The organism is Rossellomorea vietnamensis (assembly GCF_008180415.1).
Lineage (GTDB): Bacteria > Bacillota > Bacilli > Bacillales > Bacillaceae_B > Rossellomorea > Rossellomorea vietnamensis_C.
This window is the reverse complement of record NZ_VTEI01000011.1, coordinates 60,172-103,832: the sequence shown is the minus strand read 5'-3', so window position 1 is coordinate 103,832 and position 43,661 is coordinate 60,172. Positions and strand designations below refer to the sequence as shown.

Annotated in this window: 35 protein-coding genes, 8 tRNA genes, 2 rRNA genes, 1 pseudogene and 1 other annotated feature (1 of these 47 running past the window's edge); of the genes and pseudogenes, 38 read left to right on the top strand and 8 right to left on the bottom strand. The window is 43.5% G+C overall.

Features of this window, described 5'->3' with window-relative positions; all coding sequences use genetic code 11:
• The 11 genes from FZC78_RS17785 to rocF form a co-directional block, all read left to right on the top strand.
• Window positions 1-218 (top strand): 23S ribosomal RNA (locus FZC78_RS17785); the annotation flags it as partial.
• Window positions 219-488: 270 nt separating this feature from the next.
• A 5S ribosomal RNA gene (gene rrf / locus FZC78_RS17780) occupies window positions 489-605 on the top strand.
• Between the two features lie 7 nt (window positions 606-612).
• Window positions 613-687, top strand: a tRNA-Asn gene (locus FZC78_RS17775).
• A 3-nt stretch (window positions 688-690) separates the two neighbouring features.
• Window positions 691-763 (top strand) — tRNA-Thr (locus FZC78_RS17770).
• Window positions 764-780: 17 nt separating this feature from the next.
• Window positions 781-855: transfer RNA gene (locus FZC78_RS17765), tRNA-Glu, on the top strand.
• A gap of 7 nt (window positions 856-862) precedes the next feature.
• Window positions 863-938: transfer RNA gene (locus tag FZC78_RS17760), tRNA-Val, on the top strand.
• Between the two features lie 53 nt (window positions 939-991).
• Window positions 992-1,067, top strand: a tRNA-Thr gene (locus FZC78_RS17755).
• A gap of 7 nt (window positions 1,068-1,074) precedes the next feature.
• Window positions 1,075-1,158, top strand: a tRNA-Tyr gene (locus FZC78_RS17750).
• 65 nt (window positions 1,159-1,223) lie between these two features.
• Window positions 1,224-1,298, top strand: a tRNA-Gln gene (locus FZC78_RS17745).
• 4 nt (window positions 1,299-1,302) lie between these two features.
• A tRNA-Lys gene (locus FZC78_RS17740) sits at window positions 1,303-1,375 on the top strand.
• 821 nt (window positions 1,376-2,196) lie between these two features.
• Window positions 2,197-3,096: an arginase gene (rocF, locus tag FZC78_RS17735; protein WP_148941428.1), complete on the top strand. Its 900-nt coding sequence runs from the start codon at window positions 2,197-2,199 to the stop codon at window positions 3,094-3,096.
• Between the two features lie 247 nt (window positions 3,097-3,343).
• On the opposite strand, the gene FZC78_RS17725 is transcribed toward rocF, so the two are convergent.
• Complete coding sequence (locus FZC78_RS17725; RefSeq protein ID WP_148941427.1) at window positions 3,344-3,502, bottom strand: aspartyl-phosphate phosphatase Spo0E family protein; 159 nt, start codon at window positions 3,500-3,502, stop codon at window positions 3,344-3,346.
• A gap of 166 nt (window positions 3,503-3,668) precedes the next feature.
• Between FZC78_RS17725 and sigW the strand changes: the two genes are divergently transcribed.
• The 11 genes from sigW to FZC78_RS17670 all read left to right on the top strand — a co-directional run bounded on the left by sigW (window position 3,669) and on the right by FZC78_RS17670 (window position 20,127).
• Window positions 3,669-4,232: an RNA polymerase sigma factor SigW gene (gene sigW / locus FZC78_RS17720; RefSeq protein ID WP_113926574.1), complete on the top strand. Its 564-nt coding sequence runs from the start codon at window positions 3,669-3,671 to the stop codon at window positions 4,230-4,232.
• Window positions 4,233-4,239: 7 nt separating this feature from the next.
• Window positions 4,240-4,884, top strand: coding sequence for an anti-sigma factor family protein (locus FZC78_RS17715; protein ID WP_148941426.1), 645 nt, complete (start codon window positions 4,240-4,242; stop codon window positions 4,882-4,884).
• A 562-nt stretch (window positions 4,885-5,446) separates the two neighbouring features.
• Window positions 5,447-6,283 carry a diadenylate cyclase CdaA gene (gene cdaA / locus FZC78_RS17710; protein ID WP_148941425.1) on the top strand — a complete coding sequence of 279 codons (837 nt, stop codon included), beginning with the start codon at window positions 5,447-5,449 and terminating at the stop codon, window positions 6,281-6,283.
• Entirely contained in the window at window positions 6,276-7,511 is a 1,236-nt protein-coding gene (locus FZC78_RS17705; protein WP_187444991.1) for a CdaR family protein, read from the top strand. Before cdaA ends, FZC78_RS17705 begins: the two co-directional genes overlap by 8 nt.
• A 40-nt stretch (window positions 7,512-7,551) precedes the next feature.
• The gene (gene glmM, locus FZC78_RS17700; protein ID WP_148941423.1) at window positions 7,552-8,898 is read left to right on the top strand and encodes a phosphoglucosamine mutase; all 1,347 of its coding nucleotides are present in this window, start codon (window positions 7,552-7,554) and stop codon (window positions 8,896-8,898) included.
• Window positions 8,899-9,485: 587 nt separating this feature from the next.
• Window positions 9,486-11,288 carry a glutamine--fructose-6-phosphate transaminase (isomerizing) gene (gene glmS, locus FZC78_RS17695; protein WP_148941422.1) on the top strand — a complete coding sequence of 601 codons (1,803 nt, stop codon included), beginning with the start codon at window positions 9,486-9,488 and terminating at the stop codon, window positions 11,286-11,288.
• 567 nt (window positions 11,289-11,855) lie between these two features.
• Window positions 11,856-12,425 (top strand): TetR/AcrR family transcriptional regulator, encoded by a 570-nt coding sequence (locus FZC78_RS17690; protein WP_148941421.1) that lies wholly within the window; start codon window positions 11,856-11,858, stop codon window positions 12,423-12,425.
• A 57-nt stretch (window positions 12,426-12,482) separates the two neighbouring features.
• The gene (locus tag FZC78_RS17685) at window positions 12,483-13,904 is read left to right on the top strand and encodes a DHA2 family efflux MFS transporter permease subunit (protein ID WP_435874164.1); all 1,422 of its coding nucleotides are present in this window, start codon (window positions 12,483-12,485) and stop codon (window positions 13,902-13,904) included.
• A gap of 386 nt (window positions 13,905-14,290) precedes the next feature.
• Window positions 14,291-16,204 (top strand): PTS mannitol transporter subunit IICBA, encoded by a 1,914-nt coding sequence (locus tag FZC78_RS17680; RefSeq protein ID WP_148941419.1) that lies wholly within the window; start codon window positions 14,291-14,293, stop codon window positions 16,202-16,204.
• Window positions 16,205-16,894: 690 nt separating this feature from the next.
• Window positions 16,895-18,982 (top strand): BglG family transcription antiterminator, encoded by a 2,088-nt coding sequence (locus FZC78_RS17675; RefSeq protein ID WP_148941418.1) that lies wholly within the window; start codon window positions 16,895-16,897, stop codon window positions 18,980-18,982.
• Between the two features lie 5 nt (window positions 18,983-18,987).
• Window positions 18,988-20,127, top strand: coding sequence for a mannitol-1-phosphate 5-dehydrogenase (locus FZC78_RS17670; protein WP_148941417.1), 1,140 nt, complete (start codon window positions 18,988-18,990; stop codon window positions 20,125-20,127).
• A gap of 588 nt (window positions 20,128-20,715) precedes the next feature.
• Here FZC78_RS17670 and FZC78_RS17665 read toward each other — a convergent pair.
• Window positions 20,716-21,672, bottom strand: a complete 957-nt coding sequence (locus tag FZC78_RS17665) for a D-2-hydroxyacid dehydrogenase (protein ID WP_148941416.1) — start codon at window positions 21,670-21,672, stop codon at window positions 20,716-20,718.
• Between the two features lie 142 nt (window positions 21,673-21,814).
• Between FZC78_RS17665 and FZC78_RS17660 the strand changes: the two genes are divergently transcribed.
• Together FZC78_RS17660 and FZC78_RS17655 are read left to right on the top strand one after the other, a co-directional pair.
• Entirely contained in the window at window positions 21,815-22,441 is a 627-nt protein-coding gene (locus FZC78_RS17660) for a metal-dependent hydrolase (protein ID WP_148941415.1), read from the top strand.
• Between the two features lie 369 nt (window positions 22,442-22,810).
• Window positions 22,811-23,965 (top strand): cation:proton antiporter, encoded by a 1,155-nt coding sequence (locus tag FZC78_RS17655; RefSeq protein WP_252183669.1) that lies wholly within the window; start codon window positions 22,811-22,813, stop codon window positions 23,963-23,965.
• 56 nt (window positions 23,966-24,021) lie between these two features.
• Here the strand turns inward: FZC78_RS17655 and guaC are convergent, their stop codons facing one another.
• A complete protein-coding gene (gene guaC, locus FZC78_RS17650) occupies window positions 24,022-25,005 on the bottom strand; it encodes a GMP reductase (protein WP_148941414.1) in 984 nt (327 codons plus the stop codon).
• A gap of 419 nt (window positions 25,006-25,424) precedes the next feature.
• Between guaC and FZC78_RS17645 the strand changes: the two are divergent.
• Window positions 25,425-25,853: pseudogene (locus FZC78_RS17645) on the top strand (AhpC/TSA family protein); the annotation flags it as partial.
• 670 nt (window positions 25,854-26,523) lie between these two features.
• Here the strand turns inward: FZC78_RS17645 and FZC78_RS23800 are convergent.
• Both FZC78_RS23800 and FZC78_RS17625 read right to left on the bottom strand, forming a co-directional pair.
• A complete protein-coding gene (locus FZC78_RS23800; RefSeq protein ID WP_187444990.1) occupies window positions 26,524-26,811 on the bottom strand; it encodes a hypothetical protein in 288 nt (95 codons plus the stop codon).
• Between the two features lie 189 nt (window positions 26,812-27,000).
• The gene (locus FZC78_RS17625; RefSeq protein ID WP_148941412.1) at window positions 27,001-27,711 is read right to left on the bottom strand and encodes a DUF2294 domain-containing protein; all 711 of its coding nucleotides are present in this window, start codon (window positions 27,709-27,711) and stop codon (window positions 27,001-27,003) included.
• A gap of 583 nt (window positions 27,712-28,294) precedes the next feature.
• Between FZC78_RS17625 and FZC78_RS17620 the strand changes: the two genes are divergently transcribed.
• The gene (locus tag FZC78_RS17620) at window positions 28,295-28,558 is read left to right on the top strand and encodes a CD3324 family protein (protein ID WP_148941411.1); all 264 of its coding nucleotides are present in this window, start codon (window positions 28,295-28,297) and stop codon (window positions 28,556-28,558) included.
• 164 nt (window positions 28,559-28,722) lie between these two features.
• Window positions 28,723-29,367, top strand: a complete 645-nt coding sequence (locus FZC78_RS17615) for a FusB/FusC family EF-G-binding protein (RefSeq protein ID WP_252183668.1) — start codon at window positions 28,723-28,725, stop codon at window positions 29,365-29,367.
• 328 nt (window positions 29,368-29,695) lie between these two features.
• Here the strand turns inward: FZC78_RS17615 and FZC78_RS17610 are convergent, their stop codons facing one another.
• Together FZC78_RS17610 and FZC78_RS17605 are read right to left on the bottom strand one after the other, a co-directional pair.
• The gene (locus FZC78_RS17610; RefSeq protein WP_187444989.1) at window positions 29,696-29,872 is read right to left on the bottom strand and encodes a hypothetical protein; all 177 of its coding nucleotides are present in this window, start codon (window positions 29,870-29,872) and stop codon (window positions 29,696-29,698) included.
• Between the two features lie 20 nt (window positions 29,873-29,892).
• A complete protein-coding gene (locus FZC78_RS17605) occupies window positions 29,893-31,161 on the bottom strand; it encodes an MFS transporter (RefSeq protein ID WP_148941409.1) in 1,269 nt (422 codons plus the stop codon).
• A 432-nt stretch (window positions 31,162-31,593) separates the two neighbouring features.
• Here FZC78_RS17605 and FZC78_RS17600 point away from each other — a divergent pair, with 432 nt between their 5' ends.
• From FZC78_RS17600 to FZC78_RS17580, 5 genes are all read left to right on the top strand, one after another.
• Window positions 31,594-32,469 carry an alpha/beta fold hydrolase gene (locus FZC78_RS17600; protein ID WP_148941408.1) on the top strand — a complete coding sequence of 292 codons (876 nt, stop codon included), beginning with the start codon at window positions 31,594-31,596 and terminating at the stop codon, window positions 32,467-32,469.
• Between the two features lie 88 nt (window positions 32,470-32,557).
• The gene (locus FZC78_RS17595) at window positions 32,558-32,767 is read left to right on the top strand and encodes a hypothetical protein (RefSeq protein ID WP_148941407.1); all 210 of its coding nucleotides are present in this window, start codon (window positions 32,558-32,560) and stop codon (window positions 32,765-32,767) included.
• Between the two features lie 332 nt (window positions 32,768-33,099).
• Complete coding sequence (locus FZC78_RS17590; protein ID WP_148941406.1) at window positions 33,100-34,299, top strand: quaternary amine ABC transporter ATP-binding protein; 1,200 nt, start codon at window positions 33,100-33,102, stop codon at window positions 34,297-34,299.
• Window positions 34,296-35,126 (top strand): ABC transporter permease, encoded by an 831-nt coding sequence (locus FZC78_RS17585; RefSeq protein WP_148941405.1) that lies wholly within the window; start codon window positions 34,296-34,298, stop codon window positions 35,124-35,126. The genes FZC78_RS17590 and FZC78_RS17585 overlap by 4 nt, the downstream gene beginning before the upstream one ends.
• Window positions 35,127-35,144: 18 nt before the next feature.
• Complete coding sequence (locus FZC78_RS17580) at window positions 35,145-36,035, top strand: glycine betaine ABC transporter substrate-binding protein (protein WP_148941404.1); 891 nt, start codon at window positions 35,145-35,147, stop codon at window positions 36,033-36,035.
• A gap of 287 nt (window positions 36,036-36,322) precedes the next feature.
• On the opposite strand, the gene liaG is transcribed toward FZC78_RS17580, so the two are convergent.
• Window positions 36,323-37,189, bottom strand: coding sequence for a LiaG family protein (gene liaG, locus FZC78_RS17575; protein WP_148941403.1), 867 nt, complete (start codon window positions 37,187-37,189; stop codon window positions 36,323-36,325).
• A 266-nt stretch (window positions 37,190-37,455) separates the two neighbouring features.
• Between liaG and FZC78_RS17570 the strand changes: the two genes are divergently transcribed.
• The 6 genes from FZC78_RS17570 to FZC78_RS17540 form a co-directional block, all read left to right on the top strand.
• Window positions 37,456-37,995: a CBO0543 family protein gene (locus FZC78_RS17570; protein WP_252183667.1), complete on the top strand. Its 540-nt coding sequence runs from the start codon at window positions 37,456-37,458 to the stop codon at window positions 37,993-37,995.
• A gap of 159 nt (window positions 37,996-38,154) precedes the next feature.
• Window positions 38,155-38,367: a binding site (T-box leader), on the top strand.
• Between the two features lie 192 nt (window positions 38,368-38,559).
• Window positions 38,560-39,807 carry a tyrosine--tRNA ligase gene (gene tyrS, locus FZC78_RS17565; protein ID WP_148941402.1) on the top strand — a complete coding sequence of 416 codons (1,248 nt, stop codon included), beginning with the start codon at window positions 38,560-38,562 and terminating at the stop codon, window positions 39,805-39,807.
• A 118-nt stretch (window positions 39,808-39,925) separates the two neighbouring features.
• The gene (locus FZC78_RS17560) at window positions 39,926-40,126 is read left to right on the top strand and encodes a cold-shock protein (RefSeq protein ID WP_148941401.1); all 201 of its coding nucleotides are present in this window, start codon (window positions 39,926-39,928) and stop codon (window positions 40,124-40,126) included.
• A 535-nt stretch (window positions 40,127-40,661) separates the two neighbouring features.
• A complete protein-coding gene (locus FZC78_RS17550; RefSeq protein WP_148941400.1) occupies window positions 40,662-41,207 on the top strand; it encodes a GNAT family N-acetyltransferase in 546 nt (181 codons plus the stop codon).
• A 54-nt stretch (window positions 41,208-41,261) separates the two neighbouring features.
• A complete protein-coding gene (locus FZC78_RS17545; RefSeq protein WP_148941399.1) occupies window positions 41,262-42,182 on the top strand; it encodes a DUF1002 domain-containing protein in 921 nt (306 codons plus the stop codon).
• Between the two features lie 1,384 nt (window positions 42,183-43,566).
• Window positions 43,567-43,661, top strand: the 5' end (the start) of a protein-coding gene (locus FZC78_RS17540) for a putative bifunctional diguanylate cyclase/phosphodiesterase (protein ID WP_148941398.1). The gene runs 2,281 nt beyond the window's last position; only the first 95 of its 2,376 coding nucleotides appear in the window; the start codon lies at window positions 43,567-43,569; its stop codon lies beyond the right edge, outside the window.

Here is a 43,661-nt window from a genome sequence, read left to right as displayed (position 1 = left end):
CTGGTGTACCAGTTGTCTTGCCAAAGGCATCGCTGGGTAGCTATGTGCGGAAGGGATAAGTGCTGAAAGCATCTAAGCATGAAGCCCCCCTCGAGATGAGATTTCCCATCACTTTATGTGAGTAAGATCCCTGAAAGATGATCAGGTAGATAGGTCTGAGGTGGAAGCGTGGCGACACGTGCAGCTGACAGATACTAATCGATCGAGGACTTAACCACAGTAAAAAGCGCAGGCGGCTTGAACAGAGGCGACAGGCATATGACAGCAAGCAGATGAGGGCGGTATTTGCCCTCGGCTGATTGCTGCCAGATGACCCCGAGCCTCTAGCCGCCGGAGCTGGATCGCAAAATGCAGCGAAACTCGGAATACTTTCTTCTTTCTTCTAATACTTTATCTAGTTTTGAAAGAACAAATTAAAATAACACTTGAATTTTTCAAGGATGTTGTTATAATAATATTTGTCCTTTCAAGATAAGCAAATACATATGTCTGGTGATTAAGGCGAAGAGGTCACACCCGTTCCCATGCCGAACACGGAAGTTAAGCTCTTCAGCGCCGATGGTAGTTGGGGGATCTCCCCCTGTGAGAGTAGGACGTCGCCAGGCATATCGTTCCGCAGTAGCTCAGTGGTAGAGCTATCGGCTGTTAACCGATCGGTCGCAGGTTCGAGTCCTGCCTGCGGAGCCATTTGCTTCCATAGCTCAGCAGGTAGAGCACTTCCATGGTAAGGAAGAGGTCACCGGTTCGAATCCGGTTGGAAGCTTACTAGTTTATAAGATCGGCCCATTGGTCAAGCGGTTAAGACACCGCCCTTTCACGGCGGTAACACGGGTTCGAATCCCGTATGGGTCACCATTATAGTGGAGGATTAGCTCAGCTGGGAGAGCATCTGCCTTACAAGCAGAGGGTCGGCGGTTCGATCCCGTCATCCTCCACCATTATAACTTAATTAGTTCTGACAACTAAATATCATCTAAAATACCAATGAAATGCCGGTGTAGCTCAACTGGTAGAGCAACTGACTTGTAATCAGTAGGTTGGGGGTTCAAGTCCTCTTGCCGGCACCATTTTATTGGAGGGGTAGCGAAGTGGCTAAACGCGGCGGACTGTAAATCCGCTCCTTCGGGTTCGGCAGTTCGAATCTGCCCCCCTCCACCATTTTTTTGAATACATAAGCAGAAAAACGGACATGTTAACTAATGTCTTTTTATTTTTGCTGTTATTGGGCTATAGCCAAGCGGTAAGGCATCGCACTTTGACTGCGACATGCGTTGGTTCGAATCCAGCTAGCCCAGCCATTTAGAGCCATTAGCTCAGTTGGTAGAGCATCTGACTTTTAATCAGAGGGTCGAAGGTTCGAATCCTTCATGGCTCATTATTGAAAAAAGCTTCCAGGTTTTTCTGGAAGCTTTTTTTGTGTTTTGGCGGTTGTTACTAGAATCAGGAGAGTGATTTTCCTGCTGGTTACTATATTATCCTGGAATAAGCTTATTGTAATACGAAGGTTTGTTTCTTCCTCATCCAGGGGTGGCCATTATTTACGTTTCTGAACGCCGCTTCCGCTTTTATCTCAGCCAGCTCCAGCTTGCGATAAGTCAACACCGAATCGCTTTGCTCTTCGTGATTCCTTTATATCATGCGGGGCCTGGTCATTTTGTACGCCTCTGAGCAGGACCCCCCTTCTGCTTTTGTACCGTCCAGCTCCAACGGCCAGGGACTAGCGGATTGTCACTGCCTCCTCTGCGATAAGTCAACAAGTTCATTTCCTCTAATTGTAAGCTGTAGTTCAAAGAAAAAGTCAGCTCTTGGACTTTTTCTATTATTGAACATCTTTGAGTCGGGAGCGCCTTTCTTATTATATGGAAATGAACATCAACTCACTTCGTTGTTGTGTTTCCTTTATCTCAATACGGCAGCGCTCAAATCCGTACGTCCCTAAACGGCCGCTTCCGCTTTTGTGCCGTCCAGCTCCAGGGCCTAGAGGCTAGCAAAATGCCAGTCCCCTCCTTGCGATAAGTCATCATCGAATTGCTTCGCTCTTCGTGATTCCTTTATCTCATGCGGGGCCTGGTCATTTTGTACGCCTCTGAACAGGCCCTTCCGCTTTTGTATATATATACACGGCGTTGTCCGGTTGAGTCATGTTGCTGTTGTTCGTTACAATGGATATAGAACAGGTTGAGGAGGAACTAGTATATGAAAAAGAATATTTCGATCATTGGCGTTCCTATGGATTTAGGGCAAATGCGCCGTGGAGTAGATATGGGACCAAGTGCTATCCGTTATGCGGGAGTGGCAGAGAGATTAGAGAGACTTGGCCATACAATAAATGACTTGGGGAATATTGAAATTGCACAGCCGGAGAGGGTACATACCTCTGATTCAACTCTGAGAAATTTGACAGCGGTTGCAGAAGGAAATCAAAAGCTGGCTGATAGTGTAGATAAGGTGATTGAGAATAAAGACTTTCCGCTAGTTTTCGGCGGAGACCATAGTATTGCGATTGGAACGCTTGCGGGTGTTTCCAAGCATTACGAGAACCTGGGCGTTATTTGGTATGATGCTCATGGAGATTTGAATACAAGCGATACATCCCCTTCCGGCAACATCCATGGCATGCCGCTTGCTGTCAGCTTGGGCATCGGTGATGAGAGCCTGACAGGTATCGGGGGATACACACCTAAAGTGAAACCTGAAAATATCGTGATCATAGGAGCCCGCTCACTCGATGAGGGAGAGAGGGAATTGATTAAAGAACGCGGTATCAAGGTATTTACTATGCATGAGGTAGACCGTATGGGTATGACGAAGGTAATGGAAGAAGCCATCAACTACTTAAAGGATAAAACGGATGGTGTACATTTATCACTTGATCTTGATGGTCTGGATCCAAGCGATGCTCCTGGTGTCGGAACTCCTGTTATGGGCGGGATCAGCTACCGGGAAAGTCATTTAGCAATGGAAATGCTTGCGGAATCAAACCTGGTAACGTCAGCAGAGTTTGTGGAAGTTAATCCGATCCTGGATGACAAAAACAGAACGGCGTCTGTTGCTGTTGCATTGATGGGTTCTCTTTTCGGAGAAAAATTATTATAAGATAAATAAAGCGCAAGCGCCTCGTTTAGCCCCGACAGGCAAATGTTCCCCGTAGAACAAAAGGCAGTCTTTCCTTTTATACTAAGGGGGTTATTTGATCCCGAGGATCCGTTGCAGTGGTTACGGACCCTCGGGCGCTGGAGCTGGATTCAGAAACACCTCTTAATTTTTGATCTGTAAATTTTTTACTTTCTTATCTAATAAACAAAGCAGCTTCCTTTTCAGGAAGCTGCTTTTATAATTCTTTTTATAATTCTTCAGTTTTTTGATGGAAGGTATTGAGCAGGCGATCAAGCTTTGAACTGATTTCAACGACTTTTTCATTTGCAAAGGATGATTGCAGTGCCAATTCTACCATTCTGCTCCGGTGCTCTTCTATTTGTTTCAGTAATTCAGCTCTCCCCACACTAATTACCTCGTTTCCGACATTGTTTAATTCTTTTATACCCATATAGCAAAAAAAGTAAACATTTCTTTGTTATTTTTTGTTAGGATATAGTAGATGAAAAAAATTGAAACCTTTTTGCTATACGTTCGTATATATGTATAGCCGCATAGAGCGGGGGTATAAAATGGATGCGCTAGTCAATAAAAGAATAAAGCAAGTGCTCAAAGGGGACCAGGATGCATTTGCCGAGGTAATAGAGCTTTATAAAGATAAAGTGTTCCAGATTTGTTTCCGTATGCTGGGCAATCGGCACGAAGCAGAAGATATATCACAAGAGGCTTTTATCAGGGCTTATGTGAATATCCACACCTTCAACCAGAAGCGCAAGTTTTCCACTTGGCTGTACCGTATTGCCACAAACCTGTGCATCGACAGAATCAGGAAAAAGAAACCGGATTATTATCTCGATGCAGAAGTTACTGGGACAGAAGGCCTTACAATGTATTCTCAAGTAGCCGCAGAAGGGCAGCTGCCGGAAGAAGAAGTGGAAGAGATGGAACTTCAGGCAGAAATCCAGCGACAGATTCTCAAGCTTCCGGATAAATACAGGTCGGTGATTGTCCTGAAGTATATTGAAGAATTGTCTCTCCAGGAAATCAGTGAAATTCTGGATCTCCCATTAGGGACGGTGAAAACAAGGATACATAGAGGGCGGGAAGCTCTCAGAAAACAATTAAGAAACATGTAGGAAGGGTGTGAAGCCTTTGAAATCTTGTTGTTCAACAAAATATGAAGAATATATTCATGAATATTTAGATGAAGAAATTACACAAGACCATGAGAAAAAATTGAAAGAACATCTTCAAAGGTGTGAAGAATGTCAGCAGTTTTTCCATGAGATGAAAAAATCGATAGCATTAGTGCAAAGCACATCACATATACAGGCACCTGCGGATTTTACAAGCAAGGTGATGGCAAACCTGCCGCGGGAGAAGAAAAAGGTTGGGGTTCAGAGGTGGCTGAGACACCATCCCCTTATGACAGCAGCCTCCCTCTTTTTCGTACTAATGATTGGCAGCCTGTTTTCCTCCTGGAATGAAAGCGATGAATTTTCCTTTACGAAGCAGCCAGATTTAATTGTCCAGGACCACACGGTAATCGTTCCTGAAGGCAAAGTGATTGAAGGAAATATCACGGTTAAAAACGGCGACGTCAAGGTAGAAGGAAAGGTCAATGGAGACGTAACAATCATTAACGGTCAACAGTACATGGCTTCTGCCGGGAGTGTATCTGGTGAAATCAAAGAAATCGATGCGGCCTTTGAATGGTTATGGTACCAGATGAAAAAAGGTTTCAATGAGACTCTGGATTGGTTTGAAGACCAGCCTGAGGGTATATAAGAAGTGAAAGGATTTGTTCCGGCACCCATGCTGGAACAGTCTTTTTTTAAAAGGGAAGAAAATAATGCAATATCGATTGGTGCTGCGTCTGCCGCCTTTGATTAGGTGATAGACTGACGACCACCCTGGATAGGCCTGAGATGGAAGCCGTTAAATAAAGGGCTCTTTTCGTAAACTTTGTTGCTATATCAAATTAAAAGCAAGAAAGAAAAGAACTTTTTTCTCCGATTAGAGAGAAATCTTTAAGGATTTGCGATATCCGAAAGCTCAATCAAACGACTTTGAAAATCTCATTTTTACAAGAATGTTGCTATTTAATACTATTTTTTTATCCTTCCCTTTTATATATGGGGATTGGAGTCGTGCGCCTGGAGCGGAAATCCATTACTTTTCAACAGCCACAATCCTTGCAAAAAGAGCAAAAAATATCAGCTTATATATATTTCCATTTATCCTTATTATTCTTTATGTCAAGGCTCTTTGTGATATAATAATAAAGTTACTAACTACATAGCCATTTTCACGGCTATCCCTTTAGATCACTTCTATTGGAGGATACTATATGCCGTTTTTTGATGTTTACTCAAATTATTCCGTACTGGACTATGCTTCAGATATAGTCGACATACTTCTGGTATGGTTAGTTATTTACAAATTAATAATGCTGATTAAAGGAACGAAAGCCGTCCAGCTGTTAAAAGGGATTTTCGTCATTATTATCGTAAGAGGTCTCAGCGGGCTGCTGGGATTGGATACTTTAAGATCCTTGGTTGACCAGGCAATTGACTGGGGGATTCTGGCCATTATCATCATCTTCCAGCCGGAACTGCGTAGAGCGCTTGAACAGCTTGGAAGGGGAAGACTGTTCTCCAGAAGCGGAAATCAAGAGGAAGAAGAGCAGGGCCAGATGATCGAAGCGATCGGCAAAGCCGTCAGTTACATGGCGAAAAGGAGAATAGGCGCCCTTCTTTCAATAGAAAGGGAAACGGGCCTGAGTGAATACATAGAAACTGGTATTCCGATTCATTCAAAGATTTCTTCAGAATTGCTGATTAATATCTTTATTCCAAACACGCCTCTTCATGATGGTGCTGTCATCCTGCAAAAGAGGAGGATTGCGGCGGCTGCTTGTTATCTGCCGTTATCCGAAAGTCCATTCATCTCCAAGGAGCTGGGAACAAGGCACAGGGCTGCTTTAGGGATCAGTGAAGTGACGGACAGTATTACGATCGTTGTTTCAGAAGAAACCGGCAGTATTTCTGTTACGGTGAATGGTGACTTGAAACGGAATATTTCAGTGGATGACTTAAAGTTGATCCTCGAGCATGAGCTGATAGGTGAAAAAGCAAATGCATCCTCTACAAAATGGAGCTGGAGGGGGAAGAGAGACAATGGATAAATTCATCGAAAATCGCTGGTTCATGCGTATAGTCGGACTGCTATTGGCCTTTGTCCTTTATGTTTCCGTCAATTTTGATGAGATGGCTGTGCAGAGAAATGAAAGCAGCAATCCGCAGCAAGGCGTAGAGACAATTGAGAACGTACCTGTCGAAATTTTTTATGACAGTGAAAATTTATTTGTAAGCGGTGTTCCTGAAACCGTTACGATCGAAGTGGATGGACCGAAGAATCTGGTTACCTCCGCGAAGACTTTAAGGGACTTTCATGTGTACGCAGATTTGAATGATTTAGGCATTGGCGAACACCAGGTACAGCTGGAAATCGAAGGGATTTCTGACAAGCTGCAAGTAAATCTGAACCCTTCCTTTGTGAATGTTTCCATCCAGGAAAAGGTGACGGAAGAATTCTCGGTGGATCCTGAATTCAATGAAGCATTGCTGGCTGAAGGATATCAGTCAGAGAGTGTGACAGTGGAGCCCCGGAACGTAGAAATTACGGGCGCCAAGGATATCATTGAGCAAGTTGCTTATGTCGTAGCCACCCCGGATGTGAACAGTGGTATAGACGCCTCCATTACTAGGGAAGCAAGAGTTCAGGTGCTTGACAGAGACTATAATAAGCTGGATGTGGCTATTGAACCTGAAACGGTGGATGTGACAATCGAAGTCATCAATCCAAGCAAAGAGGTTACAGTGGCAGTAAACCAGACAGGCGACCTGCCTGATGGTTTGGAAATCCAGTCTATCACTGTCAACCCCAAGAAAGTAACGGTCTTTGGCAGGGACGCTCTTCTCAGGTCGATTAATGAGCTTCAGGCAGAACTGGATTTAAGCGAAGTTACTAAAGATACGACAATTAAAGTGCCGCTCGAACTTCCGGAAGGTGTGAATAAAGTCACACCGGAACAAGTCGAAGTGACAATAGATATTAAAGAAGTTGAAAAGAAAACAGTCATGGGGAATACCATAACGCTAGAAGGTGCTGATGAGGACCTGGAGTATGAGTTTGTCAATCCGGAATCAGGGGCAGTGGATATAACTGTTTCAGGTTTTTCGGAACAGCTGGATACGGTGGACTCTCAATCATTCTCGCTGTTTGCAGATGTAACAGGACTGGCCCCCGGCGATCATGAAATAGAATTGACAGCCGAGGGTCCGGAAGACATCGAATGGGAATTGGCCAACACTACAGTTACAATCCAAATACAAGAGAAAATACCGGCTTAATTTATCACTGGATCTTTAAGCCCACTAAGGAGCGATATCAATGGGAAAGTATTTCGGGACAGATGGTGTAAGAGGAATTGCTAATACAGAGCTGACTCCAGAGTTGGCTTTTAGATTGGGGCGTTTCGGAGGTTATGTGTTGACGAAAGACGCTGAAAGACCAAAGATTCTAATTGGCCGTGATACAAGAATTTCTGGCCATATGCTGGAAGGGGCACTGGTTGCCGGGCTGCTGTCAATCGGAGCTGAAGTGATGCGTCTTGGAGTCATATCAACTCCTGGAGTTGCCTATTTGACGAAAGCTCTTGATGCTCAAGCCGGAGTCATGATCTCTGCTTCCCATAACCCTGTGGGGGATAACGGAATCAAATTCTTTGGATCTGATGGATTTAAACTGACTGATGATCAGGAAAAAGAAATCGAGGACCTTCTTGACCAGGAGGAGGATGCACTTCCTCGTCCAATCGGAGCTGATTTGGGACAAGTCAGCGATTATTTCGAAGGCGGACAGAAGTATCTGCAGTACTTGAAGCAAACAGTCGATGAGGAGTTCGAGGGGCTTACCATCGCTCTGGACTGCGCTCATGGAGCGACGTCTTCATTGGCACCTCATTTATTTGCAGACCTTGATGCTGATCTTATTACAATGGGAGCGTCCCCGAATGGCCTGAATATCAATGATGGAGTCGGATCGACTCATCCTGAAGAACTTGCAAAACTGTTAAAAGAAAAGGGAGCGGATATTGGCCTGGCTTTTGACGGTGACGGTGACCGCCTGATTGCGATAGATGAAAATGGAGATATCGTAGACGGAGACCAGATTATGTTCATCTGCGCTAAGCATTTGAAATCAGAAGGACGCTTGAAGCAGTCCACTGTCGTTTCAACTGTCATGAGCAATCTTGGATTCCATAAAGGAATGGAAGCAAGCGATATTCAGAGCCTGCAAACGGCTGTAGGTGACCGTTATGTAGTGGAAGAAATGCGCAAGAACAACTATTCCCTGGGCGGCGAGCAGTCCGGCCATATCATCTTCCTGGATTACAATACAACGGGCGACGGCCTGCTGACAGGCATCCAGTTAGTCAATATCATGAAGCTGACCGGCAAAAAACTATCAGAACTTGCAGGTGAAATGAAGAAATTCCCGCAAAGACTGGTCAATGTTAAAGTGACGGATAAGCATCACGTGACGGATAATGCCAGGGTCAAAGAAGTGATTGAGAAGGTTGAAGCGGAAATGAACGGCAATGGAAGAATCCTTGTGCGTCCATCCGGCACCGAGCCTCTTGTACGGGTAATGGCTGAGGCACCTACAGAAGAGCTGTGCGTGAAGTATGTGGATGAAATAGTCGATATTGTTAATCAAGAGATGGGATTAAAGTAATAAGCTGAAAATGTGCATGCATAAGAGGGACCCTTGAGTCCTCTTATGCATATTTTTTAACTATACCATCAATAATATCTGGTTTAACTGAATGTTTTTCGGGAAAATTAAGTAAGCACCATAAGCAGGAAGGCATTTTAGCTATCTCCAGGCCGCGTGGGACATTTGAGGAGAGAAGTCCGGAAGTCCATGTGCCGGAAGTTTTATTTTGTCTCAGATATAAATGGGCTGAAAAATTTTTATTGACGGATTCATTCGGGGTATTGTATGATTATCCTGTTTTTGGTTCTCTCTCGAGTGGATCAAGAATAATTCAATGCTGCTTAGGAGGATAGTGGTTAATAAAGATTTAAAAGCGCCAGGACTAAACTGCGTTCGAAGCGGTTTAGTTGACGAGGTGGAGGTTCATCGATTTTTCGGCGGATGCCTCCCGGCTTAAAGCAGAGCCGTCAATTTCTTTCTCAAATCACCGAGGCAACTCCGTGGACAAAAGAAAGGAAATGCAAAAATTATATTTAATCAGAGATAAGGGGGCAAGGGGCCCCCGAGCTTCCTGCCCTCTTATCATCCAGGGAGGAAATTTAATTATGTGTGGTATCGTAGGATATATTGGAAATAAAGATGCAAAAGAAATACTTCTAAAAGGGCTTGAAAAGCTTGAATACCGCGGGTACGATTCAGCAGGAATCGCCGTCAAAAATGCTGATGGAGTCCATATCTTCAAAGAGAAGGGGCGTATTGCCGACCTTCGTGACAATGTAGACGAAAATGTGTTATCCAACACAGGTATCGGCCATACACGCTGGGCGACTCATGGTCCTCCAAGCAAAGTGAATGCTCACCCTCATCAGGCAACAACAGACCGTTTCACTATCGTGCATAATGGTGTTATCGAGAATTATTCAGCTCTAAAGCGTGAATACTTGCAAGACGTTACTTTAAAGAGTGACACAGACACTGAAATCATCGTTATGCTTATTGAAAAATTAGTTAACGAAGGCAGAAGTGTAGAGGAAGCGTTCCGTACAACGCTTAAACTTCTTAAAGGGTCTTATGCAATTGCTCTTCTGGATAATCAAAATGACGAGACAATCTTCGTTGCTAAGAACAAAAGTCCATTGCTTGTAGGTCTTGGAGAAGATTTCAACGTTGTGGCAAGTGATGCGATGGCGATGCTTCAGGTAACAGACCAGTATGTTGAGCTTATGGATAAGGAAACGGTTATTGTTACAAAAGAAAAAGTAACAATCCAGAACCTTGAAGGTGAAGAAGTTTCCCGTGAGCCATATACGGCTGAATTGGATGCAAGTGACATTGAGAAGGGCACTTACCCTCACTACATGCTGAAGGAGATCGATGAGCAGCCTGCAGTTATGCGTAAGATTATCAGCGCTTACCGTAACGATAATCAAGAGTTGGAGATCGATGAAGAAATCATTTCAGCAATGAATGAATCTGACCGTATCTATATCATTGCGGCAGGAACGAGCTACCATGCCGGTTTGGTCGGCAAGCAGTTCATTGAGAATATGGCGAAAATTCCAGTAGAAGTTCATGTAGCAAGCGAATTCAGCTATAACATGCCTCTTCTATCACAGAAACCATTATTCATCTTCATCTCTCAAAGTGGTGAAACAGCGGACAGCCGTGCAGTTCTTGTACAAACGAAAGAACTTGGGCACAAGTCACTGACGATTACAAATGTCCCTGGCTCTACGCTTTCCCGTGAAGCGGATTACACATTGCTTCTTCACGCAGGTCCTGAGATTGCGGTAGCATCAACTAAAGCATACACAGCTCAGATTGCAGTGCTTTCTATTCTTTCATATGTAACGGCTAATTCACGCGGAATCAAGTTAAACTTTGATTTGGTCCATGAACTTGGTATCGTTGGAACAGCAATGGAAGCTCTATGCGAACAAAAAGAAGAATTTGAAGCCATTGCCCGTGATTATCTGGCTACAACACGCAACGCTTTCTTCATCGGCCGCCATCTTGATTACTATGTAGGCTTGGAAGGATCCCTTAAGCTGAAAGAGATCTCTTACATCCAAGCTGAAGGCTTTGCCGGCGGAGAGTTGAAGCATGGAACGATTGCTCTTATCGAAGAAGGAACACCAGTTATCGCTCTTGCTACGCAGGAAGCGGTTAACCTTGGTATCCGCGGAAACGTCAAAGAAGTAGCTGCCCGCGGCGCCAACCCTTGCATCATCTCCATGAAGGGTCTTGAAGAGGAAGACGACCGCTTCGTCATCCCGGAAGTGAATGAATTATTAACACCCCTTATCTCTGTAATACCATTGCAATTGATTTCTTATTACGCTGCGCTTCACCGCGACTGTGATGTCGATAAGCCGCGTAACCTTGCGAAATCAGTTACTGTTGAATAATTTTTAGAAGAAGGTCACAGTGTTTGTTGATTTATGGCTTAATATAAAGATACGCTTAAACACACCCCATTTAGAAGGATTTCTAAATGGGGTGTGTTCTTTTTTTGTCTAAGCTCTTTTCATAAACTTTGTTGCTATTTGATACTAATTCCAAAAAAACTAATCATAATTTATCTTGTAATCATGAAACGAAAAGAGCTGCTCTCCCTGATTAGAGAAAAATCCCTTAGTATCCGGGGGAAAATCCGGCTCCTGGGATTTTTACGAAAGCAGCATTCTATGCGAAAACAGCCTTAGAAAAAGAAAAATCTTAGTATCCATGGGTAAAGCCTGGCTTTGGTGATTTTCCCGAAAGTGAAAATCTACTCGGAAACAGTTTCAAAGGCGGATGACTTCCCGTGCTGGCTGCCTGTATCCTTGCAGCTAAAACAAATAAATCTGCTAGCTCCCTTCCTGCCTGCACTTTATATTTATTTATTGTTACCAATCAAACTTTAAAATTGACTCCATCAATACATTAACCTATGATTATTTAGACCGGTTGTTATAATTTTAAGGGGTTTTTATATGAAGAATAAGCAAAATACAAAAGAAATTATTCTGGAGAGCGCTACCCGCCTGTTTCAGCGGCAGGGTTATAATGGAACAGGGCTTAATCAGATCATAGAGGAGAGTGGTGCTCCGAAGGGGTCTATTTATTATCACTTTCCAGATGGTAAAGAAGAAATTGCTTTAGAAGCAATTTCTGCGATAAAAAGAGTATTCTTAGAGGCGGCAGAGAATGATTTAAGCGGTAACGAGTCAGCTATTGAAGCATTCAAATTTTATGTCAATAACATAGCTGCCATCTTTGACAAGAGAGAATGTGAAGAGGGATTGTCAATTGGTTTGATCGCTTGGGAAACAGCCTCTACACATGAGAAGCTTCGTAAAGCCTGTGAAATGGTCTTTAAAGATTGTCAGTCCTTATATGCGGACATACTTAAGCAATATGGTTTTTCAAAAGAGAGAGCTGAAGAATTAGGGGTCACCATAACAGCAATGATAGAAGGGGCATGTATATTATCGATCACATATCAGAATGGCAATCCCTTAAGAACAATATCAAAGCATCTGCTGCTGTTGTTGAAAAATTAATTTACAGATATACAGGAGGAAATGAAAATGGGTAATGCGCAAGGAAATACGGGGGATATGGCAGCTGGCAATTTGCGTGTTGTGCCAATAATTATCTCATTTGTTGTTGCTGGATTTATCGGATTGTTTAGTGAAACAGCTCTTAATATGGCCTTAACCAATCTGATTGAAAACTTTGGAATTCACGAAACTACTGCACAATGGCTGACGACCGGATATTTGCTTACACTTGGCATACTGGTACCTGTGTCAGGTTTGATTATGCAGTGGTTTACAACGAGGCAATTGTTCAATACAGCCTTGATTGCCTCGATAATTGGAACGTTCATAGCGGCTATTGCACCAAGCTTTGAAGTATTAATGGCCGCCCGGGTAGTTCAGGCAATCGGCACAGCACTGCTGCTTCCGTTAATGTTTAACACGATATTATTGATCATTCCACCGCACAAGCGTGGACGGATCATGGGAGTCATCGGTCTTGTTATAATGTTTGCTCCAGCGGTTGGCCCAACCATCTCTGGACTTATTATTAATAATTTGACCTGGCACTGGATTTTTTGGATTTCTCTTCCTCTATTAATTGGAGCTCTTATATTCGGGTGGTTCTTTATGCAGAATGTTACAACGCCCACTAAGCCAAAAATCGATATTCTTTCGATTCTATTATCGACTATCGGTTTTGGCGGTATCGTTTATGGATTCAGCAGTGCCGGAGAAGGCGGCGGCTGGGGAAGCACGACTGTAATAGCTTCCATTGTTATTGGCGGAATTGCATTAGCGCTGTTTTCAGTAAGACAAATTAAAATGAAGCAGCCAATGCTCAATTTACGTGCGTTTAAATATCCGATGTTTACCATCGGACTGCTTTTAATCCTTGTTTGTATGATGGTCTTGCTTTCCACAATGATTCTCTTGCCGTTATACTTACAAACATCACTCGCTTTGACTACCTTTGCTGCGGGGCTGCTGCTCTTACCGGGCGGGATAATTAATGGTATTCTTTCGCCAGTAATGGGTGGATTATTCGATAAATACGGTCCGAAATGGCTGGTAACAATCGGAATCCTGATCCTAACAGGAGCGATGATTGGATTTTCAACTATTACTCTAGAAACCAGCACGGCATTTATCATTATGTACCACATCATTACAATGATCGGAATCTCCATGGTGATGATGCCGGCACAAACGAATGGACTGAATCAATTGCCTCCAGAGCTATATCCGGATGGTACAGCCATTATGAACACATTACAACAAGTCGCAGGGGCCATTGGAACCGCCGTTGCTATCTCAATCCTTTCTTCTGGGGCGGAAGGGTTTATGAACACGGTGGAGGATAAAGCGAACCCGCTTAACCCTCTTCTCGCTTTTACTGAAGGGGTTCAAGATGCCTTTATATTTGCGATCATTATGGCCATTATCGGTTTTGTGATTTCGCTGTTCATCAAACGTGTAAAAGTTGAGCACCAAATGTAATCCCAAAAGTAAAGCCTTGCTATCGAGAATAGCAAGGTTTTTTCATTCTTCTAGAGAAGAATTCGAAGCGGTTGATTAACTAGTATGCAAGCTTGATCCTCATGTATTATAAGAAAATTATAGGTCTTAGGATTTACTGCATACAGTCTTATACTATTCTAAAGATTAACTCGAATGTTTTAGGGAATAGAATCATTATTCCCACTCTGATGGCCATATTGTGTATTGCACAGGTCAGAATAAGAATAGCAATTAGAGAAACAATAGGTTTGTCACGACAGGCGCGACAAAATTAGCTTTCAACATTGTTGAAGCGTTCCGATTCTCTCCTTTATGATTAAGTAAGGTTTTACTGCAATTATTCAATGATGAAAGGAAGAAAATATATGGCTCAATCTACTATAAAAGTCAGAGTGCAGAAGTTCGGTAACTTCCTCAGCTCTATGGTACTGCCGAATATCGGAGCATTCATAGCATGGGGATTGATTACGGCGCTCTTCATTCCAACAGGCTTCTTTCCAAATGAAAGCCTTGCCAATTTAGTTGACCCGATGGTTTATTACCTGCTGCCTCTTTTAATTGGTTATACAGGAGGTAAGCTGATTTACGATCAGCGCGGAGGAGTCGTTGGTGCGATTGCGACAATGGGTGTGATTGTCGGTGCACCCGAGACACCGATGTTCTTAGGCGCCATGTTGATGGGACCATTAGGCGGTTTTGTCATTAAGAAATTTGATCAGGCAATTGAAGGAAAGATTCGTTCTGGCTTTGAAATGCTTGTTAACAATTTCTCTGCTGGTATCCTGGGGGCTATTCTTGCAGTCTTGGCATACCTTGGTATCGGACCAGCGGTAGATGCTTTCACAGAAGCACTTGTAACAGGTGTAGACTGGCTGGTTGAAGCAGGGCTGCTGCCTCTAACTAGTATTCTGATCGAACCCGGGAAGATTTTATTCCTGAACAACGCCATCAACCATGGTATTTTGTCACCGATTGGATTGGAACAATCTGAATCTACAGGAAAATCGATTATGTTCCTATTGGAAGCTAATCCTGGACCAGGTCTAGGCGTTCTGCTTGCATTCATGCTATTCGGACGCGGAACTGCTAAGCAGTCAGCATCGGGAGCGGGAATCATTCATTTCTTCGGTGGAATTCATGAAATTTACTTCCCATATGTTTTGATGAAACCAATGCTTTTCCTTTCTGTCATCCTTGGAGGGATGAGTGGAGTATTTACACTTGTATTATTAGGTGGGGGACTTCAAGCTCCTGCATCACCAGGGAGTATTTTAGCTATCACAGCCGTAACACCAAATGATGGAATGGTTTATGTAGCCAACTACGCAGCGGTCCTTGTGGCAGCAGTGGTTTCATTCGCGGTTTCGGCGGTTATTATGAAAACAAGTAAGACATCTGATGAAGATATCAATGAAGCAACAAAGAAAATGGAACAAATGAAAGGCAAGAAGAGTTCTGTAGCAGGTCATGTGTCTGAAAATAAAGGAACACTTCCTGAAGAAGTTAATAAAATTGTCTTTGCGTGTGATGCCGGAATGGGCTCCAGTGCAATGGGGGCTTCACTGCTGCGCAAGAAGGTGAAGGAAGCCGGATTGGATGTTTCTGTAACTAACACAGCGATCAGTTCGATTCCAGCAGACGCGCAAGTGGTCATTACTCAGGAGAAATTGACTCCTCGAGCGGTGAATAAACTTCCAAGCGCATATCATATTTCGGTCGATAACTTCTTATCCAGTCCGGAATACGACAAGCTGATTGCCAGCCTGCAGGACGGGGTTACAGAAGAACAGGCCGAGCTGGTAGAAGAGTCAGAAACAGAAGCAGTCGGAACAGAGCCTAACATGGATAAAGATGACGACCTTCTTTTGGAAGAGAATATTTTTATTGGCCAGGAATTCGCAAGCAAAGAAGAAGCCATCCGCTTTGCAGGTGAAGCGTTAGTCAAAGCCGGATATGTTGAAGCCAGCTATGTTGATGCAATGATCGATCGTGAAGGCATAACCACCACGTATATGGGGAATAACGTAGCAATTCCACATGGAACGGAAGAAGCCAAGAAGGCAGTTATCAAATCAGGCTTCACGGTTATCCAGGTACCTAATGGTGTCGATTTTGACGGAGAACAGGCTAAGTTGATCTTTGGTATTGCGGGTAAAGACGGCACCCACCTTGAAATTCTATCTGGAATTGCTGTCATCTGCTCAGAGCAGGAGAACGTAGATCAGATGGTTGGGGCAAGAACTGCTAAAGAACTGAAGGATATTATCAATAGCAAATAGCATTGAATTAGAAAGGCGGGGATACCTGCCTTTCTGTTCTGCTTTATTGAAGATTTATCTCTTATAAAGGGCTCTTTTCGTAAACTGGGCTGCTGTGTCATATCAATTTCGAAAACTTTTGCTATATTTAATAGGAAATATCCTTGTCGGCAAGAATGAAAAGACCTGCTTTCTCAATTCAGTGTCAGAAACCTTGGCATCCGGGAGGGAGGAGCTTCCGAAAGTAACATTCAATACGAAACGCTCTTTTCGTAAACTTTGTTGCTATTTTAAATAAACTCTTTAAAATAACACCATTATTTACAGGGAATATTCTGTTGTAAGCAATAATAAATGTTACTTTAGAATGCGAGCTCTCTTTACGTAGGAGGATCTTCGCTGCAGGCGTACGATCTCCTGCGGGACTAGTGGACAGGTGAGACCCCGGAATCCAGTTGCAGCGCCCAGCCCCTCGGGGTCAAATAACCCGAAGAGAATAAAAGGAAAACCTCCTTTTTTCTCTTCGGAACATTTGCCTGTCGGGGCTGATCAGGGCGCTTCCACTTTTTGTGCAGGCGCAGCCGAGGAGGCTCACCACCCGCCCCGCGGAGTCGTTCGCCTGGAGTGGAAATCCATTACTTATAATTAGCAACAATCATTGCGAAAAGAGCCATACGAAAACAGCCCTTCTTAAAGAAATGAGTGGATAGAATGTTTATTACCTCAAGGGAAAAATCCATCATTGACTTAATCATAAGAACATCCGGAAAACATACTGTATCGACTCTCTCGGACTATTTACATGTCAGCGGTAGGACTATACAGCGCAATCTTAAATCAGTAGAAAAAATACTGAATGAACACGATTTGGAGTTGAAAAGGACAACCAGTGAGGGGTTATTTATCGATGGAAGAAATGAACAGATTTTTCGGCTGATCCAAAAGCTGACAGATATCGTTCCTACCGACGAGACCCCTTTAGAAAGAAAGCTGCATCTGCTGATCACACTGCTTGATGAAGGTCCTTATTTCAAAAAACAGGTGCTCGCAAATCAACTGGGCATCAGTACAGCCACCCTTACTGTTTATCTCGATGAGTTAGCCATCTGGCTAAGCAAGTTCTCTGTTAACCTAACGAGAAAAAGAGGGGTCGGGGTGGAAGTGGCTGCAACAGAGGCAAACAAACGCCATGCACTTGCTAACTTCTTTTTAGTCTATTTTTATGAGGATATTATAGAGAATCTTTACTTAATCCAAAAGGGACAACATTTAAATGATACAGTTCTGGGTTATTTTTCTCCCGAATACCTATTAATCGCCGAGCAGGCGGTGAATCCTGTACTAACGAAAGAACAGACAAAATTAACCGACAGTGACTACACAGGCCTTATAGTGTATATATGTCTAACTATCCAAAGGATTCAACGCGGCTTCATCTTGGAAGAAATGGATATATCGGAAACTCGGTATGACAATGAATACAGGTTGATGAATAAGATCTGTGATGAACTGATCCAGACTCTTTCTGTACCAATAAGCAGCAGTGATATACATTTTCTGAGTGTTGTGCTGAAAGGTTCAAAGGTGCAAGCTGCTGATTCCATCGACTATGACAGTATTCTGTTAGGCCAGCATATTAAAAATCTGATACTTGACGTCTCATCAAAGCTCAATATTGATTTATCAGATGACTTCTCCTTATATCAGGGATTAATCGCACACATGGAACCATCTATATTTCGGTTGAAACAGGAGATGGAATTGTTTAATCCGCTCACAGATGAAATAAAAAAGAAATATCCTGTCTTATTTTTAGCTGTAAAGAACAGTTTGGAAATTAGATTCAAGGATATTCATTTTCCAGAAGCTGAGGTTGCTTTTGTCGTCCTGCACTTTGGATCCGCTCTCGTCATGAATGAGGAAAAAGTCAGAATCAACGCTGTTGTGGTCTGTCCGACAGGAATCGGAACTTCCAAGATGCTTGCCAGCCGGATTCAAAAGGAGATAGCGGAAATTAACTCTGTTGAAATTCTATCACTCACAGATTTTCAATCGGCAGATATGAGAGACTATGACATTGTCATCTCTACGGTAAGGCTTCCTTTCACTGACATCGATTATATTCTCGTCAACCCTCTTCTCAGTGAGAAAGACATTGAGTTCATTCACAATTATTTGCAGAACAATTTGGAGAAACTGACTAGGAATGATAAGTATCTGAAGCAGTTTGCAAGAGAGAAGGAAAGGGACCAAGACGAACGTCCGAAGGTTAGAAGTCTTCTGCAGGAGATAAAAGAGATCCATTCAAGTATAGAGTCCATCCTTGATAATTACAGGTTCTACAGAATGGAGCACACAGGAAGCCACTTTACTGTACTGGGCGAAATGGTAACGCAGGCAGAGAAAGATGGACTTCTCGACAATACGGATAAGGTGATGCATGAATTGAGGGAGCGGGAGAGAAAAGGCGGACTGGGGATACCCAATACCAATATGGGGTTATTTCACTGTCGAAGTGCAGGCATCCAGGAGCTTATATTTCAAATCGCCCACTTGAAAGAGCCATGTATGATCCCGGGGATGGATGGAGCTGAGATGCCCATGAAAAGCCTGCTCCTGATGCTTGCTCCGAAAAACCTGAACAATAGGGAACAGGAAATAGTGAGTCTCATCAGTACAAGCCTTATCGAGGATGAAAAATCTTTGATGATTTACTCGTCAGCAAACGGGGAAATGATCCGCAGGAAGTTAGAAGACCTATTTTTAGACTACTTACAAAATAACTTGGTAAAGGAATGATTATCATGAAACAAGCTGTACATTTCGGAGCTGGAAATATTGGCAGAGGGTTTATTGGAGCTCTCTTTTCACAATCTGGTTATCATGTAACCTTTGTGGATATTGCCGACAGTGTCATAAATAAATTAAATAAAGAAAAGCAATATAATGTAGTCCTGGCTACAGAAGAAAAAGAGACGGCATTAATTGAGAATGTATCTGGTCTAAACAATCTTAGCCAGGAAGATGAAGTCATTGACCACATCGTAAACGCAACGTATTTGACGACTGCCATCGGTCCCAATATCCTGCCGAGGATTGCCCCGCTGATTGCACGCGGGCTATCGAAACGTGTTTCTTTAACGGACGACAAACTGTATGTAATCGCTTGTGAAAACCAAATCGGTGCCACAGATATTTTGAAGCAGCATGTCCTGGACAACTTGGATGAGGATACAAAAGCAAAGCTTGAAGGACGGGTATACTTCTTTAATTCAGCTGTTGACCGTATCGTGCCGATCCAGGATCAGGATTCTCTCGATGTCCTTGTAGAACCTTACTATGAGTGGGTTGTGGAAGCCAAAGAGAGCCTCCCGGAAGTCGAAGGGATGACGATCGTAGAAGACCTTGCCCCTTTCATTGAAAGAAAATTATTCACGGTGAATACAGGCCACGCAGTCATTGCGTATTTCGGTTACCTTCAAGGCAAAGAAACTATTGATCAAACACTGGCTGACGATAGAATTGCCGATCAAGTTAAGGAAACTCTTAAGGAAACCGGCGCTTATTTAGTAAAACAATATGGGCTTAATGGAGAGGACCACTTGGCTTATATTAATAAAAATATTGAGCGCTTTAAAAACGCTTATCTAAATGACGGGGTTACTCGTGTAGGACGAGCGCCAATACGTAAATTAGGCCCTGAAGACAGACTTGTGCGCCCGACTACAGAGGCACATAAGGCGGGCCTTCCATATTCAAATCTTGCCAAGGCTATCGCAGCTGCCTTGCTGTTTGATTACCCTGAAGACGAACAGGCTATGGAAATACAGGAGATGATCAAAGAAAGCGGAGTGGCTGGAGTACTGAAAAAAGTAAGCGGCCTGGATGAAGAAAGTGAAATTTCAAAAGAAGTCATCAAACAATATGAACTATTAAAAGGATAAGGGGAAGGAAGCTTTATTTTTGTCCAACGATAAACAAATTTGGATTGAAAATCAGGCAGTCTTTCTTAAACCAAGTACAGTAATAATCCATAGAGAATAAAAGGAAAAACCGTTTTTTCTTTTATTCTCCATGGATATTTTTCTTCCGGGACTAATAAGATCGCTGCTCCTGCACTTCATACATATCTCAGCGGAAATAGATCTCTCGCGACCGAAGTGTCCCCAACAACATGCATAACTCAACGGAAAAACATATGGCGTGACCGAAGAAAGCCCCACATCATACTTATCTCAGTGGAAAAACACCTTTCGCGACCGAAGAGCCTCCAACATCATGCATATCTCAACGGAAAACCATCTCTCGCGACCGAAGAGCCCTTAACATCATACATAACTCAGCCGAAAACAGATCTCGTGACCGAAGAAAGCCCAGCTTCATACATATCTAAAAGGAAATTATCTGTCGTAACCGAAGACCCCTGTGCTAATTCCATCCCGCAAGTTTTTAAAAAGGTATAGTATGGTCAAGTAAAAGCAAAGGGCATATCTATCAGCTGATAGATATGCCCTTTTTCCCCTCTAAGGGAGTCAGTACCCTTTCCTGTAATCGACTAAATTGACAGGCGGGGGATTGCCGGAGATATATTCTTTTAAATTGGGGATGAAGATGTCTTCAATGACCCTCTTATTATAAAACTCTGTCGACCCGGCAGTGTGAGGGGTGAGGATGACATTCTCCATCTCCCAAAGCGGGCTGTCTTTTTCCAAAGGTTCTGTTTCGAACACATCCAGGCCGGCTCCAGCGATCTCTTTGGCATTCAAGGCTTGTATCAATTCGTGTTCCTGAACCGTTTCACCACGGCCGATATTAATTAGAAAGGCAGAATCCTTCATGCTTTCGAACTCCTTTTTGCCGAACATGCCGCGGGTATCTGGTGTGAGAGGCACCGTGTTAACAACATAATCACAGCGGGACAGGACTTCATGAAGCTGTTCGGTGCTGAACATTTGGTCGACGTACTCGCTGTCTTTTCCAGAATGGCGGACCCCAAGAACATTCATTCCAAAGGCTTTGGCAATCTTTGCGGTTTCTTTTCCAATGGCCCCGACTCCAATAATCCCAATGGTCTTTCCGTGAATTTCAAGCTTGAGGCCGGAATGGGCCCATTCCTTCTGATCCTGATTTCGAATATATGTATGGATTTTTCTCGTCAGGCCGAGCATCATGGCAAAGATGGTTTCTGAAATGGGGTAGGCATGAACTCCGTTGGCGCTTGTAAGCAGGATACCACTTGAATCCAGTTGATTTAAAGGCATACTGTCGACTCCCGCGCTCCATGTCTGTATCCAGCGGAGAGCCGTGCCTTTTTCGAGTGCAGCTTCTTCCATGGAAGTTTTCCAGCCTGCGATAATCTCAGCATCATTCAAATGGCTCTTCCAATGTTCGGGTTCCTTGCCTGTGATGATTTCCCATTGAGGTGCAGCCTGCTGAATCAATTCCAGCTGGCTTTCTTCAAGATGTTGAGCGACAATCAGTTTTTTCATAAAGTAGTCCCTCCATTCTTTCTTATTATCTTAATAGTATCAAAGTTTTCATTAAAAATAGAAAAGAAAGGTTTTACGCGGGCAGAAGGTTGTCCTATAATGGGGAAACCATCAAGAATAACAACAGAAAAGAGGAACAATTGTGAACGGAACAGCTCATATGGTCATTGGGGCAGGAGCCGGGCTTTTGGCATCCCAATATTTACAGGCAGCTCCTGAAGAGACACTATTATTGATAGGAGCAGGCGTAGTATCTGGTTTGATCCCCGATTTAGATGTGGACGGAAAGCTGAGGAATACCTTTACCTCGTCTCATAAGTTTTTGATGTCATTAGCTCAATTGATTGGAATTGCGGTCATTGTTTACAGCTGGTGGGCTGGAACGGATGCTGAGATGTGGAGGGGAATTGCAGCAGGGCTGGCGATCATGCTGGTTTCTGTTTTCATTAAGAAGCGGCACTTATTGACTGTCGCGGGAACCGGTGCATTGACGGGGGGACTTTTTCTCGATGAAAACTGGCTTTGGTTATTTGGCATCTATATTATCATTGCGTCACTCGTTTCACACCGCAGCTATACTCATTCCCTCCTGGGTTTGGCTTTCTATGCCATCATTCTTTATTACCTGCAAATCAGTATTGCGATTAAAGGAATTTTATTGGCGGGAGCTGCTGGATATATGAGCCACCTGGTTGCTGATATGAAATGGCTGCCTTTTAATAAGAGAGGCGTGAAGCTGTTTCTGCCTTTTTCCAGGAAAGAGATTTAATTTATCAGAAGCTAAAGGACTTAGGCTGCCTTTAAGCTTCTTTTTTTATTGGCTTCTTCTTAAAAGGCTTTTTTCGCATATTATTGTTGCTTTCGGAAAAATCCCAGGAGCCCGATTTTTCCCCGGATACAAAGAGTTTTAACTCTAAACGGGGAAGGGCAGCTCATTTCTTTTCAGTTTTGCGAGATTTCATCCTCGTAAAAGGGTTATTTTTTTGAAATAAGTATTAAATAGCAACAAAGTTACGAAAAGAGTATTTTAAAAATACCTTATACAATTCGAAACTTGGTTACAGAGTGACAAGATATGCTTAGATTTCGAGAGATACGGGTATAGTAGAATACTTAAATGTTCTATGGATGAGAGGGTGTGCAATTAGTGAATCTGCCGTTATTTCTTGGTTTATTTCTTTTAGTGCTTTTTATTACTGCGTACTTTGGAAACAAGGCACTGCGCATACCTGATATTGTCATATATATTTTGCTGGGGGCAGGCATTTCACTTGCCGGACTGCTTGAAGACGTCAAGACGATAGAAGTTGCAGGAGAAATTGGTTTAATCCTGTTGTTCTTTCTTCTTGGGATGAAGTATCCACTGAAGGAAATTGCCGAGAAAGGAAAGAAGGTATGGAAGCCCGGCCTATTGGATTTGGTCCTGGGTGTCGGGGTGACAGCCGGTATCAGCGCCTTATTCGGACAAGGGTTATTTAATTCCCTTTTGATAGGTGGACTGGTTTATGCCACCAGCTCTTCAATCACTCTTAAACTTCTTGAACACAATAAGAAACTGGACAGGAAAGAATCGGGATATGTTCTTACCCTATTGATATTTGAGGATATGGTGGCTCCTGTCCTTATTACTATCCTGATTGGCCTGAGCGGGGGAGAAGGGTTAAGTATATTGGACTTTCTGTTAATCTTCCTGAAAGTCGCATTGCTTGTGGGACTTGCGGTTGCCATCAGCCGCTTCATCCAGAAAAAGGCATATACCCTCATTGAAAAGTTTCTGCATGAAGATTATCTGCTTGTGTATATTTTAGGAATCGCTTTGGCGTATGGCGGCTTTGCCTTGCTGCTCGATTTATCAGAGGTAATCGGGGCATTCCTTGCCGGCCTTATGTTTGCAGGCACCAATTTTAAAGACAAGATCCAGGAGGCGGCCCTCCCTGTCAGGAACTTATTTCTGCCATTCTTCTTCCTGAATTTCGGGATTTCGCTTGAATTTACTAGTGATATTCCGGCCTTTGGACTTCTTTCTGCCATCCTGGTCTGGTCGATACTCAATAAATTGATTGTTGGTTATATAGGCGGACAGTGGTACGGACTGAATAAGCAGGAATCTTTGGAAACGGGCTTAACTCTGGCGCCGAGGGGAGAATTCTCGGTTATCATTGCAGGCCTGGCTTCCGGGACACTGCAGATTTTCGCAGGGGTGTATATCCTGGCCGCCGCGCTTATCGGAATGCTGTTATGTCAGCTTTCGTCCAAGATTGGTAACAGGGTTTACCGTAAAGGTAATTCCTAGATTATAAATAAAAAACCGGGCAATGGTGGAACACCAAAGCCCGGTTTTATTTATGTTTAGTAAACTTTATCTCCATTGAAGATCGAATTTTTTACGACCACATAATCCACATGGCGGATTGCATCAAGATTAGTGCCGCCTGCATACGAAATGGATGACTGCAGATCCTGTTCCATTTCTGTAAGAGTATCAAGCAATGATCCCTTATGCTCCACGAACATTTTCTTGCCTTCTACATTTTTCTTTTCGCCTTTTTGGAATTCTGATGCGGAACCAAAGTATTCTTTATAAAACTTTCCGTCTCTTTCAACCGTTTCGCCAGGTGATTCCTCGTGGCCGGCAAATAGGGAGCCAATCATGACCATGGAAGCGCCGAAACGAACTGACTTTGCGATGTCTCCATGTGTACGGATACCGCCGTCAGCTATGATAGGCTTGCTTGCTGCTTTCGCACACCAGCGGAGAGCTGCCAGCTGCCAGCCTCCTGTACCGAAGCCGGTTTTAATCTTGGTGATACATACCTTTCCTGGGCCGATTCCCACTTTTGTGGCGTCGGCACCGGCATGCTCTAATTCTCTTACTGCTTCCGGTGTACCTACATTTCCGGCGATGACGAAGCTTTCAGGAAGGTGTTTCTTTATATGTTTAATCATTTGGATGACAGCATTCGAATGACCGTGGGCAATGTCAATTGTGATGAATTCAGGTGTGATTCCTTCAGAAGCTAATTGTTCTACAAACCCATATTCCTCATCTTTAACACCGACGCTGATGGATGCAATAAGTTCACGGGAATGCATATCCTTGATAAAAGTCAGGCGTTCTTCCGGCTTAAAGCGGTGCATGATATAGAAATATCCATTTTCCGCTAAGTAAATCGCAATTTTCTCATCTATTATTGTCTGCATATTCGCAGGAACCACTGGCAATTTAAACGTATGGCCGCCTAATGTTACGGATGTATCACATTCAGAACGACTGTTGACAACACATTTTGCAGGAATTAATTGAATATCTTCATAATCAAACACATTTTCCATAAGTAACACTCCTAAAAGCGAATATTATTTTGGTGGTAATTAATAAATGTTCGTACATTAATTAATTTACCTTATTATTGGATAGATGTCAAAAAAATTTGGCAGCAAGGGATTTGTACCAACATCGAACGAGGAGGGACAGTCACTCTTCACACTGTGAGGCAGTGAAGTACTAAAAGAACTGTCTCTTTCAGCACTGGAGTGTGTTAGAGCATTATCCGTGTATATTTAAAGGAAACGTTTAAAATGGAATTTATCCTCAAGATTGTTATGATAGAATCATCTACTGAAAAGAAGGTGAAAGAATGACAAACATACTTCAAAAACCGTTCGGCGAAGATCGCAGTTTTGAAGAAGTCATACAGGACCAGAAAAGCTTGGTCGTATTTGTCAGGCACCCTGGCTGACCGGTTTGCAGAGACTTTCTCGCGCAGTTGCGTGAGCATCACCAGCAATTAACCGACGGAGGGGCACAGGTTATTGCCATAACCCCATCCAATCAATCTTTGCTTGAACAGTTCACAAGAGAATTCGGTCCATATCCATTCGATATTTATGGAGATCCAAAGCGCTCTCTGTATAGAAGTATGGGCCATAAATCGATGGCAAAATGGAAACTCCTTGCAATGGCAGGGAAGGCCTTCTTGAAAGGTGGTAAGAAAGCGTTTCTGCCTGAGGATGAGGGGCAAAAGAAAGTGGTACAAGAGTCCCTTAAAACCCAGGATGTTTTCATCCAGGGAGGCTCCTGGATCTTCGATGAAAATGGTAAAATCATCTGGAGCCATATAGACGAGTCACCTGAGGACCATGCGCCGATTGAGCAGCTTTTAGAGCAGCTCAATAAATAATAAAAAGTCCCTTTCCGAAATTGGAAAGGGGCTTTGTGTTTTTTGAGGAAGATTATTCGACCCACCTGCGTGAACTACTAACGAATATATTAAATGCGCTGAATAGAGCTGCATGTCTTAGGAGCACTTTCTCACTGAGCTGGGCAAGGCGCTTGCGCTTTTGGTTCGTCCAGCTTCAGCGCCTAGCCCCTCGGGGTCAAATAACCTCAAGAGAATAAAAGGAAAGACCGCCTTTTTTTCTCTTGAGAACATTTGCCTGTCGGGGCTGAGCAAGGCGCTTACGCTTTTGATGCGTCCAGCTTCAGCGCCTAGCCCCTCGGGGTCAAATAACCCTCAGAGAATAAAAGGAAAGAGCGCCTTTTTTTCTCTGAGGAACATTTGCCTGTCGGGGCTGAGCAAGGCGCTTACGCTTTTGATGCGTCCAGCTTCAGCGCCTAGCCCCTCGGGGTCAAATAACCCTCAGAGAATAAAAGGAAAGACCGCCTTTTTTTCTCTGAGGAACATTTGCCTGTCGGGGCTGAGCAAGGCGCTTACGCTTTTGATGCGTCCAGCTTCAGCGCCTAGCCCCTCGGGGTCAAATAACCCTCAGAGAATAAAAGGAAAGACCGCCTTTTTTTCTCTGAGGAACATTTGCCTGTCGGGGCTGAGCAAGGCGCTTACGCTTTTGTTTCTAGTTGATCTTTTTTATGCTGTGCCTTGTATAGTAGCTCTGATATCGATAAAAGATTTCCGCTTGAACTTTCTGCTCGTTCAGAAAAAAAGTATAGTAAGTCTGGACGGAAGTAGGGTTTTTCTCGTAAGGGATATTCAGCCTTTCTGCTACAGATTCCACATGATCCTCTATGTCGGTCTTTCTAATTGTTACGGGCTGATCACTTTGCTGACGTGCTTTTTCAATATAGTTATCTATACACGACAAGATTTCTTGTTCTTTTTGGGAGAAATCATTGATGTTCATTCTGGTCTATCCTCATCCTTTTTAACAATAATTTATTTAATCACAATATTTGGAAATTAAAAAAGTCAGAAAAGAAGGCAGATCCCTCTCTTCTGACTTATGTCCGGTTCCATGCCCATTCATTGCTATCAGAAACTCATTATTGATTGCGATTGATATTTTATATAATACCATGAGAGGTACTACTAATCAAAGATCTTTTTGAGAGGGCTTCAAATGTAAGAGGATGAAGCTTTTATCACCATCAAAGTCCCAGTCCACAAAGATGTCCTTTACGTCAGCATCTAAATGCTCTTCAAATCTTTCTTTATATTCAAAGAGGAACCTTTTTTCCAAATTCCGCTTGGTGATCCGAAGTGTTTCATGAAATCCAAGACGAATCAGCTCCTTTTCGAGGAGGATAAGAATCCCCTTCCGTATGATAAGAAGGGTGCGGGGGTTCTGCATGATAGAATATATTTCTTCTGGTGGTTTCTGTACAGTCGAAGTGATTTGAACGATATCTTTAATGAGGGCGCCACTGTTCTTATAATCATCAATTTGCGGCAGGGGATGTTCTTTATCAGAAGATGAAAGCACCACAATCATCATTCCTGTTCGTTCTGTAAGGTTCCAGTCATAGTAAAATTCAGCCACACGGCCTTCTGTATTCAATTCAACGTAAGCTGTAATTTCCTTTGTTAATGTTTCCATCATCAAATCTCTGGTCTTTTCAACATAAACCGTCTGGTCACTATCCATAAGCGATTGCTCCATAGGTGACAGAAAGTTTGAAAACTGAATAACCACATAGGGGCCGGAAACTGAACAGACGACGTTTCCAGGTCCGCGGCCAAAATGCTCCCTGAGCAGACGGCCGATATAACTAGAAATGGTTTTTTCGAAATTGGTTTTTACCATAAAATACCTCTCCATTTAAAATATTCCTTTAAATTCTCTTTCCCCTTTAAGTAAGAAATGAAACTTTTCGATTGTACTTATGCTAGTTAGGATGGACAGTTGATAAGGATTAATACTTTTTTAAAAATGCTCCCTTCGTAAACTTTGTTGCTGTTTGATACTTATTTCAAAAAATAACCCTATTACGAAGATGAAATCTGGCAAAACCGAAAAGAAAGGAGCGGCTCTTCCCTGTTTAAGGTTAAAACTCTTAGTATCCGGGGAAAGTCCGCTCTTGGGAGTTTTCCGAAAGCACAATATGCGAACACAGCCTTTTAAAATGCGGGGAAGGGAAAAATCTTTTATAATAAACCATATACTATCAAAGCTGAATTGTTGAGGAGGTGGTACTACATGACAAGGCTCTATTCATTGTCAGAATCAGCAGCAACTCATGCAAAGCCTGGTATCAGGAAGGCGATACTTTGCATGGGGTGAATTTTTGTTAGACAATCGCCCAGCCATGCTTTCACATTTCTGATATGAACCGGCTTTGCACCTTATTTATCTTTTTATATAAAAAAATAATAAGGAGCTGGCTGAAATGAAAGTAGCAAAAACTCAACATGTTTTACCAGATGATTTACTTAAGGAAATCCAGAAGTACGTGCAGGGAGAATCCATCTATATCCCGAAACTGAAATCTTCTTATCAAAAGTGGGGTTCACGTTCAGGAGGAAGGAAAAGGATTGAAGAGCGGAATGCAAGGATTAGAGAAGCATTCAAAAACGGATGCAGGGTGGATAGGCTTGCAGAAGATTATTTTCTTTCTCCGGAAACCATTAAGAAGATTGTATACTCTAAATAACCATTGGAAAGCATTGGCATCCGGTGTTTCGCCCTAGTACACTTTCCAGGGGGACCTTTCCTTTTTATGGTGAATTCTTTTTAAGGGCATTCCCGGCATATTCTTGCCGGAGAATCCTGGATATAATAGAAGTATCGTAAAAGGAAGAGGTTAAAGGAGTAATAATGATGAAGCCCTTTATTAGGAATGATCAATTCAACTTTATAAAAGCACAAACGAAAGTGCTGATCAATGGTCATGTAAACGCAAATGATCCGGGTGTCATGAAAGCACTCAAAGCTGTTACATTGGAAAAGGTATTGAGCCTGGTGCCTGCTCCTTCAGAGAAAGAACACGATTTGCTGAGTTCGATTGTCTTCATTAAAGATAAGCAGGATGCAGAGGTCTATCTTGCTAAGCTAAAACCCTTTGTCATTCCTTTTCGGGAAGTGTCTGACAAAACACTGCAAAAGCTGTTTCCAAAAGTAAAGAAGCTCAAGCTCCCCGATCTTGAGAATGTAGACCTTAGGGAAGTCACTTATTTAGGCTGGAATGATATTGGGCAAGAGCGGAAATACCTTGTCACAGAGGATAACGGCAAGCTGAGTGGAATGAGGGGAACCTTCAAGAACCACAGTCAAAAAGGAGTCTGTACAATCTGCAATTCCATCAGGGAAATCGGGATGTTCATCACCGAATCGAAAGCGGCTGCCAATGGGACGTATAGAAATCGCGGAAACTACATCTGCCAGGACAGCCAGGCTTGCAACCGCAGCCTGCAAAGTGAAGAAAAGCTAACTGCATTCATACAGCATCTTCAAAATCGGTGACAGTCACGCCCCGGTTTATGTCGAATGCAATGAAGACGAAAAGTGCACTGAAGGGTGTGCTTTTTGTTTTGGTTCGTTGTAGAAGGTGTAACTTGTTGGGAATAAGCGATTAAACACAAGTGATGAACTTACGGATTTACTTGTAAGTGGAAAAACCGTAAACCGCACACCTGATCAAATAATTCACCCATTGAAAAGGCTTAGAGATGCATTTATCTCTAAGCCTTTTTTCAGTCAATCTCCGTAAGTTGCAGAAGGTGAAATTCGTTGCTTAAACAAAGAAAAATGAACCCTTTGCTCGTTTCTTTAAAGGTAATTTTAGAACTAGTTAGTGGTTACCTTTTTTCTCTCGGAACATTTGCCTGCCGGGGCTTAGCAAGGCGCTTCCGCTTTTGATCCGTCCAGCTGCAGCGCCTATCCCCTCGGGGTCAAATAACCTCAGGAGAATAAAAGGAAAACCCGCCTTTTTTTCTCCTGAGAACATTTGCCTGTCGGGGCTGTTCAAGGTGCTTCCGCTTTTGATTCTCAAGGTGCCAATTCTACATTTTTCGGGTTGTGACTGTCACCAGAGCGGGTACGCTGGCGGGCAAGCATTTTCAAAGCCGCGAACAGGAAGGCGAGCGCGCCCATCATTCGTACCAGGGAGGTGGAGAGCATGGCACTCTGCATTCCAATTTGGTTCAGGAGCAGGACCCCGAATTGTGGTGCGAGAAACCCGATGAACGCAAGCAGGAAGTTATAGTTGGCGATATAGGTTGTCAGCTGTTTCTGCGGTGAAGAATTCAGCAGTTGGTTGAATAACAGCAGGTTTGTTCCTGCTACGAAAATTCCGATCCAAAGATTTATGAAGGTGATATAGTATAAATTCGTCGAAACGATCATCAACGCAGGAGCCGTAGCCATACCGGCCGCCGCGACGAATAACAGCATCGTGTTGCCGTATTTGTCCGCATACTTCGCCCACCATTTGATACTGACGATCTGGGAAAGCTGATTCGTTACAGAAAACATGCTGAACCAGAGGGCGGTGGCATGAGCTTCCCGGATTTGATAGATACTGAAAATGGACCAGCCCATTTGTGCTCCAAAGTTGAACAGCAGAGCACAAATAATGAAAGCAACATAAGGCTTGTGTTTGAATACTTCCAGTGAAAATTTCTTCTTCTCTACTACTTCTTTTTCTTCTGAGGCAGTAGGCTCTGCAGGCTCTTCTTTATGCTTTATCAAGTAATACACTTCCATTAGTGCAAAACCGAAACCGGCGATAAACAAGATTTGATAAGGAAACACGCTGTTTTCATTGAATTGTTCTAAAAAGAATCCTGTAGAAAAGGTTACAATCATCGCGGTAATGGTCGTCCATCGGTTTCTGGAACTGAAAAATCCGCCTCGTCTTTCTTCAGGGACCAGGTCGCCGATCATGGACTGCCAGGACAGACCGGACAGCGCCCCTGGAAAGTTTAAAAGAGCAATCAGGCCAACAAGGGCCCAAGGTGCATATTGCGGAGACAGAAATGGGACAAACAAGATGAGCATGAACAAAAGTCTGGTTGACAGAGTGGAAGCAACGGCAAACTTTTTCTTGCTTTTTACCCGGTTCAGCCACATGGCCCCTGGAATCAAGGCTAGCATTCCGATAATGGAGGGAAGAGAAGTGATCAGCCCCATTTGCGTATTGCTCGCACCAAGGACACCAATGGCAAACAGCGGGATATATCCATTTACAGCATTTGTGGACACAGTGGAAGCAATTCCATTGTAAATGCTGAGTTTTTCATTTTTATTTAATTTCAAGCTTGCAGCTCTCCTCTTTCATAACAATTTTCATAATGGCAGCGAGGGAAGTTGTTCTAAGRGAYACTTCAAGAAAAAACCAGAGCCCAAGTGTCACATAGGGAGGTYCTAAGAGACACTTCAGTAGAGAAAACCAGCCCAAGTGTCGCATAGGRAGGTTCTAAGAGACACTTCAGGAAAAAACCAGCCCAAGTGTCACACACAAATTTACTGATTGATTGTACTTTTTTGCTTCTCACCTGACAATATAAAATCGTAAAAACAGTTATTTCTATTTACCTTCTCAATTGAGAAGAGAGGTCTTAAGGACTAGGTTCTAAAGTAGCATAAACTGTGATGAACTTAGTATCCTCTCTAAGATTGAACAGTTTGTACGGCTGATACGGAGGGGAATATATACACAAACGAGGATATGAAAGGGCGAGTAGCAATATGCAGGACAGCATAAACTTTATGTTCAAACATTCATCAGGAAGAAAAATCACTTATAAAAAGATTGGCGACCCTGCCGGAATACCGTTCCTTTACTTTCATGGCTGGGGATCTGCTGCTTCCTCAATCTTTTTTGATGAAACATTTCTGGATGAAAATCAGATGTTTATCCTTATGGTGAACCGGCCTGGCTATGGCGGATCAGGCTTCCTTGAAGGGTATACAATGTACGACCATGCTGAAGACGTGAATGAAGTGCTCGATTACCTGGGAATCGAACGGGCTCATTGCTTCGGGTGGTCAAATGGTGCTTTATTCTTGCAAGTGTTCGCTTCTAAGTATCCGCGAAAGGTAACTTCTTTGTCATTGGCAGGCAGTGCCATTCCCCTGGAAAGCAAAGAAAGCCGAGACTATTTGCCGGCTCGGTGGAAAATTATCCGAAGAACGTTTAAATTAGCCCCTTCTTTTACCAGGGGGTATTTGAGACACATCAATAAGATTTGGACTGGCCGTATAGAAAGAATGCTATTAAGGCTGCTGAGAAGGGAAAGTGAAGACAAGAATCTGGAAGACCTGAAAGGACAATTGAAAAAGCAAACAGCTGAAGGACTGTGGGAAGCTTACCGAACGAAAGGCTGGTCCGAATATGCCGAACTTCGGGCGGTGGTGGTCCCCTTTACTCTTCCGGATGGGAACCCTCCATTTCAGGTTTATGTCTGGTATGGAGAGAAGGATAGCATCTGGCCAAAGAAGACTGCAGTCTATTTGCAGAAGAAATACCAAGGATCACAGCTGAATGAGATAAAGGAAGAAGGGCATTTCTTCTTTTTGATTTGCTGGAAGAGCATAGTGGAGAATGTTTTATCAAACGAATAGGCAAAGGAGAAGGGGAAAGCCTATAAAATGGCGGTTGTAACCGCATATGAAATAATGCTCCGGCTAAAGCCGAAGGAGGATGTAGTCAATGGTCAAGCGAAGACATGACAATAGAGCGAAAGAACAACTCAAGTCAGTATCAAGGGAAACTGACAACCCGGCTATTCTGAATGATGTCATCAATACAGAATTGGGTGCCATGCCGGGCGTGACAGCAGAAGAACTGACAACAGCAGAAAAATACTCTGTCAGGAATTCAACTGACGGCAAGACGTGGAATAGTGTTGATGACCGGTGAAAGGGCCTTGAGTGGGTCCTTTTTTGTTGAGTAATTTTGGGAGAGACCCCCTAAAAGTCAAATTTGACGCGGGGGTGTCCTTCGTGGAGTACCCGAGAGACCCCAAAAGCCATTTCAAGAGGTGCCGGTGTCCTTCGTGAAGTTCCCGAATGCACCCAGTAATCTGTAAGTGTCCTTCAAGCACCATGCGAGCCTCGTGAGTCCAGTTTTTAGCGAGGAAGTCCCCTTGAAAACAGACCTCCTTTTCACTTATGAAAAATACACCCGGCAAGTATGAAATGGTGAAAATGACAAATAGTAATGTCAGAGAGTTTATAAAAGGAGACATGCTTATGTATAAGATTGAGGTCAATAACCTTACTAAAATCTTCGGCTCCAGTCCCAAGGAAGGGCTTAAGCGGTTAAATGAGGGGCAGGGGAAGGAGAAAATCCTGGAAGAGACTGGCATGACCGTAGGGGTGAATAATGCTTCGTTTCAGGTGAAGGCAGGTGAGTTTTTCGTGATCATGGGTTTGTCCGGCAGCGGTAAATCCACGTTGATCCGGCTGGTAAATAGATTGATTGAACCAACAGCAGGCGAGGTATTGATTGACGGTCACAATATTACAGAGATGACGAAGACAGACCTCATGCTGACGAGGAGAAAAAAGCTTGCGATGGTGTTTCAAAAGTTCGCGCTGTTTCCTCATAGAACCGTGCAGGATAATGTCGAGTATGGTCTCGAGATTCAAGGGATTGCCAAAGAAGAACGCTCAAAAAAAGCCCTTAAATCCATTCACGACGTTGGGTTGAAAGGGTATGAAGGTAGTTATCCGGACCAGCTGAGCGGCGGAATGCAGCAACGGGTCGGACTGGCCCGTGCACTTGCCAACGATTCGGATATCCTTCTAATGGATGAAGCCTTCAGTGCCCTTGATCCGCTTATTCGAAAAGAGATGCAGGACGAGCTTTTGAGTCTGCAGAGCAAGCTGGGGAAAACGATTCTGTTCATAACTCATGACCTCGATGAAGCGCTGAAGCTCGGGGATCGCATTGCCATCATGAAAAATGGTTCGATTGTTCAGATCGGGACGGCCGAGGAAATTCTGGAAAATCCTGCAAATGAGTATGTATATAATTTCGTAGAGGATGTTGACCGTTCGAAGGTTCTGGTTGCCGGCAATGTCATGAAAAAACCGGATGTCGTCACGACGTGGAAAGATGGACCAAGGATGGCGGTCAAGAAAATGGAGGATGCAGGTCTGTCCAGTATATTTGTGGTGGACAAAGAGAAGAACCTGAAAGGGATTTTGACAATCGATTCTGCGATTCAAGCCTACAAGGAGAACAAGTGGGTGGAGGATGTGCTGGAGCAGGATTATTTTACAACCACTCCTGATACACCGTTGAACGATCTAATTGGTGTCGCAGCAGAGTCCAGATATCCAATCGCCGTGGTGGAGAAAAAAAAGCTGCTGGGAATCATCGTACGGGTATCGATTTTATCAGGGCTGGTACTTGGAAAAGAACAAAGTGAGGTGAAGGCGGAATGAACTATTTTACATTGCCGCTTGAGGAATGGACTAATGACTTTGTATACGAATGGCTGATTCCTGTGCTTGGTGGATTTTTCGAAGCAATCAGCGAAATTATTTCTTTTTTCATTAATGGAGTCGCGGATATTTTCACTTGGATTCCTGCTGAGGTCATGGCGATCATACTCATTCTCCTGTCTTGGAAGTTTGCGGGAAAAGGAGTCGCGATCTTCACTTTGATTGGTGTGTTCTATCTTGGTTCGGTCAACCTTTGGGAAGACGCGATGCTGACATTGGCCGTCGTCGTGGTGGCGACGCTATTCTCAATAGTCCTCGGCGTACCGCTTGGAATTTTAGCGGCCAATTCGGAGGCTCTGGATAGAGTGCTCCGTCCGATACTTGATTTTATGCAGACCCTGCCCAGTTTTGTGTACCTGATTCCTGCCATTTTACTGTTTGGGCTGGGTGAAGTACCGGCAGTCATTTCTACCTTTGTCTTCGCTACGCCTCCTGCAGTCAGGATGACAACCTTGGCCATTAAGCAGGTGCCGGCTGACATGGTAGAGGCAGCCAAAGCGTTCGGCTCGACTTCCTGGCAGATGCTTACAAAGGTACAGCTTCCTGTTGCCGTTCCCACTATCATGGCGGGAATCAACCAAACGATCATGCTTGCACTCTCTATGGCCGTTATCGCCTCTATGATTGGAGCACCAGGACTTGGGTCAACTGTTTTAGCAGGTATTTCGAGTGTGAACGTAGGCCTTGGTCTGGTCGGTGGTCTTGGAATTGTTGTGCTTGCTATTATTCTGGATCGTATTACACAGGGACTGGGTCAGAAAAAATAAGGACAGGAGTGTTTGTCAATGAAAAAATGGAAGATAGGATTCATCCTGATGTTTGCTGCTTTCATGCTGACTGCCTGTGGTACAGGCGCTAATGATGAAGGAGAGGATAATGCCGAACAAAATGGAGGCAATAATGAAGGAATCACAATCAATTTTGGCGTGACTCCTTGGACAAGTACGGTGCCTCCAACTAAAGTCGCAAAGCTGATTCTTGAAGACATGGGATACACGGTCAATGAAACGAAAGCAGACGCCGGCGGGGTATACACCGGCCTGGCAAGGGGAGATTTGGATGTATTCATGGATGCCTGGCTTCCAGATATGCATGCCAACTATATGGAAAAGTATGGAGATAAGCTGGAAGATACAGCTGTCAGCTACAAAGAGGGAGAGCTTGGCTGGGTTATTCCCACTTATGTAGAGGGAATCGACTCTGTAGAAGATATTAAGGGAAAAGAAGACCTATTCGGCGGAAAGATGTATGGAATTGAAGAAGGAGCCGGGATGACAGTCACTTCAAGGGAAATGATTGATAAGCTCGGGCTGGATCTGGAATATGTGGCGTCAAGTGAAGGTGGAATGCTCGCGCAGGCTCAGAGGCTGATGGAAAAAGAAGAGCCGGTATTATTCCTCGGCTGGCGTCCTCATCCAATGTTTGTGAATTATGATTTGAAGGTTTTGGAAAGTCCTGATGACTACTTTCAAACATCTGAAGTTCATGTCATCACGAACAAGGAACTGAAAGACGATGCTGCAGAAGCCTACGAATTCCTCAGCAAGTGGAAAATGGATGTAGGCGACATTGAAGAAATGATTGTCAAAATTGACGAAGGGCAAGATCCCGAAGCCGTCGCACAGGAATGGATCGATAATCATAAGGAACAAGTGAAAGAAATGAAAGGGAAATAAGAAAGCATAAGTGGCCGTAGACCCAGAAGGGCTGGTCTTGGTGCTCAAACTAGAACCGCGCCTAAGTTCCAATTCACAAATTCCCTTAAGACTCATGGGATTTCAAAAATAAAGAGGAGAGGTCTCAAAAAAGCATTTTAGAGACCCTTGAAATCTCAAGATTAAAGATAAGAGTTCTCAAGCGGCATTCTTGAGATAGAAATAAAGACTAAAGGATTGGAGGATGCCAATTCTTTAGTCCCTTAAATCATAAGAGGGATAGTCTTTGTTTGCGCTTTAAAGTGCCATCAATAGATTCTTACGTCCCCGCTGGATACTGAGATTTCAATGTCATATTGACCAGAACCATGAGTGCCAGAAATATCACCGTCATCCACCTTTTGGGACTTCAACGGAAATTCACTGGAGATGTTGCCGCTGCTTGCCTCTCCGGTAAGGGTGAAGCTGCTGTCATCAGGAAGATCCAAGTCGACATTTCCTGAGCTGAGGTCAAAGCTGATGTCGCCTTTTAATTCAGCCAATTCCACATGCACCTCTCCAGACGAAAGTTCTCCTTTTAACGGTCCGGAATAGTCAATCAGTTCTACCTCGCCGGAACTGATTTCCACGGTTCCCTCCTCCGCAGCAAACCGGTCAACGATGAGGCTTCCGGATGAACCGCTATGAACGAATTTGACAGTTTTTATATCGGTTAACTCAAGATTACCCGAGCTCATATCTGTTTTTAAAGTATCGAGCACCATCGGTTGGGAAGCTGACTCTCCTTCAAATACAAGGCTGCCGGAACCGATATTGATGTCCATGCTGCGGTCAAAATGTTCCGGGATGAAGACAGTCAATTCAGAATCATGGTTGAATGACATCCAGCTGAACCACTTCCGCTTCACTTCTACTTTAATTTCATCGCCTTTTGAGCTGACGATTAAATTGCCCTTGCCCTTCAGCTCGGCTTTCACATCATCCCTTTCTTCTGGGATGATTACTGTATTACTGCTTGGAATGTCAATTTTAAGGGAATTTACCCTATCATTGACTGCAACGCTGTTGTCCCCGGTGCGTTTCCCTGAAGCAAACAAAGAAGTATGATCGTTGAGAATAAGCAGGACGGAACCAACGACCAGGACAGCAATGATAATCGCGAATAAGTTTTTCATTGTTTTCCCTCATTTCATCAGCTATTCAATATCTTTATCTTATTCGGATTACCAACTTTATACAATAACACCCGCGGTTTATTTTTTAATAAGACCAGAGGCTTAGAAGGTATTGCTTCGGTATATCTGCCGCCGTATTTTTCTCGGTGATTTAAGGGGTTATTTCCGAAAGTTGCATTCCATAACGCAGCAGAGTTGATGAAAAAGCCCGCTTTAAAGAAGAAATAGTAGTTCTGTAGTTATAAAAATCCTGCTAAAGAGAGAGAATGGAACTAAAACGGGAGAATGAAAACATGTATTTGCTCCTTGTTGTGCTTGTTTATATCATTTTTGCGAAGATTTTTGTGGATTGGAAACGCTGGCAGGATTATTATCCGACCGTACAATATTATCTTATCTGCAACCTCGCTTATAATTTTATTTTCTACAATCATACATTGTGGAAATATAAGGCCGTTACAGTAGATTGGCTGAACCATACCCTGATTGAACTGACATTTTCTTTTTTTATACTGCCAATTGTCATCATGATCTATTTACGCTATTACCCACAAGGAAAAAAGTCATATGTATATGTCTTGATCTGGATTATCTATTTTACTTTTCTGGAATTCCTGTTTTACAAAAGAGGATTGTTTATATACGAAAATGGATGGAGTGTAGGCTGGTCTCTTGTTTTTAACATTATTATGTTTGTGATGCTTCGGATGCACTATAAAAATAAGCTGCTTGCTTTAATAGTCTCTATCCCCATCATTGCGGTCTTGCTAATGTTCTTTCATCCGTCTCTTGGAGATATGAAATAGAAGGTGTCTGTATGTCTTATTTTTCCCTTCCTGTATTTCTCGTCTTATTATTAGCTACCTATTTCTTGATGGGGCTTTACTTGAAAAGGCGCAAAGACAAGATGAAATAAAAACTTCTTGTATTTCAGTGGAAGATTCGTTACACTATTTCTAATTTAAAATTCAGCGTTGACAGGAATAAGTAGCAGCTCATCTCCCTATCTCAGAGAACCGGTGGAGGGTGAAAACCGGTATATAGATGAATGTGAATTACCTCCTCGAGCTTTCTTTGTGAAATTTCAGTAGCAAAGGACGGTGGATCCGTTATCTCTTTGAGTGGAGGAGCGATCTTCAACGAGGGTGGTACCGCGTGCAAAAAACCACGTCCCTTTTTTGGGACGTGGTTTTTTTGTGTTTTTAAACTGTTCTTTTTTAGGGGTATTGCTGCAATAAAGGAAAGGGATTGCCGGCTGGTCCAACAGGAGAGTGCCCTGCTCGTGATGCAGTGACCGTGCTTAATGAGAGCTATGTTCGCACAGCGAAACCGACCGCAATTTAAAAAGTTCTAAAAGGAGGAGAACAAGGATGGCAGATTGGATGAAAGACCTGAATGAAGACCAGTTAAATGAAGTAGAGAGGCAATTCGACATCTATGCCGGCGGAACGCAGGAAGTCATTCCGGAAGCCGAACTTAAGCAAAAGATCGCAAAATCGATCAAGACCAATACACCATTGAAAATTAAGCTTGGGCTCGACCCATCTGCTCCTGATGTCCATATAGGGCACACGGTTGTGTTGAATAAAATGAGACAATTCCAGGAGAATGGGCATATTGTTCAGTTGATCATCGGAGATTTCACTGGGAAAATCGGTGATCCTACCGGCAAGTCGGCGGCTAGGAAGCAGTTGACAGATGAAGAGGTGAAGCACAATGCCCAAACCTACTTTGAGCAGTTCGGGAAAGTGCTGGATAAAGAGAAAGTGGAATTGTTTTATAACTCAAAGTGGCTGAAGAATTTGAACTTGGAAGATGTCATCCACCTGGCTGGGAGCATCACTGTCGCAAGGCTCCTTGAACGGAATGATTTTTCCGAAAGACTTTCAACGGGAAAACCGATTTCCCTGCATGAATTCTTCTACCCGCTTATGCAGGGCTACGATTCCGTGGTCCTTGAAAGTGATGTAGAACTCGGTGGTACCGACCAGCATTTTAATGTGCTCATGGGCAGGGGCCTGCAGGAGCATTATGGTAAAGAAAAACAAGTCGCTATGATGCTTCCGCTGCTGGAGGGCTTTGATGGCAAGGAGAAAATGTCCAAGTCGAAACACAACTACATTGGGATCGACGAAGAACCTAAAGAAATGTTCGGAAAGACAATGTCCATTCCTGATGAACTGATGATAAAGTACTTTGAACTTGCTACTGATCTGACGTTAGAAGAAAAAAATCAGATCAGGGAAGGTTTGGAGACTGGCGGCCTGCACCCTCGTGATGCAAAAATGCTTTTGGGCAGCACGCTTGTAATAATGTTCCATGGAGAGGAAGCGGATGAAAAAGCTCAAGAGCAGTTCAAGGCGATCTTCCAAAAAGGGGCTGTGCCGGATGATATCCCTGTTGTTTTGTGGAAAAAGAGCAGGACTGTACCGGTTATTGAGCTTCTTGTTGATCTGAAAATGCTCCCTTCGAAAAGTGAAGCCCGCAGAATGATTGCTAACGGAGGAGTGAAAATCAGCGGCAGCAAAGTGGAAGATCCGGCCCTCGAGGTATCCCTTACAGATGGTTTGATTATCGGTGTAGGAAAACGTAAATTCATTAAAATTCAAGTGAGTTAAAAAAGTTTTAAAAAAATATGGGAAATGATGTTTAAGGCGGATTCTGCTGGGTATAATAAATTAAGTAAAATACTATAACGAAATTTTTGTTTTGTTAGACATTAGGAGGAAACGAAAAATGGAACAAGGTAAAGTAAAATGGTTCAACAGTGAAAAAGGTTTTGGATTCATCGAGCGCGAAGGTGGAGACGATGTATTCGTACACTTCTCAGCAATTCAAGGTGAAGGGTACAAATCATTAGACGAAGGCCAAGAAGTAACTTTCGATATCGAAGAAGGCCAACGCGGTCCTCAAGCGACAAACGTTCAAAAAGCCTAATATGAGTCAATTGATAAAACAAGTTCCCGGTTCCGGGGACTTGTTTTTTTGTTGTTTGCCAGGAGGTTATGAAATTATCCGCTGTGGACGTAACAAAAGCGAAAGCGCCCTGGTCAGCCCCGACAGGCAAATGTTCCTCAGAGAAAAAAAGGCATTCTTTCCTTTTATTCTCTGAGGGTTATTTGACCCCGAGGGGCTAGGCGCTGAAGCTGGACGTAACAAAAGCGAAAGCGTCCTGGTCAGCCCCGACAGGCAAATGTTCCACAGAGAAAAAAAGGCGTTCTTTCCTTTTATTCTCTGAGGGTTATTTGACCCCGAGGGGCTAGGCGCTGAAGCTGGACGTAACAAAAGCGAAAGCGTCCTGGTCAGCCCCGACAGGCAAATGTTCCACAGAGAAAAAAAGGCGTTCTTTCCTTTTATTCTCTGAGGGTTATTTGACCCCGAGGGGCTAGGCGCTGAAGCTGGACGTAAATAACACACCTAGTGTCACTTGTATCAAGATGGGGTATTAAATGGGCAAAAAGGCGGTGCGAGGATGATTGAATTGCATTATTTTGCGGAAGATGATTTTGATCAGTTAATAGGATGGTTTAGTTTTAAAAAAGAATATATTCAATGGGGCGGCGGTGGATTCGGTTATCCGCTTACCAGGGAGAAACTTTATTCCCATATCGATAAAGCCAATCAAGAGGACAGTGAAAAGCTTATCTATAAGGTGGTCGAGAAATCTTCTGGAAAAGCGGTCGGGCATATTTCTTTGGAGAGCATCGATACGAAAAATAATTCGGCGAGAGTCTGCCGAGTGCTCGTTGGGGACGATTCCATGCGGGGCAAAGGCGTCGGGGAAGCTATGATGAAAGAAATACTGAAGGTTGCATTTGAGGAACTCAACCTCCATCGGGTCAGCCTGGGTGTTTATGATTTCAACCATTCGGCCATCAAATGCTACGAGAAGGCGGGCTTTCAAAAAGAAGGGCTGAAACGCGATGTCCAAAGGTATGAAGACGAGTACTGGAACCTTTGGGAGATGAGTATCCTGGAGGATGAATGGAAGAAAAAAGTAGACATATTATTAGAGTAAAGTGATATGATGTTCCTGTAAGCTATCTTTTAAGAAAAAAGGAGAACTATCTGAATGATGAAGCAATGGAGTAAGATCGCTTTAATTCTTGCAGTCTTTTTTGGTCTATTCGCGAGCAGTACAGTCATGGCAGCAGATAATGAAACAAACAAAGAAAGTATAAATGAAAAGTTCGGTCTTCCCATCGTTGTATTGGGAGAGTCCCTATCTGAAGAACAAAAAGAAGAGGTCAGGAAAGCACTCGAAGTGGACGACCCTGAAATGGTAGAGGAAATCACAGTGACAGGTGAAGACCTGGCTCGTTATATTCAAGGGGAAGACAGAAATGCAAGGATGTTTTCTTCTGCTAAAATCACGAGAAAAGAAAAAGGCGAAGGCCTTATTATAGAAAGAGCGACCCCTGGCAACATCACAGAAGTAACGGATGAAATGTACGCCAATGCTTTATTGACAGCCGGAGTAGAGGATGCGACGGTGGTCGTGGCATCGCCAATCAAGGTGAGCGGGCACTCGGCCCTTACAGGTATCTATAAAGCTTATGAAGTCAGCGGGGAGAAGCTGGATACAGTCAGAATGGAAGTCGCCAATGAAGAGTTGGGAATTGCCACTGAATTGGCGAAAGAGGAAGGAATGGACCAGGAAAAGGTCAGTGAACTTCTGACAGAAATCAAAAAGCAGATTGCCGAGCAAAATCCTGCGACAAAAGAAGATGTTGAACGGATTGTGAGCGAGCAGCTGCAGAAGCTTAATATCGAATTGAGCCCTGAAGACCGCCAGCTGCTTATCGATTTATTCGATAAGATGAGAAACCTTGATATCAATTTCGATAACGTCAAAGGACAGCTCGAAGATATCTCGAATGATATCAAAAAAAGGCTTGATGAAGTGGTCGGTGAAGAAGGAAAAGGATTCTTGCAGGGAATTCTCGATTTCTTCCGTAATTTATTTCAATCAATAGCAGATTTATTTAAGTAAACTTGTAAAAGGTTCCTGAGCAGCATAAGCCAGGAACCTTTTTATATTCAGAGCCGGAATCTGAGGACATATCTTCGCTCAAAACTAGCCACTCATGTATCCAGCGCCTCGCCCTGAGGACATATCTTCACTCAAAACCAGCCACTCATGTATCCAGCGTCTCGCCCTGAGGACATATCTTCGCTCAAAACCAGCCACTCATGTATCCAGCGCCTCGCCCTGAGGACATATCTTCGCTCGAAACCAGCCACTCATGTATCCAGCGCCTCGATCTGAGTACATATCTTCGCTCAAAACCAGCCACTCATGTACCCATCGGCGCTGCTTGAGGGCATATCTTCGCTCAAAACCAGCCACTCATGTACCAAGCGGCGCGATCTGAGTACATATCTTCGCTCAAAACCAGCCACTCATGTACCCATCGCCGCTGCTTGAGTACATATCTTCCCTCAAAATCAGTCACTCATGTACCCATCGCCGCTGCTTGAGTACATATCTTCGCTCAAAACCAGCCACTCATGTACCCATCGCCGCTGCTTGAGTACATATCTTCCCTCAAAACCAGYCACTCATGTACCCACCGCCCCGATCTGAGTACATATCTTCACTCAAAACCAGTCACTCATGTACCCAGCGCCGCGATCTGAGTACATATCTTCCTTCAAAATCAGCCACTCATGTACCCAGCGCCGCGATCTGAGTACATATCTTCGCTCAAAACCAGCCAAACATGTACCCATCGCCGCGATCTGAGGACATATCTTCGCTCGAAATCAGTCACTCATGTACCCATCGCCGCGATCTGAGGACATATCTTCGCTCAAAACCAGCCACTCATGTATCCAGCGCCTCGCCCTGAGGGCATATCTTCGCTCAAAACCAGCCACTCATGTACCCATCGGCGCGATCTGGTTACATATCTTCGCTCAAAACCAGCCAAACATGTATCCACCGCCGCGATCTGAGGACATATCTTCGCTCAAAACCAGCCACTCATGTATCCATCGCCGCAACTCAAGAACATATAAAAAAACAACCAATATCCGGCTCTCCAAAACCAGGTGATAAGGTCAGTCATACTGGACCAGCAACACAAAAGAACATCTCCTAAATCTTTTAGGTTGAAGCTCCTGATTTGCCAAACGAACTCGTGAATTTCTCGGTTGCGGTGCGCAGCCTAAAGAAAGCGAAGGCCTGAATGGAAGTCCATTAGCGCTGCTTTTGCCAGAGTTCTATATCCGAATCATATATAGATCTTGAAGGCCACCTAAAATGAATGTAGCTTGAATGAATAACGCTACCAATGCAGTTTAAAATAATTTAAAATAAAGTTAAGCCTATATACCTATGAAATTCATATAATTTAAAAACTGGAGGCGAAATTTTGTTATCTAGCTATGGAATTCAGCTGCCTTATGTTCTCTGGAGTATCCTCTTCTCCATTATTAATGGTTTTTTGATGATTCAGTCGGCACAGGA

Bases quoted from the DNA above. Each gene is read 5' to 3' on its own strand.
- rocF (WP_148941428.1), top strand. From the start codon at position 2,197: ATGAAAAAGAATATTTCGATCATTGGCGTTCCTATGGATTTAGGGCAA.
- FZC78_RS17550 (WP_148941400.1), top strand. From the start codon at position 40,662: ATGATTGAATTGCATTATTTTGCGGAAGATGATTTTGATCAGTTAATA.
- FZC78_RS17670 (WP_148941417.1), top strand. From the start codon at position 18,988: ATGAAACAAGCTGTACATTTCGGAGCTGGAAATATTGGCAGAGGGTTT.
- FZC78_RS17545 (WP_148941399.1), top strand. From the start codon at position 41,262: ATGATGAAGCAATGGAGTAAGATCGCTTTAATTCTTGCAGTCTTTTTT.
- FZC78_RS17620 (WP_148941411.1), top strand. From the start codon at position 28,295: ATGAAAGTAGCAAAAACTCAACATGTTTTACCAGATGATTTACTTAAG.
- FZC78_RS17590 (WP_148941406.1), top strand. From the start codon at position 33,100: ATGTATAAGATTGAGGTCAATAACCTTACTAAAATCTTCGGCTCCAGT.
- FZC78_RS17685 (WP_435874164.1), top strand. From the start codon at position 12,483: ATGGCAGCTGGCAATTTGCGTGTTGTGCCAATAATTATCTCATTTGTT.
- FZC78_RS17560 (WP_148941401.1), top strand. From the start codon at position 39,926: ATGGAACAAGGTAAAGTAAAATGGTTCAACAGTGAAAAAGGTTTTGGA.
- FZC78_RS17705 (WP_187444991.1), top strand. From the start codon at position 6,276: ATGGATAAATTCATCGAAAATCGCTGGTTCATGCGTATAGTCGGACTG.
- FZC78_RS17665 (WP_148941416.1), bottom strand. From the start codon at position 21,672: ATGAAAAAACTGATTGTCGCTCAACATCTTGAAGAAAGCCAGCTGGAA.
- sigW (WP_113926574.1), top strand. From the start codon at position 3,669: ATGGATGCGCTAGTCAATAAAAGAATAAAGCAAGTGCTCAAAGGGGAC.
- FZC78_RS17625 (WP_148941412.1), bottom strand. From the start codon at position 27,711: ATGGTAAAAACCAATTTCGAAAAAACCATTTCTAGTTATATCGGCCGT.
- FZC78_RS17585 (WP_148941405.1), top strand. From the start codon at position 34,296: ATGAACTATTTTACATTGCCGCTTGAGGAATGGACTAATGACTTTGTA.
- glmS (WP_148941422.1), top strand. From the start codon at position 9,486: ATGTGTGGTATCGTAGGATATATTGGAAATAAAGATGCAAAAGAAATA.
- tyrS (WP_148941402.1), top strand. From the start codon at position 38,560: ATGGCAGATTGGATGAAAGACCTGAATGAAGACCAGTTAAATGAAGTA.
- FZC78_RS17615 (WP_252183668.1), top strand. From the start codon at position 28,723: ATGATGAAGCCCTTTATTAGGAATGATCAATTCAACTTTATAAAAGCA.
- FZC78_RS17600 (WP_148941408.1), top strand. From the start codon at position 31,594: ATGCAGGACAGCATAAACTTTATGTTCAAACATTCATCAGGAAGAAAA.
- FZC78_RS17690 (WP_148941421.1), top strand. From the start codon at position 11,856: ATGAAGAATAAGCAAAATACAAAAGAAATTATTCTGGAGAGCGCTACC.
- FZC78_RS23800 (WP_187444990.1), bottom strand. From the start codon at position 26,811: ATGAACATCAATGATTTCTCCCAAAAAGAACAAGAAATCTTGTCGTGT.
- cdaA (WP_148941425.1), top strand. From the start codon at position 5,447: ATGCCGTTTTTTGATGTTTACTCAAATTATTCCGTACTGGACTATGCT.
- FZC78_RS17595 (WP_148941407.1), top strand. From the start codon at position 32,558: ATGGTCAAGCGAAGACATGACAATAGAGCGAAAGAACAACTCAAGTCA.
- FZC78_RS17580 (WP_148941404.1), top strand. From the start codon at position 35,145: ATGAAAAAATGGAAGATAGGATTCATCCTGATGTTTGCTGCTTTCATG.
- guaC (WP_148941414.1), bottom strand. From the start codon at position 25,005: ATGGAAAATGTGTTTGATTATGAAGATATTCAATTAATTCCTGCAAAA.
- glmM (WP_148941423.1), top strand. From the start codon at position 7,552: ATGGGAAAGTATTTCGGGACAGATGGTGTAAGAGGAATTGCTAATACA.
- FZC78_RS17675 (WP_148941418.1), top strand. From the start codon at position 16,895: ATGTTTATTACCTCAAGGGAAAAATCCATCATTGACTTAATCATAAGA.
- FZC78_RS17570 (WP_252183667.1), top strand. From the start codon at position 37,456: ATGGAACTAAAACGGGAGAATGAAAACATGTATTTGCTCCTTGTTGTG.
- liaG (WP_148941403.1), bottom strand. From the start codon at position 37,189: ATGAAAAACTTATTCGCGATTATCATTGCTGTCCTGGTCGTTGGTTCC.
- FZC78_RS17680 (WP_148941419.1), top strand. From the start codon at position 14,291: ATGGCTCAATCTACTATAAAAGTCAGAGTGCAGAAGTTCGGTAACTTC.